Origin of the sequence: Streptomyces sp. TSRI0281 (genome assembly GCF_001905125.1) — a bacterium.
In the GTDB taxonomy this organism is placed as follows: Bacteria; Actinomycetota; Actinomycetes; order Streptomycetales; family Streptomycetaceae; genus Streptomyces.
Window position 1 is genome coordinate 115344 of the sequence record NZ_LWLE01000036.1, and the last position, 57671, is coordinate 173014.

Here is a 57671-nt window from a genome sequence, read left to right on the forward strand (position 1 = left end):
TCCGGGCGAGCGATCTGGGCGGTCAGGAGCTGCACCCGCTGATCCTGCACTCGCGTGCGGAGGGCGAGCCGTTCGCGTACGAGGAGTCGCCGCTCGCCGACACCCTCAAGTCCGGGCGCAAGCACCGGGTGCGCGGCCAGGTGCTCTGGTCCAAGAGCGGTGCGCAGGTGCCGGTGGACCTGACGACCGCGCCGGTACGCGACGGGGACCAGCTCGTCGGCGCCGTGATGACGTTCACCGACCGCAGGCCCCAGCAGGAGCTCGCCGATCAGCACGAGGCGTCCGTCAATGAACTGACCACGAGCCACACCGCCGAGGTCGCCGCGCTGACCGAACGGCACACCGCCGAGGTCGCCGCGCTCACCGAGCGGCACGCCACCGAACTGGCCGACAGGACCGAGCGCTACGCGTCCGAGCTGGAGGAGCAGGCCGAGCACATCGCCGCGCTCAACGGTCGGCACCTCCAGCTCACGGCCGTCCTCGGCGAATCGCTGCGCGGACCGCTGGAGGAGCTGCGCGGCGAGCTGTCCACGCTCGCCGCCGACCCGGCGGGCCAGCTCTGGCCCGAGGCCAATCAGATCCTGCATCACCTGGCCGCCGGTTACGCCCGGATGACGACGCTCGTCGACAACGTGCTGGGCTACCAGCGTCTCGACGCGGGTACGGAGGGTCTCGCCAAGGCGCCCGTCCTGCTCGACGCGGTCGTGGCGGCGGGGGTCGACGGGGCGGTCGAGCTGATCGGGCCGGGACGCGCGCAGTTCGCGGTGCACGCCCCGCCGATCGAGGCCGAGGTGGACGCGAGGCGGCTGGCGACGGCCCTCGCCCATCTCGTCGCGGACGTGGCCGGCGTCGACTCGACCGGCAAGGCCCGGCTGGTTCCGGGCGGCGGCTATGTCGACTCGACCGTGGTCGTGGCCGCCGCACAGCGCGGTGACGTCGTACGTATCGAGGTGCGCGGTCCGTTCTCCGGGGGCGACCCGGTGCACGAGCCGATCGTGCGCGGGATCGTCCGGGCGCACGGCGGCGTGCTCCAGACGCACGAGGTGCCGGGCATGAGCGGCAGCGCGTACGTCCTCGAAGTGCCGCTCGGCACGGGCTCGGGGACCGTGGCGCCTCCGATGGTGGCGCCGGAGGCGTTCGGGGCGGAGGTGGCCGGTACGGAGGCCGCTGTTCCGGAGGCGGCTGTTGCGGAGACGGCTCCGGAGGCCACGAGCGGCGGGCGGCGGCGGGCCCGCCGGTCCTCGACCGATGCCTTCCTGGAGAGCCCGGTGGGCACGGCTCGGGCCGAGGACACCGCGGCCGCCGAACCGACGGGGCGTCGCAGGGCGCGTCGCGGACCCGCGGCGCCGGACGAAGAGCAGCAGGCCCAGGAACTGATCCCGGCCCAGCAGGGCGAGGGCTCCGGGCGCAGGCGCGGCCGGCCCAGTCCGGCGGAGACCGGGTCGGTGGCCTCCCCCACGGGTCAGGCCGAGCAGGTCGCCGGACAGGTAGCCGGGCAGAACCCGCAGGTCGGGCAGCCCGGACAGCGGCAGGCACAGCAGCAGGGGCGGGCGCTGGCGTTGCCCGCGGGGGCCGCCGCGCCGCCGGCCGATCCGTCCGCACCCTCCGAAGGCTCGGTCGTCACGGCGGCGGAAGGTGCCCAGGGCGGCGGCGGACGCCCGCAGCGCGGTCAGACCGTACCGCCGCAGGGCGTGCCGTCCGAGGCGCAACTTCCGGTATCGCCCTCCGGGCGTCGCGCACGCCGCGACGGGGAGGACCGGCCCGCGCTTCCGGCTCTCGCGTCCGGCAGCGCCGACGCCGACGCGCCCGTCGACGCCGGTGCCGGCACGGGTGCCGCACAGCCCGGCGGGCGGCGGGCCCGACGCGCGCTGTCGGCGGCGCAGGAGCGTTCTGCGGCGGCCGAGGCGACGGGGCCGCGTACCGCGTTCGCCCTTCCGCCCGCCGACGCCGACCGGCCCGCGCCCGTGCCGCCCGTGCCGCCCGCGCCGCCCGCGCCGCCCGTCGACGGTGGGCAGGGCGCCCCGTACCAGGAGAGCCAGACAGGTCAGGAGAGCCGGACAGGTCAGACAGGTCAAGCGGGCCCGGCAGGCCATGGAGGTCCGTCGGGTCGGGAGGTCCGGGAGGTCCGGGAGCGGCACGACGCCGTACGTACCGCGCCGGGCGCCGACCACACCCCGCCGCAGGCACACCCCGCTGGACCCGACTGGGCGCGGGGCGGCACGTCGGAGCAGGGCCCGGCCGCACTGACGGTGCACGACGACGTCGACGGACCGGAGGGCCGGACCGCGGCACCACACGCCGCGCCTCCCGTCGGAACGCCGGAAGACGCGCCGGGCTACGGGCCCGACGACGCGCTGGACGACGGGCCGGACGACGTCTCCTGGGCCGGCCTCGACCGCACCACGCACACCACCGGCACCACGGGCAACGCCGCCGCACCTCACCCGGCCGACGGCGGGGCGGGCGGTCCCGCGGCGGACGCGCGCAGGCAGCCGTTGCCCGCCGAGGATCCGATGTCCGGGTCGTCGGACTCGACACAGGGACGGGCGTTCAGCGTACGGACGCTCGGGCAGGGTGTGCCCTTCGCGCAGCACCTCGCGCACCAGCAGAACCAGAGCGTCGGCGGTGCCGGAAGGCGCCGTAAGCTCGCCGCCCCGCCGGAGGGCGAGCGTCCGGCCCCCCAGACCGGCGCGGCACAGGCCGGCGCGGCACAGGCCAACACGGCACCGACCGGCACGGCACAGACCCCTGGTGGCCCGGCCGCCGGTGCCCAGCCGAACGGCAGCAGGCCCGGCACCGCTCAGCCGGGCTCCGCTCACCCCGGTGACACCCCGCCCGGTGGCACGGCAGCCGGTGGCACGGGACCGGGTTCCGGTCAGTTGCTGCCGCCGCACGCCGCCGAGGGGCGCGCGTACGCGATAGGCGCCCCCGACGAGGGCGCCGAGGGGCCGGAGCCGCTGGACGGCCCCGGTGGCGCCGTCGAGGTCGCCAACCGCCCGCAGCCGCGGCCGGTCGACGACGAGCTGCCCCCCGAGCCGCTGGACAACCCGCGCCGGCTGCTCGTCTGGCCCGCGCCCGACGTCTCCACCCAGCAGGCGCTCAGCGACCGCGGCTACCGTCCGGTGATCGTGAACTCCCGCGAGGAGGTCGACGCCCAGATCGCGGCGTTCCCCGCCGCGCTCTTCGTCGACCCGCTGACCGGGCCCATCACCCGTACCGCCTTGCAGTCGCTGCGCCGAGCGGCCGTGGCCGCCGAGGTTCCGGTGCTGGTCACAGCCGGTCTGGGGCAGGCGACCAGGGAAGCGGCGTACGGCGCCGACCCCGCCGTGCTCCTCAAGGCCCTCGCCCCGCGCGACAGCGAGCAGCACCCCCCGCGGGTCCTCCTGATCGAGGAGCACGAGGAGATCGCGCTGGCCCTCACCGAGACGCTGGAGCGGCGCGGGATGCAGGTCGGGCGGGCTGCCACCGACAGCGAGGCGGTCGACCTGGCCACCCGGATGCGGCCGAACCTGGTGGTGATGGACCTGATGCAGGTACGTCGCCGGCGCGCCGGGATCATCGACTGGCTGCGCGCGAACGGCCAGCTGAACCGCACCCCGCTGGTCGTCTACACCTCGGCCGGGATGGACCGGGCGGAACTGCCGAGGCTCAGCTCGGGTGAAACCGTCCTCTTCCTGGCGGAACGCTCCACCAGCGAAGAGGTGCAGTCCCGCATCGTCGACCTGCTGGCGAAGATAGGCACCAACTGAGGTCCTCGCCCGGAGCGGCGGCGAGGACCGGAGCGCGCGTCACGGCACGCACGAGGGCGGTACGGAGTTTCCCGTACCGCCCTCGTGCGTGTACGCCGCCGGTCGCGTGCCACCCGGCGCGCATCACCGGTCGCGCGTCACCGGGCGCGTCAGAGCTGGGCGCGTCAGAGCTGGGTGATGTCCAGCTCGCCGTCCGCGTACTGCTTGCGGATCACCTTTTTGTCGAACTTGCCGACGCTCGTCTTCGGCACCGCCGGGATGATCGTCCAGCGCTCCGGCAACTGCCACTTGGCGATGCCGGACTCCGCGAGGAACGCCTTCAGCGCCTCGTACTCGGCACTGGCACCTTCCTTGAGGACGACGGTCGCCAGCGGGCGCTCGCCCCACTTCTCGTCCGGGACGGCGACGACGGCGGCCTCGGCGACATCCGGATGCGCCATCAGCGCGTTCTCCAGTTCGACGCTGGAGATCCACTCGCCCCCGGACTTGATGACGTCCTTGGCCCGGTCGGTGAGAGTGAGGAAGCCGTCGGCGCTGATCACGCCGACATCGCCGGTCTTCAGCCAGCCGTCCTCGCTGAACTTGTCCTCGGGGCGCAGATGCGCACCGTCCGCACCGCCGTAGTACGCCCCGGCGATCCAGGCGCCGCGGACCTCCAGCTCACCGGCCGACTCGCCGTCCCACGGCAGGTGCTCGCCACCGGGACCGACCAGGCGCGCCTCGACCCCGGCCGGGAAGCGGCCCTGGGTGACGCGGTAGGGCCACTCCTCCTCGTCGCTGAGCCCGGCGGGCGGGTTGGCCATGGTGCCCAGCGGCGAGGTCTCCGTCATGCCCCAGGCGTGGCAGAGCCGGACGCCGAGCTTGTCGTACGCCTCCATCAGGGAGGGCGGACAGGCGGCGCCGCCGATGGTGACGTTGGCCATCGAGGTGAGGTCGCGCGGGCGGGCCGTGACCTCGGCGAGCAGGCCCTGCCAGATGGTGGGCACCGCGGCGGCGTGGGTCGGCCGCTCCCGCTCGATCATGTCGGCGAGCGGGGCGGGCTGGAGGAAACGATCCGGCATGAGCATGTTGACGCCGGTCATGAAGGTGGCGTGCGGCAGGCCCCAGGCGTTCACATGGAACTGGGGAACCACCACGAGAGTGGTGTCCTTGTCCGTCAGCCCCATCGACTCGGCCATGTTGACCTGCATGGAGTGCAGGTAGATGGAGCGGTGGGAGTAGACGACCCCCTTGGGGTCACCGGTGGTGCCGGAGGTGTAGCACATGGCGGCGGCCTGGCGTTCGTCCAGCTCCGGCCAGTCGTACGTGGTGGGGCGGCCCGCGATCAGTTCCTCGTACTCGTGCACGCGCGGCGCGACACCGGCGAGGCCCGAGCGGTCGCCGGGGCCCGAGACGATCACGTGCTCGATGGACGGCAGGTGGGGAAGCAGCGGCACGAGGAGCGGCAGCAGCGAACCGTTGACGATCACCGCCTTGTCGTCGGCGTGCTGGACGATCCAGACCAGCTGTTCGGCGGGCAGCCGGAGGTTGAGGGTGTGGAGCACGGCGCCCATGGAGGGAATGGCGAGATACGCCTCCACGTGCTCGGCGTTGTTCCACATGAGAGTGGAAATCCGCTGGTCGCCGTCGACTCCCAGCTCGTCGCGCAGGGCGTTGGCCAGCTGCGTGGCGCGGGCGCCGACCTCGGCGAAGGTGCGTCGTTGCGGCTCGGGTTCGCCGGTCCAGGTCGTGACCTGCGACTTCCCGTGGATGGTCATCCCATGGGTCAGGATGCGGGTGACAGTCAGCGGTACGTCCTGCATGGTGCTCAGCACGGCGTCCTCCCGGTGGGCGCTACGCGGCAGTAAGGTTCCGCTGATTCTGCTCACATACCACGCGGTATGTCACTACTTCCGGGCGTACGAATCAGTGCCGGGCGTACTAATCGGTGCCGGGCGTACGAATCGGTGCCGGTCGGCGGAATCGGGCGGTGGGGACCGGCGTCAGCGGACCGGTGTCAGCTCCGGGTCCTCACGGAGCTTGCCGAGCGCCCGGGACACGGCGCTCTTGACCGTACCGATGGACACTCCGAGCACCTCGGCCGTCTGGGCCTCGCTGAGGTCCTCGTAGTAGCGCAGGACGACCATCGCCCGCTGCCGGTCCGGGAGCTTCAGCACGGCGCGCCACATCGCGTCGTGCAGCGACTGCTGCTCGGCGGGGTCCGGCGCCGGGACGCCTTCCTGTTCGGGCAGCTCGTCGCAGGCGAACTCGTCGACCTTGCGCTTGCGCCACTGCGAGGTGCGGGTGTTCAACAGGGCCCGGCGGACATAGCCGTCGAGCGCCCGGTGGTCCTCGATCCGCTCCCACGCGACATACGTCTTGGTGAGCGCGGTCTGCAGCAGATCCTCCGCGTCGCAGGGGTTCGCGGTGAGCGAGCGGGCCGTTCGCAGCAGTACGGGGCCCCGCGCCCGTACGTACGACGAGAACGACGCGTAGGGCGGGTGTCCGGAGGCGGCAGCGGCTGCCCTGGAGGCGCCCGTGCAGACTGGCGTGGTCATGTCTCCACGCTAGGAGCGGGCACCGCCCGGGGGATCGCCCCCAGGTCCCGAAGCCGGGTCCGCCTCAGGTTGTAGGGGCGGGGCGGATTACACCTCCTGTAGGTGGAGGGGCCACCACCGCCCGTCAGGGTCCACCCCCGAGTCGTACGCGGGGGCGGGTCCGCCCGACCGCGGGTGTACTCGGCGTTACGCGTCCGGGGCGGGAAACCGAAGGCACTCAGTCGTCCCTGCCCAGGATCAGCCCCGAGGTGGGGACGCCGGTGCCCGCGGTGACCAGCGTCCTGGCCGCACCGGCGACCTGGTTGACCGAGGTGGAGCGGATCTGCCGGACCGCCTCCGCGATGCCGTTCATCCCGTGCAGATACGCCTCGCCCAGCTGGCCGCCGTGGGTGTTCAGCGGCAGTTCGTCGCCCGCCACGAAACCGGCGGCCTCGCCCGGCCCGCAGAAGCCGAACTCCTCCAGCTGCATCAGGACGAACGGGGTGAAGTGGTCGTAGAGGATGCCCACGTCGATGTCGGCGGGAGACAGCCCGGAGGTCCGCCAGAGCTGCCGGGCGACCACTCCCATCTCCGGCAGCCCGGTCAGCCCGTCCCGGTAGAAGCTGGTCATCTGCTCCTGGGCCCGCCCCGCGCCCTGGGCCGCGGCGACGATCACCGCAGGCGTCCCGGGCAGGTCCCGGGCGCGTTCGGTGCTGGTCACGACGATCGCCTGACCGCCGTCCGTCTCCTGGCAGCAGTCCAGCAGCCGCAACGGCTCCACGATCCAGCGCGAGGCGGCGTGGTCGGCGAGCGTGATCGGCTTCCCGTAGAAGTAGGCGGCCGGGTTCCGCGCGGCATGGCGCCGGTCGGTGACCGCGACATGGCCGAAGACGTCCGGCGTCAGCCCGTACGTATGCAGATAGCGCTGGGCCGCCATCGCCACCCAGGACGCGGGAGTGAGCAGCCCGAAGGGGAGGTTCCAGCCGAGCGCCGCACCCTCGGCGGTGGGCTCGCGCCGCTGCACGCCGGAGCCGAATCTGCGCCCGGAGCGCTCGTTGAAGGCGCGGTAGCAGACGACGACGTCGGCCACCCCGCTCGCCACGGCGAGGGCCGCCTGCTGGACGGTGGCGCAGGCCGCACCGCCGCCGTAGTGGATGCGGGAGAAGAACGACAGCTCACCGATGCCGGCCGCCTGGGCGACGGTGATCTCGGGGCTGGTGTCCATGGTGAAGGTGACGAGACCGTCGACGTCGGAGGGCGACAGCCCGGCATCGTCGAGCGCGGCCCGCACGGCCTCGACGGCCAGCGTGAGCTCGCTGCGCCCGGAGTCCTTGGAGAACTCGGTCGCCCCGATGCCGACGATCGCGGCCTTCCCGCCCAGCGAATCCGCCCTGCGCACGCTCATCCCGTCACCTCCGGCCGGGCATCGGGGACGGGATCTTCGGGGACGGGATCTTCGGAGAGGGGATCTTCGGAGAGGGGATATTCGGAAGCGTCGGAGGCGTCGGAAGCGTCGGTGACGGAGGTGACGGAGGTGACGGAGGTGACGGGAGCTTCGGAGGTCACGGGGCCGGTGGCGACGGGAGCTTCGGAGTCGGCGGGCAGAGCGACGGTGACCGTTCCGGCGACGTGGCGGCCCAGGCCGTTCGTACCGACGACCGCCACCTCGGCGACGGGCACGGGGCCGGGGGTGAGCGCGGTGACCTTCCCGGTCAACACCAGCGTGTCGCCCGGGTAGTTGGGCGCACCCAGGCGGATCGCGACCCCGCGCAGCACCGCGGAGGGACCGAAGTGATCGGTGATGTAACGGCCGACGAGGCCGTTGGTCGTCAGGATGTTCATGAAGATGTCCGGCGAGCCCTTCTCCCGGGCCAGCTCGGCGTCATGGTGCACGTCCTGGTAGTCCCGGGAGGCCACCGCCCCCGCGACGATCAGGGTCCGGGTCACCGGAATCTCCAGCGGCGCCAGCGCGTCGCCCACCCGCGCACCGCACCCGTCCTCCCGCTTCACGACGCCTCCCTCTCCTCGGCGGTGCTCGTCAGCAACAGCCCCAATTCCTGGAGTACTTCACTGCCGCACCCCAGATACGCGTCGAGCTGCCGGCCCCAGAGGAAGTGCCGGTGGACCGGGTGATCCAGGTCGGCGCCGGTCCCTCCGTGCAGATGCTGCCCGGCGTGCACGACGCGCTTCCCGGCCTCCGAGGCCCACCAGGCCGCCGTCAACGCCTGCGCCGAGTAAGCCAGTTGGTGATCCCTGCGCCAGGCCGCCTCGTACGTCGTCACCCGGATCGCCTCGATGTCCATGTGTGCGTCGGCGGCGCGCAGCAGGACCGCCTGGTTGGTGGAGAGCGGTCGGCCGAACTGCTCGCGCGTCGCGGTGTGCTCGACGGCCCGCGCCAGCGAACCGGCGCACACCCCGGCCTGCAGACCGGCGAACGCCGTACGCCCGGCGGCCAGCACCGACACGTATGCGCCCGCGCCCGCGCTCGTACTCGTACCCGTACCCGTAGCCGTTCCCGTACGCGCCCCTTCGTCGGACCCGCCCGCCCCGCCCAGCCGTTCGCCGGACGCGCCGTCGAGGACCAGCCGCCCCGCGGACCACGGGGCCGTGGTGTCCACCGGCAGCACCGTCACCCCCGAGTCTCCGGTCCGTACGATCCACAGGCACTGATCGGCATCCGCCACCAGCACATGGGTCGCGTCCCTCAGCCACGGCACATAGGGCACCACCCCACTGAGCCCCGCCCCCGCACTTCCCCCACTGATGCCACTGATGCCACTGACGCCACCGCTTCTGCCACCGCCACCACCCGACCGCACGTCGCTCCGCGCCGGGAAGGCCCCGGTCGCCACGGCCGTGCCGTCGTAGAGGTCGGGCAACAGGCGCTCCCGTTGCTCCACCGTGCCGTGCTCGGCGACCGCCAGCACGCCGTAGACGCAGGTGGCCGCGAACGGCACCTGCGCCGTGGTCCGGCCCTGTTCCTCCAGGAGCAGCACAAGGCCGAGCAGCCCGATGTCCTCGACGGCGGCGGGCAGCCCCGCCGCGCACAGCTCCTTCCACAGCTCCGTGTCCGTGCCGGTCCCGGCCGCCGCCAGCCGCTCGGGCGTCGACAGATCACCGAAGATCCGCGCGGCGAGTCCCTGCGCGGCGGACTGCTCCTCAGTGGGCGTGAAGTCCATGTCACCCCTCGCTCTCTCGGACGTTCTCCCGGACGCTCTCCCCCGGATCCCGCAGGTCCCCCGGGTTCCGCAGGTCCCGCAGGTCCCCGCGGAAGACCGGCAGTTCCAGACCGGGGTCCGTACGCAGGAACTCCAGCCGCACCGGCAGGCCCGTGCGGACCTTGTCGTACGGCACACCGATCACATTGCTGACCATGCGTACGCCCTCGGCCAGCTCGATCAGCCCCACGGCGTACGGCCCGCCCTCGCCGGAGGCGCTGAAGGCGGGGAACGGCGGGTGGTGCATCACGACATGGCTGAAGACGGTGCCCTCGCCGCTCGCCTCGACGGTGTCCCAGTCCTGGCCGCCGCACGCGTTGCAGCCGGGCAGCCAGGGGAATCGCAGCGTCCGGCAGTCTCCGCACCGCTGGATCAGCAGCTTGTGTTCGGCGACGCCCGCCCAGAATCCGGCGTTGTCCCGGTTGATCACGGGCCGGGGCCGCAGAGCCGCCGCCCCCGTCCCCGCGCCACTCCGCTCACCCGCACCGCCCTGCTTCCCCGTACCGCCGCCCTGCTCGCCCGCACCGCCCTGCCTGCCCGCACCGCCCTGTCGCTTCGTCGCGGGCGTGTACTTGAGGATCCGGAAGCGGTGCGTCCCGGCGGGCTCCCCGCCCGCGCGGACATCCATCCGGGTCGTGACGAAGTAGCCCGTCCCCAGCTTGGTGGTCTTGCGCGGCGACACCGACTCGATGACCGCGTCGAAGGTGATCCGGTCGCCGGCGCGGAGCGGCCGCAGATACTCCTGCTCGCAGTCGGTCGCGACCACCGAGGTGTACCCGGCGCCGTCGAGCAGGCCGAACAGTTCCTCGTACGCCGGTGAGCGGTCCGAGTGCCCCGAAAGACCGCCCATCGTCCATGCCTGAAGCATCGTCGGCGGGGCGATCGCGCCGGGCCCCCGGTACGCGGCCCCGGTGTCCCCCATCGCCTCGCACCAGTGCCGGATCATCGCCTCGTTGACCAGGTCCTTGCCGACGCCCGCCGTGGCCGCGGAGCACCCCTCGTACGCCTTCAGCCGCCCGTACAGCTCGTCCGCCGGGGCCGTCGTGCCCGTCGGCTCCGCCGGGCCGCCCGTCATCGCCTGCCCCTCTTCATGCCGAGCCGCATCGTCGCGACGATCTCCCGCTGCACCTCGCTCACCCCGCCCCCGAAGGTGTTGATCTGCGCCGCCCGGTTCATCCGCTCCAGCTCTCCGGCCCCGGCCCCGGCCCCGGCTCCGGCTCCGGCTCCGGCTCCGAGGGAACCGGGCGAGCCACCGCGGACGAGCGCCGCCTCGCCCAGGATTTCCTGGCAGATCCGGTACACCTCGACAGCGCTCTCGGTCCCCACGAACTTCACGCCGCTCGCCTCGCCGGGGGCCAGGGACCCCGCCCCCACGGAGCCCACCAGACGCCAGTTGAGCAGGCGCGTCGCCGCCAGCCGGGCGTACGCCTCGGCCAGCCGGGCCCGCACCCATGGCTCGTCGGCCCGCCGCCGGCCCGTCACCGGATCGGGGGTCCGGACGTGCGCGAGCGCCGCCTCGTAGAAGTCCTCGGCCTGCATCCCGATCGCGGCCAGTGCCACGCGCTCATGGTTCAGCTGGTCGGTGATCAGCCCCCAGCCCCCGTTCTCGGCACCGACGAGGTTCGTGGCGGGGACCCGGATGCCGTCGTAGTACGTGGCCGTCGTGGTCAGCCCGCCCACCGTCTCGATGGGCGTCCAGGAGAAGCCCGGGGCGCTCGTCGGCACCAGGACGATCGAGATGCCGCGGTGCTTGGGCGCCGCCGGATCCGTACGGCAGGCGAGCCAGATCCAGTCGGCCTGCTGGGCGTTGCTGGTGAAGATCTTCTGGCCGTCGATCACCCAGTCGTCGCCGTCCCGCACCGCTTTCGTCCGCAGGGCGGCCAGGTCCGTACCGGCTTCCGGCTCGCTGTAGCCGATCGCGAAGACCAGGTCACCGCTGAGGATCCGGGGCAGGAAGTACGCCTTCTGCTCCTCGGTCCCGTGCTTCATCAGGGTCGGCCCCACGGTGTTGAGCGTGACCATGGAGACGGGGGCGCCGGCCCGGTACGCCTCGTCGAAGAAGACGAACTGCTCGTCCGGCCCCCGGCCCTGTCCGCCGTACTCGACGGGCCAGCCGAGACCGAGCATGCCGTCGGCGCCGATGCGGCGCAGCAGACGGCGCTGCTCGGCACCTTCCCGGACCTTCGTCCCGGGCATCACATCGCGGAAGTACGTGCGGAGTTCGGCGCGGAGGCGCTGCTGGCGCTCCGTCGGGGCGAGGTGCACGGTGGCGGGCCTCCCGGGCGTACGGATCAAGGCTCTGACAGTTTTCTGACTGTCCGTCAGATTCACTCGCCCTGTCAAGACCGGAGCCACGACCCGTACGCGCTGCCGCCCATCCCGCCCCACCCCGTCCTACCCCACCCCGTCCCGCGCCGGCACCCCGGCGCGGGACGGCCCAGCACCCGACACCCCCGCACCGCGCGACACCGCACCCCGACACCCCCGCACCGCACCCCGACGCCCCGCACTCCCCGGCACCACACGCGACGGCCCGCGCGACAACACCGAAGTGCCGCTCCGCGGGCCGTCGTTCAGTCTTCCGGGACCCACCCCCCAGGGGGCCCCGGAAGACGGCTCACCAGAGGGGAGTGAAATGCACCGCGACGTTCGTATGGGACTGATTGATCGGCGCGATGGCGGGGCCGTCGACCTGGGCCGAATCGCTCTGGTTCGACGCACCGGCGCCGACGGCCTGCTGCTGCGACGTGGACGAGTTGCCGCCGTTGTTGCCGCCGTTGTCGCCGCCGACACCGCTGCCGCCGACCGTCGCCACCGCCGCGTTCGATCCGTCGTTCGCGAACGAGCCGTTGTCGGCCACGGCCACTCCACCGAAGAGCGCGCCCGCAAGGGACAGCGCGGCAACAGCGGCGAGGACGCGAACGGTACGGATGCTTGCCATGTCCATTCCTCCAGGAACCGAAAATACGGCACATATGCGGCTGATTCCGGGGCAGTTGGCTAACCGTCCCGACGTTGGTCACGACGTCGCGAGACCAAAGTTGCCCATCGGATCCGGGACGAATCCCGGCGCCTCGCCGATTCCCCCGCAAGCGTGAGGAACAACTGATAAACCTCTTACCCGCCCCCCCCAAAGGTCGGCCCCCTTCCCTTCTTCGAACGCTTGTACGAAAATAGATCCATGGCCACCATCGACCGGCAGACCGCCACCCTGGCCCTGGCCCATGCGCTCTCCGCCGCCGAGCACGGGCTCCCCGTCTTCCCCCTGTCCGCCACCAAGCTCCCCGCGCTGCGCTCCCCCCACCGCGGCGAGAGCCCGCCGGTCCACTGCCGGGGCGCCTGCGGCCTGCCCGGCCACGGCGTCCACGACGCCACCACCGACCCCGCCGCCGTGCGCGCCCTCTTCGCCGCCGCGCCCAGGGCCACCGGCTACGGCATCGCCTGCGGACGGGCCCCGCACCGGCTCGTCGGGGTCGATCTCGACATCGACACCACCGGTGGCAACGACTCCGTGGCCGCACTCCACCAGCTGGCCTTCCAGCACCTGTTCACGATCCCGCCGACCGTCACGGTGCTCACCCCGAGCGGCGGCCGCCACCTCTGGCTGACCGGGCCCGCCGATATCTCCGTACCGAACTCGGCCGGCCGCCTCGCCCCCGGCATCGACATCCGCGGCGCCGGCGGATATCTGGTCGGCCCCGGCTCCGTCACCACCCATGGCATGTACCGCTTCGCCCCCGGCACAGCCGGCCTCGTCCCCGCGCCCTGCCCCCGCGCCCTCCTGCGCCTGCTCACACCCCCCACGCACCCTCCCCGCCCCTCGGGCCACCCCGCGCGCGGGCGCCAGGGCCAGGGCCTGATCCAGTTCGTCCTCGCGGCGCACGAGGGCCAGCGCAACACCCGCCTGTTCTGGGCGGCCTGCCGCGCGTACGAACACGGCTTCGGCGACGAACTCGCGGACGCCCTCACCGACGCCGCCGTCCGCACCGGCCTCACCGAGCACGAGGCCCGCGCCGCCATCGCCTCCGCCGCCCGCCTCACCTCGGGCCGCCCCGGACGCGGCTGAGCGCACGGCGAGGAGCCCGGCCGAGCGGCATATCCGCATTGCCGGTCCCCGGCAGCGAGCGGCACCTCACAGGTGCCGCCCTCACCCGTGTTCCGCTCGGCCGTCACCGCCGGACAATGCCCGGGTGACTCCCGCGAAGACCGACCCGCCCATCCGGAGCAACCGCACGGCGATACTCGGCGCCTCGGTGTTCGGCCTCTTGTGCGTGCTGGTGGCGGCGTGGCTGCTGCTGGTGCCCATGCGCGGGGCACTCGACGAGGAACGTGCCTTCCGGTCGGCGGTCGGGTGCGCATCGGACGGCAGCGTTCCGGGCGCCCGGGGCGACGACTGCCTGCGGACCGTCGAGGCACGAATCGACCGGGCCGAGAAAGTGGAGCGGGGCCGGAAGACGGCCCAGTACTGGCTGTACGTCACCGAGGCGGACGGAACCTCCACCCGCACCCGCCTCGCGGGCAGCCCGAACGAATACCCGGTCACCCGGCCGGGAACGCGCGTCGACGTCACGTACTGGCGGGACCTGATCCGGTACGTCGACTTCGAGCCCACGCGCCGGTACACGAACGCGGACCCGCGCGACGACTACCGGCTGCCCTGCGCCTTCGGCCTGGGCCTCGGCCTCTACGGGCTGCTCCTCCCGTCGGGCATGTACGTGGCGGCCCGGCGCTCACGGGCCTCGGTCCAAGCGTTCTCCTGGCAGGTCAATCTCACCGTCGGAGGAGCGCTCTGCCTCACCGCGCTCGCGGCTGCCGCGCCGTGGCTGACCGACAGCGTCGGGTCGGCGTTCCGGCTCGTCGGCCTGTCCGTCCCCGTGGTCCTGGCCGCCTGCTGGACGGCCGCCCTGCTCCTGCGCCGCCGAAGGAACGACGGCGACGACACCATCGCGGTGACACCGTCCGTGCCCACCACGGAACACTGCTTCCCGGGCACGGTCCTGGGCGACATCCCGTACGCGGACGGTGGCGGCTACCTGGTGGCCGGCCCGGCTCTCCTGGCATCGACCCCCGACCCGACCGGCGCCGCCTTCCGCCGGGAGGTCCCGTCCACCCTGACCCCGGTCCGCGTCCGCCCGCCCTATCTGACAGACCCCGGCCGCCCCGACCACCACTGCTGGGTCCTGGAGTGCGAGGACGGCGGCGTACCGGTACTGATCATCACCCGCAAGAAGACGATGCCCCGGGTCCTGGGCGCCCTCCGGCCGACGCCGTCCACCGCCCCGCGGCAGCCCTGACGCCGCGCCCCGCCCGAAGCGGACCAACGGCTGTTCCTACCGCCACCCCTACCCCCGCCCCTCAGGGGTTCGGCCGATCCGTGGGCGCGCCGACACCACGGCCCGATGACACAACAGGCGCCCCAGGCACGGCGGGAGAGACGGAACCGGCCGGATTCGAACCGGCGTCCTCACGGTTTTGGAGACCGCGCGCGACGACCTCTGCGCTACGGCTCCGCCCCGCCGGCCATCCTGCCAGTCGAGGGGGCCGACCCCCGCACCAAGGCCCCAGGAACGAGTCGGCCGATCGTGCCGGACGAACCCCACCGCGCCACCGCGCACCGAAACGGCCCCCGACCGTTTCACCCGGTCAGGGGCCGTACTCATGGCGGTGGGTGTGGGATTTGAACCCACGGTCACATCGCTGCGACGACGGTTTTCAAGAGAGTGCTGCGGGGAGCGTCCCGGTTGTGGCTTGAGGGCAGCGACGCGAAGGGGTACGGGGCAGCAGGACTCATCGGCAGACGAGCATGCCGCCAAGGCAAGTGACACGGAAAGCGCCCTCTGCCTGAATGGTCTCGTTGACCCGCTCCCGCGCACGCTCGATCGTCTCCCGGAACGGAACGCCCATCTTGTCGGCCCAGGCTTCGTACGAGGCCAAGTGCGCGACGACCGGTTCGGCGTCGGTCACCTCGATCACCCCGGGAAGGGGGATCGTGCGGATCTCGCCGAAGACCGTACCGAGGATCGCTGGCGCGTCCTCCAGGGTGAAGCGGGCGGACAACTGCACTCGGGCGGGGCCCTCCTGGATACCCAGCACATCGCCCGCGGCCTGGCGCCAGAGGTGCTCCAGTTCCCGCTTGTCGGTCTGACTGTTCGTGGAGACGATCGCGATGCCGCCGGGTGCCAGTACGCGGCCCAACTCCCTTACGGCCTGAGCCTGGTCCTCGACGTGGTACAGCATGTGCAGCGCAAGAACCGCACCGAGGGCTCCATCCGCAATGGGCAACTGCTGGACGTCCGCGACGACCGCTCCGGGGATGGCGCCGAGGATTCCGCGAGAGACGTCCATGGGCAGCACGTTCAGGTCGGGACGGTCCTCTCGTAGCCGGGCGACGAACTTCCCGTTACCGCAACCCACGTCCGCGACCACGCCGCGTATGCCGGTCAGTTCGTTCGCGACGATGCCCGGAAGGTCGTGGCTCGGGGTCTGCCACTCATAGAGGGACTGGCGCGCGGCCAGGTGCTGACCCGTGCCGTACGCCTTGGTGGAAAGAAGGCTGCGGTCGGTGACCAAATGATCATGCGTGGGCTGGGCGGTCATCGGGGCTCCGTGGGGTTGCTGGCGAGAGCAGGCCGGACGGCCACCTCGTGGATGTGCGCGCGGAGATCGACTGCCGACTGTGCGCCACGGTACGGCTCGCCTCCGAGCAGCGCGGCCAGATTGCGAAGCCTGATAGTGATGCTCGCCGTGTATCCCTCGGCGCCGAACACCTCCGAGAGCTTCGCACCAGCTCCCTCGACGTCACCGCTGGCAAGGTAGGCCGTGGCCAGGTCCAAATGGGCGGCCTGTAGATCGCCGGGGGAGCGGTCGCCTTCCGGCCCGGCCTGGTACAGCTCCACGGCACGATTGGACGCGCTTATGGCGTGCCGGATCTGCTCGTTGCCCCCGACGGCCAACAGGGTGGTCCCGGCGTAGGCCCACTGCTTGGCCTCGGGGAACGAGAAGACCCCAGGCAACTCGTCGGGTCCCGCAGCACCCCGTGCCTCATGGGCCAGTGCAAGTATCCTCAGCGCGCTGTGGTTGTCCCCCTCGGCTGCGCGGGCCCGTGCCTCCAAGCTCAGCAGCCGAGCCTTGATCGTTCCCGTACCGGGGCCTCGACCCTCGCTCTGCCCAGCCTGCGCAAGGTCTCCTGCCCGCCGGTAGTCCCCTGCCCAGTAAGCGGCCAATGACTGGAACGACCGTGCCCATGCGCGTAACGGTGAGTGCTCCGAGATCTCCGCGCACTGCACCACAGTGCGGACATGCGTAGCTGCGGCGGAGCGGTCCCCCAGGTCAAGCGACACATGGGCCGCAAGACCGGATAGCCACCCCGCGACCACGTACAGGTGACGGGTCTGACTGGGGTGCTGTCGGCCCTCCAGCAACTGGAACACTCCACCCTGAGCTGTGCGAATCTCCGGGATCAGAAGAGGCAGGGGCCGGCTGACGAAGTCCCGGGCAAGTCGTTCGACATCAGCATCGAACTGCTCCAGTACGAGCGTGTTGACGTTGGTCTCCGCCGCGTGACGAGCGAGCCTGGCAGAGAGCTCCGTATCGGCGGCTGGGGATCGGGCATCTTCGTCCGCCCCTGGTAGTCCGGCAACCAACGGCTCGACGGCTGAGGTCGGCACCTCGGCCGGTTCGCGAGGCTTGACCGTCAGGCTGGGCGGCGTCTCCCAGGAGCGTCGGGCAAGTCCGAGCATGTGCCCAGGGATCCGTAGCCCGTCCGAGATCCGTTCGATCACGTCCATGTGCAGCAACTGCCTCCGCCCGGCGATCACCTCCCCCACCCGGCTCGGGGTCAGATCGAAGCGGCGCGCGATCATCGAGGGATGAATGCCTGCTCGTGCCTTGACCAGCTGACCTTCATCGTAGAAACGAGGACTGACAGCAGCTGCGAAAGCAGACAGCCCGTCACAACTGACCCCACAGAGCGAGGGGGAGCGGCTGTGGTCCATGCCTGGTCCACACATCATGATCCAAAGCGGCCCACGGGCGGATCAGGGTGAGACACCACCCCATGACGAAGGGGTGCCCCTTGTCGGGACACCCCTTCTGATCAGCACGTTCTCTGACCTGCTGCGGTGGGTGTGGGATTTGAACCCACGGTCACATCGCTGCGACGACGGTTTTCAAGACCGTTCCCTTAGGCCGCTCGGGCAACCCACCCCGCGTCATCGCCCCGTCGAGCCCCGAGACCCGACGGTTCGCCCGGCCCCACGGCCGGTTCGACGCGTGGGACAGCCTAGCCGGTCAGCTGTCGCCCTTGCGCTCGCCCAGGGTGACTTCGGCCGTCGCGGTCCTGCCGTCGCGCTTGTAGGTGAGCGTGATCTTGTCGCCCGGCTTACGGGTCCAGATCTCGCCGATCAGCGTCGGGCCGCTGTCGACCACGGTGTCGTTGAACTTCGTGATCACATCGCCCGCCTTGAGACCGGCCTTCGCCGCGGGGCCGTCCGGGGTGACCGCGGCGGTGCCGCCCGCGCCCTCGGCCGAGATCGCCGCGCCGCCGGTCTTCTCCTCCATCGTGACCGTCGCGCCGATCACCGGGTAGACCGGCTGACCGGTCCTGATCAGCTGCTCGGCGACGTTCTTCGCCTGGTTGATCGGGATGGCGAAGCCGAGGCCGATGGAGCCCGCCTGGGACTGTCCGGCGCTGCCGCCGCTGGTCGACTGGATCGCCGAGTTGATCCCGATGACCGCACCGCCCGCGTCGAGCAACGGGCCGCCGGAGTTGCCCGGGTTGATCGAGGCGTCGGTCTGCAGGGCGCTCATGTAGGAGTTCTTGTTGCTGGAGCCGTCGCCGGAGGCCACCGGGCGGTTCTTCGCGCTGATGATGCCCGTGGTCACCGTGTTGGACAGGCCGAACGGCGCACCGATCGCGATGGTCGAATCGCCCACCGCGACACTCTCCGAGTTGCCGAGGGCCAGCGGCGCGAGGCCCGACGGCGGCTTCTTCAGCTTCAGCACGGCGACGTCGTAGCCCTGCGCCCGGCCGACCACCTCGGCGTCGTACTTCTTGCCGTTGGAGAACGTCGCCGTCAGTTGGCCACTGTCCGCCGCGGAGGCGACCACGTGGTTGTTGGTGAGGATGTGGCCCTCCTTGTCGTAGACGAAGCCGGTGCCCGTACCGCCCTCACCGTCGCCGCCCTGGGCGTCGATGGTGACCACGCTGGGCAGTGCCTTCGCCGCGACTCCGGCCACGGTGCCGTCCGCGCGCCTGAGGTCCTTCGGGGTGTCGGAGGCCGCGACCGTCGTCGACCCGTTGGAGGAGCCGTCGCCGTTGCGGTCGGCCGCCCAGAAGCCGAGGGCACCGCCGATGCCGCCCGCGACGAGCGCCGCCACGGCCACGGCCGCGATCAGACCGTTCGCACGGGGCTTGCGCGGCGCGTCCGGCGCCGGAGGGACCGGGGCACCCCACACCGGACCACCGCCGCCGCCGCCGGCGTACGACGGGACGGCGGGCGGGGGAGGCGGCCAGGCACTCGCGGCGGGAGGCTGCGGGGCGGGGTACGGCTGGTGGCCGGGCGACGGGGGTGGCGTCGGCTGCGACTGGGGCTGCGACTGCTCCTGGTACGTGGTGGCGTCCGCGCCGGAATCCGGAACGGAGGTGGCCGCTGTCGGGGGCGTGGCTCCGTCAGGGGTGTTCTCAGGAGCGGCGGCCGGCACTGGAGGTGCGGACGGAACGGACGGTACGGCCGGAACCGCGGCGCCCTCGTTGCCCTCGTTCTCGGTGCTCACAGCTCTTTACTCCTCGGTTCCACTCGGCATTCGGCAAGAGATCCGCTGTGCACGTGTCTACGGTCAGCTTTTCCCACAGCACGTCAGGCCACTGTAAGCAGGACCTGTGCATCCGCACACCAATCTTTACATCAGACAAAACCGTCCTCCATGACAACGTGCGCGCACCCGCCGTGTCACGGTGACACCATGACTCGGTGACCCACGCACGGCAGCACACCCCGCACACGCCCATCCAGGTCATCGCCCACCGCGGGGCCTCCGACGATGCCCCCGAGCACACCCTGGCCGCGTACCGGAAAGCGATCGAGGACGGCGCCGACGCCCTGGAGTGCGATGTCCGGCTCACCGCGGACGGAGAGCTCGTCTGCGTGCACGACCGCCGGGTGAACCGCACGTCCAACGGCCGCGGCGCCGTCTCCGCCCTGGAGCTCGCCGACCTCGCCGCTCTCGACTTCGGTTCCTGGAAGGACCGCGAGGAGTCACCGGACTGGGATCCGGTGCCGGGCGAGCTCACCTCCGTACTCACCCTCGAACGCCTTCTGGAGCTGGTCACCGAGACCCGGGCGGCCGGACGGCCGCTGCAGCTGGCCATCGAGACCAAGCACCCCACCCGCTGGGCCGGGCAGGTCGAGGAGCGGCTCCTCCAACTGCTCAAGCGCTTCGGCCTGGACGCACCTGCGGCCGAGGGCCCCTCGCCGGTACGCATCATGAGCTTCTCCGCGCGCTCGCTGCACCGTGTGCAGGCCGCCTCGCCCACCCTGCCCACCGTCTATCTGATGCAGTTCGTCTCCCCGCGGCTGCGCGACGGACGGCTGCCCGCCGGGGCGCGGATCGCCGGACCCGGGATGCGGATCGTACGCAGCCACCCCGGCTACATCGAACGGCTCCACCGCGCGGGACACCGGGTTCACGTCTGGACCGTGAACGAACCGGCGGATGTCGAGCTCTGCGCGCGCCTCGGCGTGGAGGCAATCATTACAAATCGCCCGAAACAGGTCCTGTCTCAACTGGGCCGTCTTTAAGATCAGTTACAGGGCGTGCACCGGCGCACTCGTTGCGTGCCCGATCGTCACGAGTGCGTCACCGGTAATGCTGTGGCCGGTTTCCGGTCCGGTCACTCGGGGCATCCAATCCGTGGCGTGGGGCAAAGGAGGTCTCGGGGGTGGCGTTTGTGGTGGCACAAGAAGTGCCCACGTCGTCGAGCATGGCCGTTCCCCATGGCCCTGCCGGCGTGGGACAGGCAAGACATCGGATGCGCGAGCAGTTGCGCGGCAACGGGGTCTCCGATTCGGTCCTCGACGACGCGGTTCTGATCCTTTCCGAACTTCTCAGCAATGCGTATCGGCACGGCAGACCGCTGGGGCGGCAGGCGGACGTCGGTGACGGCGACATCCGTGCCGCGTGGCGTGTGGACAGAAAGGGCGGGCTGACCGTCGAGGTCACGGACGGGGGCGGACCGACCCGTCCGATTCCGGCCACCCCTTCGGTGACGGCACGGGGCGGCCGGGGGCTCAACATCATCAGCGCCCTTGCCCAGGAATGGGGCGTACGGGACGACTCCTCGGGCGAGGTCACCGTCTGGGCGCTGGTCGCCTCCAAGGTCTCCTCCAAGGTTTCCGCCAAGCAGCACCGGCTCAGCGGGCTCGGAGGACTGGCCGGATTCGACGGCCTGGACTTCGCGGACGCCTTCGACGACGCGAGCTGAACCCGGCCGGGCAATCCCCTCGGTCGTCGCTCCGTGGTGGTTGCCCCGCGGTTGTTGCCCCACGGTTGTTGCTCCGCGGTGGTTGCCCCTGCGGTTGTTGCCCCGCGGTCGTTGCCCCGCGGTCGTTGCCCCACGGTGGTTGCCCGCGGTCGTCGCGCCGCTCGTTCCGGCGCGGTCGCGGCAGACTTTCCGGCAGTGCTTCCCGCCCCCTCGCGGCAGTCGTCCAGGCGGGTGTGCCCCTGGGGGTCGGCGCGTGCGGCTAGGCTCGCGCCGAGACCGCACTGTCGCAATCGGGAGAATGCCCAGCATGGCCAAGAAGCGCCCTCAGACCAAGGCCGGGAAGCAGCAGCTCAAGGACGGTGAGATCCCGGTGGTCGGGGCCCGTGAGCCCTGCCCGTGCGGTTCGGGCCGCCGTTACAAGGCGTGTCACGGACGCGCCGCCGCCCACGCCGTGACCGAGCTCGTCCACCGCCCCTTCGAGGGCCTGGCCGGTGAGTGCGACTGGGTGTCCCTGCGCGAGCTGGTGCCCGCCGCCACCGCCGAACTGACGCTGAAGGGCGGGCTGCCCGAAGGTGTGCCGTCCGTGACGCTCGCGACCGTCCTGCCGATGGCCTGGCCCGCCCTGCGCCGCGACGACGGCACCGTTCTGCTCGCCCTGCAGAACGACACCTCCTCCGGGGACCTCAGCCGGGACCTCGCGGACACCCTGCAGCGGGCGCTGGAGACCGAGCCGGGTTCGCCGGTCGCCGCCCGCCGGGTGCCGGCCGACGGGCCGCGGCTCCAGGATCTGCTCGACCCGGACGCCGCGTTCGAACCGGTCGTCCACTCCGGATTCGAGTTCTGGGTACCCGACGCGGAGAACGCCACCCCCGAGGTGTCCGCCTCCCTGGAGCGCGCCAACGCCGCCGCGATCCCCACCACCCTGCTCTCCGGCGTCGATGCCGCGTACTGGTGCGAGACCCCGGAGAAGAACCACCTGCGCTGGGTCATGCCGCACCCCGAGGAGCAGCTTCTCGACGCCCTCGCCCGGCTGCACGCCGCGGGCACCTCCTCGCTCGGCGAAGGAACCAGGCTGGTCGGGTCGTTCCGGGCGCACGGGCTGATGGTCCCGGTCTGGGACCTGCCGAGCTCGATGGGCGCCGAGGCGTGCGAGAAGCCCGCGGTGGAGTTCGCCGAACGGCTGGCGGTGGCACTCGCGTCGGACGCCCCCCTCACCGCCGAGGAGCGCCGGGCGCGGGGCGGGCTCACCAACCGCCAAGTGACGCTCAGCTGACAGTGACGACACCTGTGGGCATCTGGTGACTCGCGTCACAACTCCCCGTACTCACAGGTAAATCCCTGTCCGAATAGGCGAGATCGAATTTGCGAACGGCAGATCTCTTGTTACCGTTCTAAAAGCCCGGTCGCTGGTGCATCCCCCGTCGCCAGCGATCGGGCGTCCTCATTTCCGGGTGCGTTCCGGATACGTCGCACGTACGGCACCCTCGTACGCGGCGCCCGTCGCAGAGCCGGGACCGGCCGTTCGGCCCCGTCCCCAGGTCGCGGGAACGCCGCCTCTCCCCCATCAATCCGATGCGTGGGACAGCAGATTCGACCCGAAGCGCAGCAGCGGCGGAGCCCCGCCCCCGGACCACACCCGTCGCGTCCCGCCCGTCACACCCGTCGCGTCGCGGCAATGCGTCCACGTCCCGCGCCCGCGCCCACGTCACATGTCCGGGCCGGGGGCATCCGCGTCGCGGTGACGCGCCCCTCGCGCCGGTGCTGTCCGTGGTGATGGAGCGTTCGAATTCGGACAATGGTCGGGGGCCGGAACTCCTATTCGGCACTGCCGAAGAAGAGGCATCGGAGGGTACGTCGGAAAGGTCACCGGAAGGGTCGTCAGAAAGCCTGCCGCCAGCAGATTTTGCCACTGGGGCAGGGGATTCCGTATCTTCCGATACCGGTTCCGGACCGCCCGGCTTCCCTGTGGAAGCGTCCGTGGAACCGCCCGGGGGAAGCAGTCCGGCGACGACCACCGGAGCCGTGGGCCCGATCATGCGGATTCCCGCCGGCTCCATCTGGCGACTGCCCGGGAATTCCTGACGGTGAGCCGAAGATATCGGCGGAATTCTCCACGCCGGGACGCCGGGCACCCATGCACCGCAGATCCCGGGCGGCGCACACCCGTACGAGTGGGCCGCCCGAATCCGCGTCAGTACGCGAGTCTGCTGCCGCCGTCGGGTGCGCCGGTGCTCGCCTCGACCAGCGCGTCCAGGACCGCCTCCACATCCGGCAGCCAGGGTGCCGCGGACCCGGGGCCCGGAACCCGTTCCCAGTGCGCCTGTCCCGTACCGGCCTCGGACGGCGGCAGGAGGAGATAGCCGCCCTCGCCGTGGAACCGCAGCGAACTGGGCACCCAGTCCTTGGCGTGCAGCAGCTCTCCGAGCCGTTCCAGGGTGTACGGGGCCACCAGCAGCGACCACCGCGTCGGCGTCGCCACCACGGGCCCCAGGCGCAGGCCCAGGCGGTCGAGGGCGGTCAGCGCGCTCGCGCCGGCCACGGCGGGCAGGCTCACCGCGCAGGGTGCGCGGCCTCCGGTGGCGAGCAGGACAGGAGCGGTGGGGCGGTTGGCCCACCACCAGCGCACCATGCGCTCGTCGGTGGTGGCCGCCAGGAGTCCGGGATCGAAGGGGTGTGCGCCGGGTACGGCGCACTCGGGGTCGGGGCAGGCGCAGCCGCGATCGCCGCGCGGACCGGCCGCCGCAGAGCCGACTCCGGGGAGCACGGGCCACTGCCATGCCGTGGCACAGGTCAGCGCCGCGTCGAGCTGGGCAGGGCCTCCCTTGCGCCGGAGCCGGAGCCTGCGTCGCCTTCCGAGGATCTCGCGCATGAGCGCTCGTTCCTTTCCGTTGAACGCCGAGGTCCACATCGCACCACGCGGGCGTTACCGCACGTGTGCGTCTCTTCGCTGTGCGTACATGCTCAACAGTTCTGCGGTACGGGCAAGCCGTCGGTACCGAGCGTGAGCCGAGCCGAGCAGAGTGGAGCCGATTTGAGTGGAACCGAGCAGGGTCGAACTGAGCGGAGTCGAACTGGCCTGGCGGAGTCGAACCGGCCGAGCCGGATCGAGGCCGGCCACATCATGGCGAGGGTGGCACGCGCCTCGCGCGAGCCGTCCCTGGTGCAAACCCCGCCACTCGGGGGCGGAGGTGTAACCGTCACGGATAAGGACGTCCGGGCCCGCTGCCAGGTTCCGGGGCTGATCACAACTGCCCCTGCTCATCATCGATTACGTACCCAGCATGCCCGGAATGACGCTCCCCCTGGGACTTCGTCCCGAGGGCACCCCCTGTCGAGCACGACCAGTCGACCGCAAATAGCTGCCATAGGGTGCATTTTTTGGCCAAGTTAAGAATCACTTGGACACCACGATTCCCGTGGGGACAATGCTGGACATCAGCTTACTTGTGCGTGTACATGTGGATGCCTTGATAGCGGCGCAGAATGACTTGGGGGTTTGCGATGCTATTCGACGAATCGCACCAGTCGGAAAGCTGGCTGCCATGAGCTCCCTACACCTGCCGAAAGTGGCTGGAATCGATCCCACAGTTCCGGTTTCAACGCACACTGCCGCACCTCTGACGGAAGTGCCGGCCGCCCCCGGAGCCTTCATCCAAGACCGTCTGGCGAGCTGGGTCTCGGATCTCACCACGCTCCACGAGCTCACCGAGCGCCTGGCCGGAACCCACACCCTCGACGACGCCCTGCACGAGCTGCTGCGGGCCGGAGCCGCCCTGGTCGGCGCCCGTCGTGGACTTCTCGTACTGGAGCCCGCGGACGGTGGCGGACCGTCCACCACCATCGGCCTCGGGCTCGTCCACGCCGAACTCGGCAGCATCGAGACCGTGCCGCGCAGCGTCACCTCCTACGGCCGGATCCTCGACGGGCTCCCGGACGCCGAAGGTCCGCTCACCCACCGCGATCTGCTCGGCGACAAGGGCCTCGACCCCCGCCACCGCGAGGTGGCCGCCCGGCTCGGCTACGCCGCCAGCTACGCGCTGCCGCTCGCCGCCGGGACGGCCGGCCGTCTCGGCGCGGCCGTCTGGCTGTACGACGAACCCGCCGAACCCCTGGAGCGTCAGCGGCACCTCGTCGGCCTGTACAGCCGTTACGCCTCCGAGCACCTGGCCCGGCTGCTCGAACTGGAGCGGGCCAGGACCGAGGCCGCGATCCTCGCCGAGGAGCTGCTGCCCACCCGGCTGCCCCACGTCCCCGGCGTCCGGCTGGCCGCACGCCGCCTGGCCGCGGCCGGGGGCGGCGGCGACTGGTACGACGCCCTGCCGCTGCCGGACAACGCGCTCGGCCTCGCCGTCGGCTCCGCAGGCGGGTCGGGACCGGGCGCCCTGGCCGCCATGGGCCGGCTCCGGGCCGGTCTGCGGGCGTACGCCGTGATGGAGGGCGAGGACCCCGTCGCCGTACTCTCCGATCTCGAACTGCTGATCCGGCTGACCGAACCGGCCAGAACCGCGACCGCGCTCTTCGCGTACTGCGAACCCGCGGCCCGCAGGATCGTGCTGTCCGGGGCCGGACACTCACCGCCCCTGGTCACCGGCGAGCGGCGCACCGAGTTCGTGGAGACGACCCTGTCCGCTCCGCTGGGCATGCTCGCCTGCTGGGAGGCGCCGAGCGTGGAGTTCACCCCCGAACCCGGCGAGACGGTGCTGTTCTACACGGACGGGCTGTTGCGCCGCACCGGCGACTCGATGGACCGGGCCTTCGCCCGGCTGCACTCCGCTGCCGCCGGGGTGCCCAGGGCCGCCCGCCACGACCCCGCCGCCGTCGCCGACCACGTCCTGGGGACGATGCTGCCCGACGGTCCCGACCGGAGCGACAGCACCGAGGACGTGGTCGTGCTGGCCACGTACTTCGAGTGACGGCGACGGCCGCCGACAGCCCGGAGTCCCCGCCGCTCACCCCATCGCCGCCCCTCCGCGGGCGTCGGAGGTGTAACAGGTCCTTCTGCCCTGGGCCCCCTTCCGTACACCCGTACGATGGAGGCGGTCCAGTGTCGTATCAAGGAGAGACAAATCGTGTCTGAGGAGCTCACCCCGGAGAACCCGGAGCCGGAGACCGAAGAAGCAGAGCCGATCAAGCAGCGGAAGAACGGCCTGTACCCGGGCGTCTCCGACGAGCTTGCCGAGAGCATGAAGTCGGGCTGGGCCGACACCGAGCTGCACGGCCTCGAACCGATCGCCCAGGCGGAGCACACCGCCGCCCGCCGCGCCGCACTCTCCGCGCGCTTCCCCGGCGAGCGCCTGGTCATTCCCGCGGGCAACATCAGGACCCGCTCCAACGACACCGAGTACGCCTTCCGTGCCTCCACCGAGTACGCGTACCTCACCGGCGACCAGACGCACGACGGCGTGCTCGTCCTGGAACCGACGGGCGCGACGGGTCACGACGCGACGGTCTACCTCCTGCCGCGCTCCCATCGCGAGAACGGCGAGTTCTGGCTCGACGGCCAGGGCGAGCTGTGGGTGGGCCGCCGCCACTCCCTGACCGAGGCCGAGCAGCTGCTGGGCATCCCGGCGAAGGACGTCCGCGAGGTGGCGGCCGCACTGACCGGGGCCACCGGCCCGGTCCGCAACGTCCGGGGCCACGACGCGGGCATCGAGGCCGCCCTGACCGACAAGGTCACCGCGGAGCGCGACGAGGAGCTGCGCGTCTACCTCTCCGAGGCCCGTCTGGTGAAGGACGCCTTCGAGGTCTCCGAACTCCAGAAGGCCTGCGACGCCACGGCGCGCGGCTTCGAGGACGTCGTCAGGATCCTCGACAAGGCCGAGGCGACCAGCGAGCGCTACATCGAGGGCACCTTCTTCCTGCGCGCCCGCATCGAGGGCAACGACATCGGCTACGGCTCGATCTGCGCGGCGGGCCCGAACGCCACCACGCTGCACTGGGTCCGCAACGACGGCGCCGTCCGCGCGGGCGAGCTGCTGCTCCTGGACGCCGGGGTGGAGACCAATGACCTCTACACCGCCGATGTGACGCGGACGCTGCCGATCAACGGCACCTTCACGCCGCTCCAGCGCAAGATCTACGACGCCGTGTACGAGGCGCAGGAAGCGGGCATCGCGGCCGTCAAGCCCGGTGCCGACTTCCGCGACTTCCACGACGCCTCGCAGCGCGTGCTCGCCGAGAAGCTCGTCGAGTGGGGTCTGCTCGGCGATCTGTCCGTGGACAAGGTCCTGGAGCTGGGCCTCCAGCGCCGCTGGACCCTGCACGGCACCGGCCACATGCTCGGTATGGACGTCCACGACTGCGCCGCCGCGCGCACCGATTCGTACGTCAACGGCACCCTGGAGCCGGGCGTCTGCCTGACCGTGGAGCCCGGACTGTACTTCCAGGCCGACGACCTGACGGTGCCCGAGGAATACCGCGGCATCGGCGTCCGGATCGAGGACGACATCCTCGTCACGGAGGACGGCAACCGGAACCTGTCCGACAAGCTGCCGCGCCGGGCCGACGAGATCGAGGCGTGGATGGCTCAGCTGAAGAGCTGACCCACCCGCCGGACCGGTAGACGGAGGGCGCGCCGCTCAGGACACCATGAGCAGCGCGCCCTCCCGCCATTTGAGGACCTTGTCGAAGCTCACGACCGCGCCCCGGCCCGGACGGTTGCCGAAGTGGACATGGTCGGCGAGCTGTTCGATGAGCCCCAGGCCCCGGCCGCTCTCGGCGGTGGGCAGGGGTTGTGCGGCAGGGCGAAGCACGCGCCGGGCGGGAAAGCCCGGCCCCGAGTCGGCGACTTCGATACGGCATTTCTCGCCGTCCAGATACGCCGTGACCCGGTACTGCCCGGAGTCCGTACGGGGCTGCTCGTACCCGGAGTCCTCCCGGCCGCCGCCGTGTTCCACGGCGTTCGCACAGGCTTCGCTGAGCGCGACCGACAGGTCGTAGGAGATGTCCGGATCAACCCCGGCCGTTTCCATGGTGCCGAGCAGAAAACGACGGGCGAGCGGGACGCTCGCAGCTTCGCGCCGCAAATGGAGTGACCACCACATGCTCATGCTCCAGCCTCCTGGCTGCGGCTCGACATACCGATACGTATTGCCGCACAGGGCGCTTCGTAAGCACACAACGGCTGTGAGAGCCCTCATTCGGCGGATGCGAATATTCCGCACAGCGGTGTATGTACGGCCGCGCGATGGTGCGTGCGACGGGGGCGCGGTGCGGCGGGGAACGGCCGCGGCGGCGTCGGCCGACCGGCCGCGTGGCCCCCGCGAACAGGTGCAACAAGCACTCTTGGGGACGGAAGTAGATCTTCCGGACCTGCCGTACGGACGCCGGGGGCACAGTGCGATGATGTCCCGGCCATGTCCACGCCTGACGCACGTGCCGGAGCCGGTCTGCGGCTCATGAGGGCCGCGGTGTTCGCCGCGGTCTGTGTCGTGCTGTCCGCGGCGGGGCACGCGTTCGCCGCCGGTTCCGCGGTGCCCCTCTGGACGCTGCTCGCCGGTTTCGCCGCGATCTTCGTGATCGCCGCGTCGCTCGCCGGGCGCGAACGGTCACTGCCCTCGATCGCCGGCGCCCTGGCAGGCGGCCAGCTCGCCCTGCACGCGCTCTTCGGGGCCGGGAGCCATGGCACGGGCGCCGCGAACGCGACCGGCGACCACTCCCTCATCCGGTTCGCCGCCGGGCTCGTGTGCGGCATGGGCCCCTCCCAGCTGAACGCCGCCGAGGCCCACCGCATCGTCACCACCGCGGGGATCGACCCGGAGGCCGTCTCGCAGGGGCACGACCACCTCGCGTCGGCCGGAGCGGTCACCTCCGGGGCGGTCACCGCCGGGGCGGCACCCGGCGCCACGGGTACGGCCGGGGCGTACGGGTCGGTGCTGGACCTGCTGCCGAACCTGCCCATGTTCCTGGGGCACCTGCTGGCCGCGCTCGCCACCGGCTGGCTGCTGCGGCGCGGCGAGATCGCCCTCTTCCGGCTGGCCACGCTCTCGGCGCACGGCGCCCAGGAACTGACTGCCGCGGCCCGGCTGCGTGCCCTGCGGGCCGCACTGGCTCTCGTACGCGCCCTGCGTGCGGGCCTGCCCGGACAGCTCACGTCCGGGCCGCTCACACTCCGCACGGCCGAAGATGTTCCGGCGCCCGCCACCGGGGACCCTCTTCAGCACATGGTGACCAGGCGCGGGCCTCCCGCCACGTACGCACTCGCAGCCTGACACGACACCTCCGCTTCGCCGTTCCACCGCTTCTTCGCGGACGGGTGTCGTGCTGCCGTCGCGCACCCGCGCGCCGGACCACCGTTTCCTCGTAGCCCTGTGGAGTGATCCCTGCCATGAACGTTTCACGCATCGCCATCGCGGGCGGCGTCGCCGCGTCCACCGTCCTGCTGCTCGCCGGTCCCGCCGCCGCACACGTCGGCGTGCAGCCGCAGGGCGAAGCCGCCAAGGGCGGTTACGCCACCATCAACTTCAAGGTTCCCAACGAGCGCGACGACGCCTCGACGGTCAAGGTCGAAGTGAACTTCCCGACCGACCACCCGCTGTCGTCCGTGACCCCGCAGGCAGTGCCCGGCTGGAAGATCGACATCACCAAGAGCAAGCTGGCCAAGCCCCTCGACGTACACGGTAAGAAGATCAACGAGGCCGTCTCCAAGGTGACCTGGACCGCGGACGGCAGCGAGATCAAGCCCGGCTACTTCCAGCAGTTCCCGCTCTCGGTCGGCCAGCTTCCCGAGGACGCCGACCAGCTCGTCTTCAAGGCCCTCCAGACGTACGACAACAAGGAAGTCGTCCGCTGGATCGAGGAGCCCAAGGAAGGCGCGCCCGAGCCCGAGAGCCCGGCCCCGGTCCTCAAGCTGACCGCGGCGGCGTCCGACGGCCACGGCGGCGCGGCCGGCAAGGACGCCGGCACGGACAAGGCGAGCGACACGGCCGCGTCGTCCAAGGACGACAAGACGACCGCCGCGTCCTCCAGCGACAACACCGCCCGCACCCTGGGCATCATCGGCATCGTCATCGGCATCGCGGGCGTCGCCTTCGGCGTCCTCGCGGGCCGCCGCCGTAACGCCTGACCCACCCGTTCCACCACCCGCACCACACTCAGGAAACCCCCATGCGCAGCAAGAAGATGGTGCTGACCGCGGCGTTCGCCGCCGCGGCCGCACTGACCCTGTCGGCCTGCGGCAGTGGTGACGACTCGGCGAAGAAGCCCGTCTCCGACGTCAGCACCCAGCCCACGACCCAGGCCGCGACCGTGCTCGACCAGCCGTTCACCAAGCCCGACCTCGTACTCACCGACACCCACGGCAAGAAGTACGACCTCCGCGAGGCGACCAAGGGCAAGCCGACACTCATCTACTTCGGCTACACCAAGTGCCCCGACGTCTGCCCGCTGACCATGAGCAACATCTCGCTCGCCAAGCGGGCGCTGCCCAAGGCCGACCAGGACAAGCTCCAGGTCGTCTTCGTCACCACCGACCCCGAGCGGGACACCCCGTCCTCCCTCGGCAAGTGGCTCGCGGCGCAGGACCCGTCCTTCACCGGACTCACCGGCGACTTCCCGACCATCCAGGCGGGAGCACGGCAGATCGGCATCGGCATCGACGCGCCGAAGAAGGAGAAGGACGGCACCGTCGTCTCGATGCACGGCGCCCAGGTCATCGCCTTCTCCCCGAAGACCGACCGGGGTTACGTGCTCTACGGCGAGGACACCACGTCCGAGGAGTACGCCAAGGACCTCCCCAAGATCCTCAAGGGGGAGACTCCGTGAACCGCCGCACGGTCCTCGCCGGCGTCCTGGCCCTCACCACCGGGCTGACGTTGGCGGGGTGCTCCTCGGACAGCAAGCCGGAGCTGAAGGTCGTCGGCGCGTTCATGCCGCAGCCCGTCAGCGACATGGCGGCCGCGTTCCTCGTCGTGGAGAACAGCGGCGGCACGGCCGACCGGCTCACCTCGGTGACCAGCCCGCTCTCGGACGACGTCACGATCCACGAGACGAAGAACCAGACGATGCGCAAGGTCACGTCCTTCGAAGTCCCCGCGGGCGGCGAGCTCGATCTTGAACGCGGTGGCAACCACATCATGTTCATGAAGCTCAAGCAGAAGCCCAAACAGGGCGAGAAGGTCTCCATGGAGCTGCACTTCGAGAAGGCCGACCCCATAAAGGTCGACCTTCCCGTGAAGGAGACCACCCACAACCCGAAGAAGCAGTGAGGGACTGACACCCATGACCGCCACCGCCCCGCGCTTCGGGCCGTCCCCGATACGACGGCCGCTCGCCGCGGCCTCGCTCCTCGCCACGCTGATCAGCCTGCTGTTCGGCCTGGTGCTGGCAGGCGCGAGCCCCGCGTCCGCGCACGCCGCTCTCACCGGGAGCGACCCGCGGGACGGGGCGGTGGTGGCATCGGCCCCCAAGGAAGTCACCCTCACCTTCTCCGAGTCGATCGCCATGGGCGACGACTCGATACGGGTCCTCGATCCCAGCGGCAAGCGGGCCGATACCGGCGCGCCGCGCGATCTGAACAGCGGCGGCACCGTGCGCTACGGCGTCAAGCTGCACGCCGGTCTGCCCGACGGCACCTACACGGTGGCCTGGCAGGCCGTCTCCGCCGACAGCCACCCCGTCTCCGGCGCCTTCACGTTCTCCATCGGCGCCCCGTCCGAGACCACGGTCGCCCTGCCCTCCGGCGGAGCGGGCGGCGGTCTCGTCGGCACCCTCTACGGCATCGCGCGCTACGCCGCGTACGCCGGGTTCGTCCTGCTCGTCGGCGGCTCCGTGTTCGTCCTCGGCTGCTGGCAGCGCGGCGCGGCCGCCCGCCCGCTGCAACGTCTCGTCGTACGCGGCTGGATCACCCTCACCGCGGCCACCCTCGCGATGCTGCTGCTGCGGAGCCCGTACACCGGCAGCGGCAAGCTCGGTGACGCCTTCGACCTCGACGGCCTGCAGACCGTCCTCGACACCAAGCCCGGAGCCGCGCTCGTCTCCCGGCTGCTGCTGCTCGGCGCCGGCGCGCTGTTCATCGCCGTCCTGTTCGGGGCGTACGCGAAGCGCGAGGACGAGAAGGTGAAGAAGGACCTCACCTTCGGGCTCGCGACGGGCGGAGCGGTCATCGCCGCGGGCATCGCCGGTACCTGGGCGCTCTCCGAGCACGCGTCGACCGGCATCCAGGCGGGCCTCGCCATGCCGATGGACGTCCTGCACCTGCTGGCCGTCGCCACCTGGCTCGGCGGGCTCGCCGCGCTCCTGGTCGCCCTGTACCGGACGCCGGACATCGGGAGCGCGGCGGTACGGCGCTTCTCGCGGGTCGCGTTCGGCAGCGTCCTGGTCCTCACGGCGACCGGCATCTACCAGTCCTGGCGCCAGGTCGGGTCCTGGTCGGCACTGACCGGCACCCGGTACGGACAGCTGCTGCTCATCAAGGTGGGACTGCTCGCGGTACTCATCGGGCTGGCCTGGATCTCCCGGCGGTGGACCGGCCGGCTGACGGACGGCGCGCAGACCGAGACGGAGATCTCCGAGCAGGGGGAGACCTCCGAGCAGGCGGAGACCTCTGGGGAGGCGACTTCTGCGCAGGGGGCGGCTTCTGTGCAGGAGGTCGCGGGTCCGGAGGAGACCGGGGCGGCGGTCGCGGGTGCGCGGGAGTCCGGGGCGGCGGTCGCTCCCGAGCGCGCCGCCCAACTCGCCCGGCAGCAGGCCGTCCTGACCGCCACGAAGAAGAAGCGGGTCCGCGACGCCGACCCCGAGCGTTCCGGGCTGCGCCGCTCGGTCCTGGCCGAGGCGGCCGTCGCCGTGGTGCTGCTCGCGGTGGCGACGGTCCTGACGTCCACCGAGCCGGCACGCACCGAGGAGGAGGCCGCTCGCGGCACCACGGCGGCGAGCGCACCGGTGTCCGAGGGCCCCGCCGAACTGAGCATGCCCTTCGACACGGGCGCCCAGAACGGCAAGGGGACCGTCCGGATCGAACTCGGTCCCGGACGCACCGGCGCCAACGAGCTGCATATCTGGATCGACGGCAGCGACGGGAAGCCGATGGACGTCCCCGAGGTGAAGCTCGCCCTCACCCTGGAGTCCAAGGACATCGGCCCGCTGCCGGTCGCCCCCGACCGGCTCACCGAGGGGCACTGGACGGCGAGCGGCGTCCAGATCCCGATCGCGGGTGACTGGAAGGTCGCCGTGACGGTGCGTACGTCGGACATCGACCAGGCCACCATCGACAAGAACGTAGAGATCGGCTGAGCACGGTGAGTAAGAGCACGAAGCGTACGAAGGGCACCGCGACGGGAGCGGGCGCGGATTCCCGCACCCGCACCGGTGTCGGTGCCGGTGTCGGTGTCGGTGCCGGTGTCGGTGGCCCCGAGCGCGACCGCGGTGGAGCCGGTGGCCCGGAGCGCGACCGCGGTGATGCCGGTATCGGCGGCGTCTCGCGGCGGCAGCTGCTCGGCGGCGCGGGAGCGGCCGGGGCCGCCGGGGCCGCCGGTCTGGTGCTCGGCGCCGCGGGTGGCGCCACCGGGTACGCCGCGACCCGGCCCGACGAGACGACCGCGCTGACGGCCATCGGGTCCACCGAGGCGATGTTTCACGGGAAACATCAACCGGGGATCACCACTCCGCTTCAGGCCCGCGGCCATCTGGTCGCCTTCGACCTCGTACCGGGCGCGGGACGCAGGGAAGCCGCCGCCCTGATGCGCCGCTGGTCGGCCGTGGCGGGGGAACTGATGGCGGGGCGCCCGGCCACGGACGGCGGTGCGGACGGGCCCGGCCATGACACCGGGATCGCGCTGGACGCCGGGCCCTCCTCCCTGACGATCACCTTCGGCTTCGGCCGGACCTTCTTCGACCGCACCGGCCTGACCGGCCGCCGGCCCGCCGGGCTCGACCCGTTGCCGCCGTTCTCCTCCGACCGTCTCGACGCCAGGCGGTCCAACGGCGACCTGTGGGTGCAGATCGGCGCCGACGACGCGCTGGTCGCCTTCCACGCGCTGCGTGCCATCCAGAAGGAGGCGGCGGGAGCGGCCGGGGTGCGCTGGCAGATGAACGGCTTCAACCGCACCCCCGGTGCCACGGAGCGTCCGATGACCGCACGCAATCTGATGGGCCAGATCGACGGAACCGGCAATCCGAAGCAGGCCGACGACGACTTCGACGAGCGGATCTTCGTACCGTCCGCGTCGGATGCTTCGCAGGACTGGCTGGCCGGCGGCTCCTATGCCGTCGTACGACGCATCAGGATGCTGCTGGACGACTGGGAGAAGCTCTCGGTGGACCGGCAGGAGCGGGTCATAGGGCGGCGCAAGGCGGACGGGGCACCGCTCAGCGGCGGCACCGAGACCACCGGGATGGACCTTGACAAGGCCGGTCCCGACGGCCGGCTCGTGATCCCCGACAACGCCCACGCCCGGATCTCCTCCCCGGAGAAGAACGGCGGCGCGGCCATGCTGCGACGCCCCTTCTCGTACCACGACGGCATCTCGGCGGACGGCACCCCGGACGCCGGGCTGCTCTTCATCTGCTGGCAGGCGGATCCGTACAAGGGCTTCGTCCCGGTGCAGCGCAAGCTCGACCGGGGCGACGCGCTCTCACCGTTCCTCCGGCACGAGGCGAGCGGCCTCTTCGCGGTGCCGGGCGGCGCCGCGAAGGGTGAGTACGTGGGACAGCGGCTCCTGGAGTCCTGACGTACGGGCCGGGGCTGTGCACCCGCGACCGGGCCGGGGCCGGCGCGGGCCGTGTGCCGGAGGGGCGCGTTCCGGGCCAGGCGGGGCGGGCCGGGCGCGGAGGCACGGGCCGGGCTCGGAGACACGGGCCGGGCTCGGAGGCACGGGCCGGGGCGGGGCGGCTGCCGGGCGGGCGGGGCACCGGTCCGGTCGCATCCTGAGACAGCACGGCGCCCGTCGTACAGCGCATTAGGGTGACCGTATGTCAGCCACGCGCTACGCCTATCTCGGCCCAGAAGGCACCTTCACCGAGGTCGCCCTCCGTACGCTCCCGGAGGCCGCCACCCGGGAACTCGTCCCGATGGTCTCGGTACCCGCGGCCCTGGACGCGGTACGTAACGGGGAAGCGGCGGCAGCGCTCGTACCGATCGAGAATTCCGTCGAGGGCGGTATCACCGCGACGCTCGACGAGCTGACCACCGGCGAACCGCTGATGATCTACCGCGAGGTACTGCTCTCCATCACGTTCGCGCTGCTGGTGCGCCCCGGGACCAAACTGACGGACATCAAGACGGTCACCGCGCACCCGGCCGCTCAGCCGCAGGTACGCAACTGGATGGCGGCCCACCTCCCGCAGGCGGCGTGGGAATCGGCCGCCTCCAACGCGGACGGGGCACGGCTGGTCCAGGAGGGGCGGTACGACGCCGCCTTCGCGGGCGAGTTCGCCGCGGCGACCTACGGCCTGGAACCCCTCGTGACGGAGATCCACGACGCGGAGAACGCCCAGACGCGCTTCGTCCTGGTGGGCCGCCCGGCCCGGCCCTCCGCACCGACTGGTGCGGACAAGACGTCCGTCGTGATCTGGCTGGGCCACGACCACCCGGGTGCGCTGCTCGAACTGCTCCAGGAGTTCGCCGTACGCGGGGTCAACCTGATGCTCATCCAGTCGCGTCCGACCGGGGAGGGCATCGGGAACTACTGCTTCGCCGTGGACGCCGAGGGTCACATCGCGGACCGGCGGGTCGGGGAGGCGCTGATGGGGCTGAAGCGGGTCTGTCCGAGCGTGCGGTTCCTCGGCTCGTATCCGCGGGCCGGGGTGACGCCGGAGGAGGTGCGCCCGCTGCGGGCGGGGACCTCGGACCGGGAGTTCACGGACGCCTCCGACTGGCTGGCACGCAGCCAGGACGGCCGGATCTGAGATTCGGCGGGGAGGGCCGGGCCATCGGTCCGGTCCGACACCGACGGGAGCCGGGGCACCGGGCTGCCGTGCCGACCCGCGCGGTTGCGCGACGGTCCGACTTCCTGATTTTCCTGCGCCCACAGAGTTATCCACAGGGTGGCCCCTCAGCCTGGGGACAAGTCGACACTGCAATGCGACATCATCGACAAATCGCCCCAGTGGCCTCAGGCCCCTCCCGGGGAACAGGGGCCGCCCGCGCGCCCCGGCGTCCCCTCAATTCCCTTGATCAACTCTTCAGGGCGAGCAATTCCCACCCGAATGAGCGTGTGGGGTGGGTTTGGGAGGGAATCCATGAGCGTTCATCCAGCCCCCGGAACGCCCCCTTCCGGCATCCACAGAACTTCTTCACAGCCTGTGGATAACTAATTCAACTCACACACCCCTGTGGACAACATCGGGAACGGCACCCCTCAACTCCCTTCCCACGGAAGGCGGGTGCGTCAAGACCGGACGCCCCTTCTGCCCTGTTCAGGGGAACAGAACACCCTTTATTGACCCCCGCGCCCGCCGAACACCCGATGAACATCCGGCGATTCCTGCCAGGATTATCAATTCCGGCAATTCGGGCAAAGTGACACGCGCGGCAATATCGGTTCGAGTGCCAGAACCCCGCACCGGTAGCCTGGAGGGGTGATTGACCTTCGCCTGCTCCGTGAGGACCCCGACCGTGTTCGCGCCTCCCAGCGCGCCCGTGGAGAGGACGTCGCGCTCGTCGACGCCCTGCTCTCCGCCGACGAGCTGCGCAGGTCGTCCGGCGTCCGCTTCGACGAACTCCGCTCCGAGCAGAAGTCGCTCGGCAAGCTGATCCCCAAGGCATCCCCCGAGGAGCGCGCCGAGCTGCTGAAGAAGGCCGATCAGCTCAAGGCCGACGTGAAGGCGGCCGACGCCGCCCAGGACGAGGCCGACGCCGACGCCAAGCGGTTGCTGCTCCAGCTCGGCAACATCGTCCACGAGGACGTGCCGGTCGGCGGCGAGGAGGACTTCGTCGTCCTGGAGACGCACGGCACCATTCGCGACTTCGGAGCCGAGGGCTTCGAGCCCAAGGACCACCTGGAGCTGGGCGAGAAGCTCGGCGCCATCGACATGGAGCGCGGCGCCAAGGTCTCCGGTTCGCGTTTCTACTACCTCACGGGTGTCGGCGCGCTGCTGGAGCTCGCCCTCGTCAACGCGGCGATCGCCCAGGCGACCGAGGCGGGCTTCATCCCGATGCTGACCCCGGCGCTGGTCCGTCCGCGCGCCATGGAGGGCACCGGCTTCCTCGGCCAGGCCGCCGAGAACGTGTACCACCTGGAGAAGGACGACTACTACCTGGTCGGCACCTCCGAGGTACCGCTCGCCGCGTACCACATGGACGAGATCATCGACGCCGACAAGCTGCCCCTGCGGTACGCGGGCTTCTCCCCGTGCTTCCGCCGCGAGGCCGGTACGTACGGCAAGGACACCCGCGGCATCTTCCGCGTCCACCAGTTCGACAAGGTCGAGATGTTCTCGTACGTCGACCCGGCGGAGGCCGAGGCCGAGCACCGCAGGCTCCTGGACTGGGAGAAGCAGTGGCTCACCGGTCTCGGACTGCCCTTCCAGGTGATCGATGTCGCCACCGGTGACCTCGGGTCCTCGGCCTCCCGCAAGTTCGACTGCGAGGCCTGGATCCCGACCCAGGGCAAGTACCGCGAACTGACCTCCGCGTCGAACTGCGACGGCTTCCAGGCGCGCCGCCTCTCCGTCCGGATGCGGGAGGGGAAGAAGGTCCGGCCGCTGTCCACGCTCAACGGCACGCTCTGCGCCGTACCGCGCACGATCGTGGCGATCCTGGAGAACCACCAGCTGGCGGACGGTTCGGTACGGGTGCCCGAGGTGCTCCGGCCGTATCTGGGCGGGCGCGAGGTTCTGGAGCCGGTCTCCAAGTGACCTTCCCCTACAAGCTCGTCGCGACCGATCTGGACGGCACGCTGCTGCGTGACGACCACACGGTCTCCGAGCGCACCCGTGAGGCGCTGGCCGCTGCCACCGCGGCCGGCGCCGCACACATCGTCGTCACCGGCCGCGCGGTCCCGTGGACGCGGCACATCCTGGACGACCTGGGCTACGAGGGCCTCGCGGTCTGCGGCCAGGGCGCGCAGGTCTACCACGCGGGCGAGCACAAGCTCCTGACCTCCCTGACCCTGGACCGGCAGCTCGCCGGGCTCGCGCTGTCCAAGATCGAGGCGGACGTCGGCCCGGTGGCACTGGCCGCGAGCCGGGACGGGCTCGACGGCGAGGTGCTGGTCGGCCCCGGTTACCGGGTCCAGGAAGGCCCGCTCCCGGCCGTGTTCGTGGACGACGCGGCCGAGATGTGGTCCGCCCCGCTCAACAAGATCTACATCCAGCATCCGGAGCTCGACGACGACACCCTGGCGAAGAGAGCCCGGGAAGCCGTCGGCAGTCTGGTGAACGTGATCATGGCGGGTCCCGGGGTCGTGGAGATCCTGCCGCTGGGGCTGAGCAAGGCGACCGGTCTCTCGCTGGCCGCCCGGCGGCTGGGCGTGAAGGCCTCGGACACACTCGCCTTCGGCGACATGCCGAACGACATCCCGATGTTCGGCTGGGCGCGGCACGGTGTGGCGATGGCCAACGCGCACGACGATCTGAAGGCCGTGGCCCACGAGATCACGGCATCGAACGAGGACGACGGCATCGCGCTGGTGCTGGAGGAGCTGTTGAGGACTTCCCGCCCGTAACCGGGGCTGTTCGTAGCCGGGCTGTTCGCGGCGGAGGTGTTCGTGGCGGATGTTCGTGGCGCGGTGCCGTACGTGACGGTGGTCTTTCATGGCCGCCGTACGTGACGGCGGTCTTTCGTGGCGGAGGATGCGCGGATCGAACGCGCGCGGGGTTCACTGCCCCGACGACGGCTTAGCAAGCCGCTGCCTTACCACTCGGCCAATCCTCCGGGAGGGTGGCCGCGCGATGCGCTGGAAGGCCACCCCGGGGGTCCCGCGGCGAGCGGGGGCCCGGTAACCGACGTCGTTACCGGGGCGTCTGCCGTGGACCGCCCTGCGGGGAACTCGACGGACTCGGACTGTCGGTCATCGCCGCGCTCCTCTCCCGGTCCTGTGGCGTCTGTACGTCCTACGACTGTGCCCCGGCGGCGGATTCCGGTCCACTGGTTTTCCTCTCTGGACTGCCCGCGGCCCGGAGAGCCGCGGGCAGCCGTGAAGGAACGTCGAGCAGACCGGCCGTCACACAGCGTACGGCGTTGCGCCCGGCATCTGCGGGCCGGCCGGTCGTGCGGACCGACGGTCAGCGGCGCCTGTTACGGCGGCGCAGATCCTTCAGCTGGTGGGCGAAATCGTCCATGCGCGCGTCGATACGGGAGATGTCCTGCGAGACGTCCGACAGCCGCACGCTGATGGCACCGACCACCTGATGCGTCACGTCCAGCTTCCGGTCGAGGCTGTCGAACCGCTCCGACATCCGGCACAGCACCGGACCCAGCTCCTGGAGCGCGCTGCCGACTCCGGCGAGGCAGCTCTCGATGCGCGTGACGCGCCGGTCGAGCGAGTCGTACCTCGACCGCAGGTCCTCCTCCGCGTCGAGAAGGTACGTACGGACGCAGCGGGCGATGTCGCTGTCGCGAAGAAGCATGGCGACGTTGAGGACGGTCCGACGGGTGTAGAGCCGCAGTTGAGTGGCAGCCTGTGGATAACTTTCTCCCTGCGACCCTTGCTCCCCCTCCCATAGCGACACCATGTCGCTATGGAAGGACCGCAGCTCAGAGCCGCGCAGCAGACGCATCCCATTCTCGGCGAGCTCTTGCTGATGCCGGTCTGTGAGCCTCCTGACCGAGGCTGTGGATACTTCGAAGTACCGGGCCACATCCTCTGTGCGAACGTGAATTCCGTCCGGGAGCATGACAAGGCTCTTGACCTTGTCGAGGATGTCGACGCGCCCCATCCGCTCGACGCGCAGCGCGCGCGATTCGAGCAGGGCGAGTTCCGTGGGCATGGGGTGCCTTTCGTACGCGGGAACGACGATGGACGGCCCAGTCCCCGGGCTTCAGGGGTGGAGGACGCTCACGGTTGCCACTCACTCGATGACCGGCCCGGTGGACGAGGTCTCACCGGTGCCGGCACTCCCCGATTTCACGAAAGCTACGACGCCACAGAATCCAGTTGCCCCCACGCACCCTGCACAACGAACCGATAACCGCACAGTTACGCGGACAACGGTCCGCTCATAGGACAACCCCCGCCCATCGGACGGGGGTTGTGCGGCCCCTGAAGCAGGCCGGGAAGATCTAAAAGAAGACGCTCACTCCTCGCCGGCCAGCTTCAGGGTGCGCAGCTTCTGACCCGCGTACCAGGTCGCGGCCACCGTGACACCGACCAGCAGCACCGTCGCGAGCGGCATGCCCACGTCGGAGGTGATCGCGCCGTCCCGGCCGACCTTCTCGGCGATCGCGAGGGACCACTGCTGCACGCTGAGGGTCCGCGCCCCGGGCACCAGGCTGCCGAACAGGGCCTCCCACACCAGGGCGTACACCAGGCCGAGGACCACCGCGTGGCGGCTGATCGTGCCCAGCAGCAGGAACAGCGCGCTGTACGCGATCGAGGCGACCAGCGCCGCGATCGTGTAGGCCACGGCGATCTGCTGTCCGTTGCCGTTCAGGATCAGACCGGCGACGAGGGTCGGCAGGGCGGAGAACACCATCGTCACGGCGATGGCCACGATCAGCTTCGTGAAGATGATCGTCGGCCGTTTCACCGGCTTGGCCAGCAGATAGACGATCGATCCGTCGTCGATCTCGGGACCGATGGCTCCGGTACCCGCGATCACGCCGATCAGCGGCACCATCGTGGCGATGGCGAAGCCGCCCAGCACGTTCGAGGCGACCTGGTCATCGGCCCCGGCGAAGGCCCGGACGGCCACGGCAATGGCCACCAGCAGCAGGGGCAGGACGAACAGGATGGCGGCCCGGCGCCGGCCGAGCAGGGCCCGGTAGGTGAGCCGGGCGACTGTGGGGTCGTACATGACGCTTCACAGCTCCTTTCAGGCCACTACTCAGGCCGCTACGAGATAGGAAAAGACCGATTCGAGGGACTCGTCGGACGGCGAAACGGTCAGCAGCCGGATGCCCTGTTCCCGTGCCACCCTGGGCAGCAGTTCGGTGAAGCGCCCGAAGTCGACGGCCTGGATCCGCAGCGCCTTTTCGCTCAGGTCGACCTCGATCCCCGCCGTGGACGGGTCGGCGATGAGTGCGGCCGCGAGGGCCCGGTCGTCGCTGGACCGTACGAGATAACGGTGCGGCCGGTCCGTCATCAGGCGGCGGATCTTCCGGAAGTCACCGGACGCGGCGTGGCGCCCCGCCACGATCACCTCGATGTGTGTGGCGAGCTGCTCGACCTCTTCGAGGATGTGGGAGGAGAACAGGACCGTGCGCCCCTCCGCCCCCATCTGTCGCAACAGCTCCATCAGCTGCATCCGCTGACGCGGGTCCATACCGTTGAACGGCTCGTCCAGCAGCAGCACGGACGGCTCGTGAACCAGCGCTGACGCCATCTTCACGCGCTGGCGCATGCCCTTGCTGTACGTCGAGATCTTGCGGTCCTGCGCGTACTCCATCTGAACCGTCGCCAGCGCCCGCTGCGCCTCCGCGGCCCCCAGGCCCTGGAGTTCGGCGTTGGCGACGACGAACTCCTGGCCGGTCAGGAAGTCGTACATGCCCTCGCGTTCCGGGACGATGCCGATCTGCTGGTAGACCGCCTCGTTGCGCCAGATCGGCGCCCCGTCCAGCGTGACCGTGCCCGTCGACGGGGCGAGGAACCCGGCCATCATGTTGATCAGCGTGGACTTCCCGGCGCCGTTGGGCCCGAGCAGCCCGGTGACGCCCGGCCCCACCGTCATGCTCACGTCGTTGACGGCGACCACATTGCCGAACCAGCGCGAGGTGTGGTCGATCTCGATGGTGGTCACAGCCCGACCCTCCAGTAACGGCGCATCAGGACGGCGTACGAGCCGGCGACGAGCGCGAGAACAACGATCAGATAGACCACCCCGGTGCCCGTCCCCGGACCTTCCCCGGAGGGGAAGGACGAGGTGGCGCCGAGGAACGCGGTCTGGACGCCGTCGATCAGCGTGATCGGCGAGAAGAGCCCCAGCCACTGCACGGCTCCGGTGGACCCCGTCTCCCAGGCGATGGCCTGGACCGTGGACACCGCACCGTAGGAGATGGTCAGCACGGCGATCACCGCGGCGACACCGAACCCGCGGCGCGGGGTCAGCGCGGCCATCACCAGGCCGAGACCGGCGAACAGGACGGACAACAGCGCCACCGACACCAGCCCCTGGCCGAACCACTTGGTCTGATCGGCGAAGTCGAACTTCGCGAGCAGGGAGCCCACATACAGGATGAGCAGCGGCGTCCCGGTGAGCACGAACAGCGCCGATGCCATGGCCGCGAACTTGGCGACGACGTAGTCGACCCGTTCGATCGGCCGTGAGAAGTACAGGGGCACGCTCTTGAAACGGAGGTCCCTGGAGACCGCCTGTGGTGCCTGCGCGGCGATGAAGAGGCCGATGACCGCCTGCAGATAGATCGCGTACGCCGTGTACTTGACCACCAGCTTCGACGCGTCCGGAGTGGCCATGGAGACCGCCACGAGGATCGCCGCGACGAGGGCCATCACACCGAACAGCAGCATCGGCAGCACCTTGGACTTGGCGGAACGGCCCAGTCCGAAGGAGCCCCGAAGGGTCTGCGAGTAGAGCGAGCGCCGCGCGTAGGCACGGCCCAGACGCGCGCCGTCGTACGAGCGGTACCCGATGTTGTGGATCCGGGAGGTGTCGCTCCCGGTCACGGCCCCGGTCTCAGTGCTCATCGCGACCGTTCCCCTTCTGCTGTCCGGCCCCGGCGGCCACGGAGGCGGTCTGCGCCGCGGTCCGTGCTGCGGGAGCCTGTTCGGTACGGAACACCTCGGCGATGTGGTGGCGCCGCTGCTCCATCCGTACGAGGCCGAGTCCGAGCCCGGCGACGCTGTCGCGGACGATGTCGTACGTCTCCTCGCCGGTCGCCTCGACCAGCAGGATGTGGCCCGCGCCGGGCAGTCCTTCGGCGTCGAGACCGTCGTGGCCGATGAGCGCGACCCCGGCCGCGGCGAGCGCCTGTCGCAGGGCGTCCGTGCCGTCGGGGTGGGTGTCGCTGTCGGTCACCTCGACCGCGAGGGTGGTGGTGGTCTGGGTGAAGTCGCTGGTGGAACTGGACCTCAGCAGGGCGCCGCCGTCGATGACGACGACATGGTCGCAGGTGCGTTCCAGCTCGCCCAGGAGGTGCGAGGTGACCAGCACGGAGATACCGAAGTCGGTGTGGATCCGGCGGATCAGGCCGAGCATCTCGTCACGGCCGACCGGGTCCAGGCCGTTGGTCGGTTCGTCGAGGAGGACCAGCTTCGGGTCGTGGACCAGTGCCTGGGCCAGCTTCACGCGCTGCTTCATACCGGTCGAGTAGCCGCCGATGGGGCGGTAGCGCTCTTCGTACAGGCCCACATGGCGCAGCGTGTCGGCGGTACGCTCGCGCGCCGCGGTCGGCGGCAGCCCGGACATCCGGGCCATGTGCACGACGAACTCGGTCGCCGAGACGTCCGGCGGCAGGCAGTCGTGTTCGGGCATGTAGCCCACCCGTTCCCGGATGGCGGCGCCGCTGGTCGCGACGTCGAGCCCGAGCACTGCGGCCCGGCCCTCGGTGGCGGGGGAGAGACCCAGCAGGATCTTGATCAGTGTGGACTTGCCGGCTCCGTTGGAACCCACCAGGCCGGTCACACCGGGTCCGATGTCCAAGGAGAGCCGGTCAAGCGCGGTCACCCGGGGGAACCGCTTGCTCAGGCTTTCGGTCGCGATCACAGTCACGTCTACGAAGGTAGTGGTGCGCACCACAGAGGTCGTCAGCCCTGGCGGCTGGTTCCGCCTCAGACTCCAGACGTAGGGACCCGTAGGGGGACCCCATGGGAGAGGAGTCACGAACCTGCGCCGGGGCCGGAAACGAACCTGCGCCGAGGCCGGGAAACGGACGTGTGCCAGGCCCGGGAACCACGCGGCCGAGGGGTTGTCCACAGGTCGGCGCCCGCCTCTTGACGTAGCCGCCGGACATTGTCACATTCATCAGTGTCACGTTACGGGCACGTACCGCACACGGCAGGGAACGGACGGTGGCACGGCATGGCCTCGGCGGTGAAGGACGGAACAGCCCTGGAGCTACAGGGGTTCAGAGAGGTGCAGCGCCTCGCCTACGACTGCGCGGAGGCGGTCTCGGGCCAGCTCAGGCCGGGCGTGACGGAGCGCGAGGCGGCGCGGATGCAGCGCGAGTGGCTGCGCGAGCGGGGGGTGCGTGACTGGTTCCATCTCCCCTTCGCCTGGTTCGGGGACCGCACGGCGTTCGCCGGCTTCAAGGTGCCGCTGCAGTTCTTCCCCACCAACCGGAAGCTGGAGCCGGGAATGCCGTTCATTCTCGACATGGCCCCGGTGTACAAGGGATTCACGGCGGACATCGGGTATTCCGGCTGTCTCGGTCTGAGCCCCCTGCACGACAAGCTGCTGGCCGATCTGGAAGCCCATCGCGACCTGATCCTGCGCGAGGTGCGCGAACGCCGCTCGCTGCGCGCGATCTACGAGGACGTGGAACGCCTCATGATCAGACAGGGCTACGCGAACCGGCATCGCGCCTACCCCTTCGGCGTCATCGCCCACAAGGTGGACCGCGTCGATGAACGCCGCTGGTCCCCCCATGTCTTCGGGTTCGGAACCCAGTCGCTCAAGGGCCTGTTGAGCGACGCGCTGCACGGACACCGGGACGGCTGGTCGCCGCTGTGGAGTCCGTACAGCTTCTCCGACCATCCACCGCAGCCCGGACTGTGGGCGGTGGAACCCCACCTCGGATTCCGGGGTACGGGCGCCAAGTTCGAGGAGATCCTGGTCGTCACCGACTCCCGGGACCCCGAGGAGAGCGCCTTCTGGCTGGACGACGATCTGCCGCACGTGCGGCGCTGGGCCGAGGAGAAGGTGGCGGCGTGAATCTGTCAGGAGCGCGGGAGCGCTGGGTCCGCACCGGCGGAATCGAGCTGTGCGTGGCCGAGTTGGGCGACGAGAAGCAGCCGACCGTGGTGCTGGTGCACGGCTACCCGGACAGCAAGGAGGTCTGGTCGGACGTCGCCGTGCGGCTGGCCGAGCAATGGCACGTCGTGCTCTACGACGTGCGGGGACACGGCAGGTCGACGGCGCCGAAGCCGCTGCGCGGCGGCTTCACCCTGGAGAAGCTCACGGACGACTTCCTGGCGGTCGCGGACGCGGTCAGCCCGGACCGGCCGGTGCATGTGGTGGGCCACGACTGGGGTTCGGTCCAGTCCTGGGAGTTCGCCACGGTCACGCGCACGGAGGGCCGGATCGCCTCCTTCACCTCGATGTCCGGCCCTTCCCTGGACCACTTCGGGCACTGGATAAAGCAGCGGATGACCCGCCCGACCCCCCGGCGCGTCGGCCAGCTCCTCGGCCAGGGAGCCAAGTCCTGGTACGTGTACATGCTGCATACGCCGGTCCTGCCGGAGCTCGCCTGGCGCGGGCCGCTGGGCAAGCGGTGGCCCCGGATCCTGGAGCGGATGGAGAAGGTGCCCGCGGGCGACTATCCGACGGCCTCCCTGCCGGACGACGCGGCACACGGCGCCTGGCTCTACCGCGACAATGTCCGCGCCCGGCTGCGCAGGCCGCGCGCCGACGCCTACGCCCATGTACCGGTGCAGCTCATCACTCCGACCGGCGACATCTTTCTCTCGGAGAAGCTCTACGACCAACTGGAAGACTGGGTGCCCCAGTTGGTACGCCGCTCCCTGCCGGCCAAGCACTGGGTACCGCGTACCAGGCCGGACCAGCTGGCGGCCTGGGTCAGTGAGTTCGTCGCGGCGAACGAGACGGCCCGCCGGGAGGGCATACCGGTGCAGGACACGGTGGCGAAGGGGGCGTACGCCGACCGGTTCGGCGGACAGCTCGTCCTGATCACGGGCGCTGCGGGCGGCATCGGCCGGGCCACCGCCTTCGCATTCGCCGAGGCGGGTGCCAGGGTGGTGGCCGTGGACCGTGACGCCGAAGGGGCTGCCCGGACGGCGGAGATGGCCCGGCTCATCGGCGCCCCGGCCGCCTGGGGCGAGGCCGTCGACGTGAGCGACGAGCAGGCGATGGAGAAGCTCGCGGAGAAGGTCGCCACGGAGTACGGAATCGTCGACGTCCTGGTGAACAATGCCGGGATCGGGCTGTCGGGCTCCTTCCTGGAGACCACCAGCGAGGACTGGAAGAACGTCCTGGACGTCAATCTGTGGGGGGTCATCCACGGCTGCCGCGTCTTCGGCAAGCAGATGGCCGACCGCGGACAGGGTGGCCACATCGTCAACACGGCCTCCGCGGCGGCCTACCAGCCCTCCAGGGCACTTCCCGCCTACAGCACGTCCAAGGCGGCCGTGCTGATGCTGAGCGAATGCCTGCGGGCCGAGCTGGCGGAACGATCGATCGGGGTCAGCGCGATATGCCCCGGCATCGTCAACACCAACATCACCGCGACCACGCACTTCGCGGGGGCCGACGCGGCGGAGGAGAAGCGCCTCCGGCAGCGGACCAGCCGGCTCTACGGGCTCCGCAACTACCCGCCGGAGAAGGTCGCCGACGCCATCCTCAAGGCCGTGGTGCGCAACCAGGCGGTGGTACCGGTGACGCCGGAGGCCCGGGGCGCCCGGCTGCTGTCCAGGATCAGTCCCGGGGTGCTGCGCGGGATCGCCCGGATGAAGCCGCCGCTGTGAGCGGTCCGAGCACGTCTTCGGCGACGGAGGACCGGGCACAGCCGGCTGCCCGGACGGCTGCGGGCAGCCGGACGGAACCGGGCGCGCGCGCCGCCGCGGGCAGCCGGGCCGGTGCCGAGTACCGGATCGAGGATCTGGCGCATGCGAGCGGGGCCACCGTCCGCACGATCCGCGCCTACCAGGACCGCGGGCTGCTGCCGACGCCGGAGCGGCGCGGGCGGGCCAATGTGTACCGCGAGACACATCTGGCCCGGCTGCGGCAGATCGCCGATCTCCTGGACCGCGGCTACACCCTGGCCAGCATCAAGGAGCTGCTGGAGGCATGGGACGCGGGGCGCGGTCTCGGCGGAGTGCTCGGGCTGGTCGCCGAGGTGCACGGGCCGTGGACGGACGAGGAGGCCGACCGGATCACCCGGGCCGAACTCGATGTCAGGTTCGGCGGCGCCCAGGACGACGAGGCGGTCGCGGAGGCGGTGGAGCTCGGGGTACTGGAACGCGTCCCGGGCCGGGACGACGAATTTCTCGTACCGAGCCCCCAGGAGCTGGCCGTGGCGGTCGAGTTGCATGGAGCCGGTGTTCCGCTGCCCGCAATCTCCGGTCATCTGAGGGAACTTCGCGGCCAGGTCGAGCACATAGCGTCGCGATTCCTGGAGTTCACCACCGAGCACGTCTTCGCCCGCTACCTCGGCCACCGCCCCCCGACGGACTCCGACGCGGCGGAGGCGGCCTCCATGGTGCGACGGCTCCGGCCACTCGCCCAGCAGACGGTGGACGCCGAACTGGCGCGGGCGATGCGGACCTTCGCCACCCGCCACCTGCACCACCACCTCGGGACCGAGGAGTCGTTCATCGACGGACGGCCCCGTCCGGTGCTCCTGCCCGCCGCCACAATGGAGGCCGTTCAGAATCTTGTTGGCCGGGACAACGTGGCGGCCTTCGTGACGGCTGCGGCCGAACGTGAAGTACAGGCCAGGACATTGGATACACTTGCCGCATCTCACATAAAAGCTAAGGAAGTTGACCAAATAGACTAAATCGCAGCCCACTTGTCCACAGAATCATCAAATTGCCTGTGGATAACCCGAGTTGGCTGTGGATCAAACCTGGGGAGGGAAATTTCTGCCGCGAACTTCCCATGAAATCCGGATGCACCGGGATGTGCCTCACGGGCACTCTGACGAGATGGACGAAGCCCGCACCGTGAAGGTGTCCAAGTACCTCTCGAAGCATCTCCGGCACCGGCCCGAGCGCATCGGGATCACCCTCGACGCCAACGGCTGGGTGGCCGTCGACGAACTGCTGCGGGCGACGGCGCGCAACGGCTTCGCCGTCACCCGTGCCGAACTCGACCACGTCGTCGCCGTCAACGACAAGCAGCGCTTCACGGTGGACGGAGAGCGGATCCGCGCCAATCAGGGCCACACCGTCGCCGTGGACCTCGACCTGTCGCCTGCCGAGCCGCCCGCGCACCTCTACCACGGCACCGTCGCCCGGGTGCTGGACACGATCCGCAGCGAAGGCCTGCTGCCCATGGACCGCCACCATGTGCACCTGTCGTCCGACCGTGAGACGGCGACGCGTGTCGGCGCCCGCCGCGGGCGGCCCGTCGTCCTCTCCGTGGACGCGGGTGCGATGCACCGTGCGGGTCACACGTTCCGGGTCAGCGCCAACGGAGTCTGGCTCGCGGACGCCGTGCCGCCGCAGTTCCTGCGCCTGCCGGGCTGACACGGTGCGCGCCGCCCGACAGCCCGGAGCCGGCCGTCGTGCCTACCGCGCCAGGTTCGACAGCCCGGTACGCAGATCGTCGAGGTTCATCACCGGCCGCAGGCTCACCTTGGCACCCGCCTGGAAGAACCGCTCGGTGAGCGGAGGCATCTGCGCGGCATCCTGCATGTCGAAGACGAGCAGGCAGGTACGTTCGCCCTCGGTGGGCGTGAAGTAGGCCGCCTCGGGCTTCAGGTACTCGACGATGTCATCGATGAGCTTGGGCATGGTGCCGTCGGTTGCGGCGCGGTTCGCGGTCTCGGTGTCCAGCCGTGCGGTGAGCAGCATCCTCATGATGTTTCATCCTTCCGGCGAACCACGCCCGGCGCCGTGCACATGCGCGGGGAGGTACCGGCCGGGCTCGTCTCCAGCGTCCCGCCGGGGGTGACCGGCGGCAACACCTGTCGGGGATGCCCGCCACGTATATCGACGGCCCGCGGCCGTATCGTCGGGGCCATGCGTCTGAGCACTGTCATTCTGCCCATCTACCGCTGGACCGAAGGCCGGAAGGTCTGGCAACGCGCCGAGGAGCTAGGCTTCCACGCCGCCTACACCTACGACCACCTGTCCTGGCGGACCTTCCGTGACGGTCCGTGGTTCGGTGCGATTCCGACCCTGACCGCGGCGGCCGCCGCCACCGAGCGGCTGCGCCTGGGCACCCTCGTCACCTCACCCAACTTCCGCCATCCGGTGACACTCGCCAAGGACCTGATCACCCTGGACGACGTCTCCGACGGACGGATCACGCTGGGAATCGGGGCCGGTGGCGATGGGTTCGACGCCACGACCCTGCGCCGGAGCGACGAGGAACCGTGGACTCCGCGCCAACGTGCCGACCACTTCGGCGAGTTCGTGCCACTCCTCGACAAGCTGCTGCGCGAGCCTTCGGTGACGTACGAGGGCGAGCTGTACTCGGCGAACGAGGCCCGGAACATTCCGGGCTGCGTACAGCGCCCCCGGCTGCCGTTCGCGGTCGCCGCCACCGGCCCGCGCGGGCTGCGGCTCGCCGCGCGGTACGGCCAGGCGTGGGTGACCACCGGCGACCCCAAGGTGTTGCAGACCGGGACCCCCGAGGAGTCCGTGGCAGCCATCCGCGGCCAGTTCACGAAGCTCGGCGCGGCCTGCGAGAGCGTCGGCCGGGACGTGGCGGAACTGGACAAGGTCCTGCTCACCGGTTTCACCCCGGACCGCCCGCTGGAGTCTCTCGACGCGTTCGTCGACTTCGCCGGAACCCACTTCGCGCTGGGCTTCACCGAGATCGTGCTCCACTGGCCGGTCCAGGGATCGGACTTCGCGGCGGACGAGAAGGTCTTCGAGCAGATCGCCACCGAGGGGCTGGCCCAGCTCGGCTGATCAGCACAGCGGCTCACTTCCGGCATATGCCGGAGGGATGTTCCGCAGCTCAGGGGCGCGCATCCTCAGATGTGCGCCCCTGCGCACGCCCGTGCACCTTCGTACGCGAGAATGAAGCGGTGACCTCAGCTACCGACTCGCCTCTGCCTGCCCTGACCCGGCTGATCGCCACCGACCTGGACGGCACGCTGCTGCGCGACGACAAGACCGTGTCCGACCGCACGATCGCCGCCCTCGCCGCCGCCGAGGAAGCCGGGATCGACGTCTTCTTCGTCACCGGCCGGCCCGCCCGCTGGATGGATGTGGTGAGCGACCACGTCCACAGCCACGGCCTGGCGATCTGCGCGAACGGTGCGGTGGTGGCCGACCTGCGTGCCGACGGCGAGCTGCTCACGGTCCACCCCCTGGAGCGCGACGCCGCCCTCCACGTCATCCGCACCCTGCGTGAGTGCGCCCCCGGCACCTCCTTCGCCATCGAGCTGACCACCGGCATCAACTACGAACCGGCCTACCCGCCGTTCCACCTGGACCCGGGTGCCACGGTGGCCGTGGCCGAGAAGCTGCTCCACGAGGACGCGCCGGGCGCCGGTGCCCCCGTGCTGAAGATCCTCGCCCACCACACCGAGCTCGCCCCGGACGACTTCCTCGCGCTGGCCCGTACGGCCGCCGGGGACCGCGCCTCCTTCACCCGCTCCAGCCCTTCCGCGCTCCTGGAGGTCAGTGGGCTCGGGGTCTCCAAGGCCAGCACGCTCGCGGACTGCTGTGCGCGGCGCGGCATCTCCCCCGCCGAGGTCGTGGCCTTCGGTGACATGCCCAACGATGTGGAGATGCTCAGCTGGGCCGGTGCCTCGTTCGCGATGGGCAACGCCCACCCCGCGGCCGTGGCCGCCGCGTCGGGCACCACGCTCACCAACAACGAGGACGGCGTCGCGGTCGTCATCGAGCGGATCCTCGCCGCCCGCTGACCGTCACCCGTCGGGTCCGGAGCAGGCGGCGGGACGCCCGCTCACGTCGTCCGTCCGGTCTGGGGGGGGCGGAGGAACGCCCGCTTGACCGCCACCCGACACCCGCTGTCCGTCGGCCCGGACCCGTCAGATCCGCACACCGTGCTCGCGCAGCCAGCGTGCCGGATCGACTCCGGAACCCAGCTGAGGGGTGAGCCGCACCTCGAAGTGGAGGTGTGGACCGGTGGAGTTTCCCGTGGTGCCCGACTGCCCCACCCACTGCCCCGCGTGCACCTGCTCCCCCTGGTCCACGGTGACGCCCGCCAGATGCGCGTACTGGGTGAAGTAGCCGCCCGCGTGCCGCACCAGTACCTCGATGCCGAACGCGCCACCGCAGGAGACGGAGGCCACCCGGCCCGCTCCGACGGAACGCACCGGCGTGCCGATGTCCACGGCGAAGTCCTGCCCGGTGTGCCGGCGCGTCCAGTGCTCGCCGACACTGTCGAACCCCGCCGACAGCTCATACGTCTCCACCGGCGTCACCCAGCTCCGCTCGCCGGCCGGGCGGCCCGGCCGCTCGACACGTACGGCCCCCGCGCACTTCCCGGCCGTCACGCTGCGGTCCGCCTCGCCCTGGAGCTGCCACTGGGCCGACTCCAGCCTGGCCGCGATGCCCCGCTTGACGGCGGCCAGCCGGATCGTGCGTACATCCAGTTCGTGCCAGGCCCGCCGGGCCCGCCGCTCACCCGCGGCCAGGTCGCGTTCGGCGCTCCGGGCCCGTTCCAGCAGCCGGGCCACCGCCCGCTCTGCCTGCCGGGCCAGCCGATGCCCGCGCAACAGCTCGTCCGGGTCATCGGCGAGCAGGAGCCGGGCGGCGTACGAGAGGCCGGCGCCGCCGCTGCGGTACTGGGCGCGGGCGACCCGGCCCAGGTCCGAGCGGACGGCCGCGAGGGTCCGCCGCTGCGCCGTGAGCCGTCTCTCGTAACGGCCCGCCGTCGCGCGTTGCACGGCGGCGGAGCGCCTGCCCCGCTCGTACGCCTCGGTGGCCCTGGCGGCCTCCTCGTACAGCCGGGCGACCACGGCACCCGCGCCGGGCCGCGGATCGGAAGGGCCGGACGGACCGGGAGCACGTGAAACACCGGGCGGCCCCGAAAGACCCGAAGAACCGGGAGGACTGGCAGTTCGCGGATGCCGCACCCCTTCGGCGGCCACCGCGTCGGCTCCCGGCACGGCGGGCAGCGTCAGCAGGACGAGCAGAGCACAGACCAGCAGGACGACGAGTCGGTCACGGCAGCGACAGCGACACAGTGCGGCGGAACGCATCTTCGGATCGTCGCCCCCGGCCGCCACGATTCCCGGGACCCCGAGGCGTCGTACGGCCAGTCGGCCTACTCCGCCCGGCCGTCAGAGCGGGGCCTCCCACACCACCGTCGTACCGCCGCCGTCCTCCCCGATTCCCGGGCCGAACCAGCTCGCCCCGCCCAGGGACTCGGCACGGCGGGCCAGGTTGCGCAGTCCGCTGCGGCGCCCGTCCTGCGGGATGCCCACCCCGTCGTCGGCGACCGAGAGGCGTACCGCGTCGCGCCCGTCCGGCAGGGTGGCCGTCGCGTCGACGACCACGTCGATGAGGGAGGCGTTCGCGTGCCGGAAGGCGTTGGACAGCGCCTCGCGCAGGGCGGCGATGAGGTTCTTCCCGGTGAGTTCACCGACGAGTGAATCGACGGGGCCGAGAAAGCGGTGCGACGGCTTGAAGCCCAGCGGGACCGCCGCCATGTTGATCTCGCGCAGCACACGGGTGCGCAACCCCGACGGGGCCTCGGCCGGTTCCTGCTGGAGCGCGAAGATGGCGGTACGGATCTCCTGGATGGTCACGTCCAGTTCGTCGACCGCCCGGCCGACGCCGGTCTGCACCTCGGGGACCTCCGACCGGCGCTGCGCGCTCTCCAGCATCATCCCGGTGGCGAACAGCCGTTGGATGACCAGGTCGTGGAGGTCGCGGGCGATCCGGTCGCGGTCCTCGTAGACGGCGAGCCGTTCCCGGTCCCGCTGCGCCTCGGCCATCATCAGCGCGAGCGCCGCCTGGGAGGCGAACTGGGTGGCCAGCGTCCGTTCCGTCTCCGTGAAGGGACGCCCGCCCCGGGCCCGTGGGGTGGCCAGCGCGCCGAGGACCCGGCCCCCGCTGTGCAGCGGCAGCATCATGCTGGGGCCGAACCGGTCGGCCAGCCTCGTGATCATGCGGGAGTCGGTGGCCGAGTCGTCCATGAACACCGCGTCGCCGTCGAGCAGGGCCGCCACCACCGTGCTCTCGGGCGGAATGATCACACCGAGCGCCGCGGAGGGGTCGTCGGCGGAGACGGCGACGATCTCCAGACCGCCCTCCTCGGCGGGCAGCAGCACGATTCCGGCGGCGGAGTCGGCGAGATGGCGGGCCTGTTCGGCGACGACGGCCAGGGCGTCGTCGGCGTCGCCGCCGGAGAGCAGCGCGGTGGTCACGGCCACCGAGCCGTCGATCCACCGTTCGCGCTGCCGCGCCGCTTCGTAGAGGCGGGCGTTACCGATCGCGATCCCCGCCTCCGTGGCGAGCACCCGCACCATGTGCAGGTCGTAGTCGCTGAACTCCGCCCCGTCGTGCTTCTCGGTCAGATAGAGGTTGCCGAAGATCTCTCCCTGTACGCGGATGGGCACGCCGAGGAAGGTCCGCATCCGGGGATGGCCGGGCGGGAATCCGGCGGCCCGTGGGTCAGCCGTCAGATCGGCCAGCCGGACGGGGACGGGATCGTGGATCAGCGCGCCCAGAAGGCCACGGTGCCCGTCGGGGCGACGCCCGATCTCCCGGGCCACCTCGTCCGGAACCCCGAAGGTGACGAAGTCGGAGAGCCCTTCGCCCGCTTCGTCCACGACGCCGATGGCGGCGTAGCGGGCGTGGGCGAGTTCGGCCGCGGTCTCGCAGATGCGGTCGAGCGTGGAGTGCAGTTCCAGGCCCGTGCCGACGGAACGCATCGCCTCCAGCAGTTGCGGCACACGGGCGGTGAGCTCGGTGGAGAGGCCCTGCAGGCTGCGGGTGGCCTGCGTCGCGGCTTCGAGTGAGTCCTTCGGGTCCTGCTCTGACATGCACCGAGCCTAATAAGTACCGATTGGCAACGAAAGTCGGACTCCCTCTCAGGCCCCTGCCCGAACAGACGCCTCCGCCACGGACACCTTCTCCGCGGATGATTCCTCCGTGGACGGCTCCGCTGCGGACGGCTCCGCTGCGGACGGCTCCACCACCGGCCCGGATGTCCGTGCGGACTTGCCTGCGGGCTCCCCGACGCTCTCGCGCACCGTCTCCCGCTCGCGCTCCAGCATCCGGCGCAGCGGCCCCTCCTGCGCCACGAGTGCGGCGTACGGGCCGCGCTGCACCACCTGGCCCGCGTCCATCACCAGCACCTCGTCGACGGCGTCCAGCCCTTCGATGCGGTGGGTGATCAGTACGGTCGTACGTCCACGGGTCGCCGCCAGCAGGTCCGCGGTCAGGGCGTCCGCCGTTGCCAGGTCGAGGTGTTCCGCGGGCTCGTCGAGGACCAGGACGGGGAAATCGGCGAGCAGTGCACGGGCCAGCGCGAGCCGCTGGCGCTGACCGCCCGAGAGCCGCGCTCCGTGTTCGCCCACCAGGGTGTCCAGTCCGTCCGGCAGCCCTTCGGCCCAGTCCAGCAGCCGCGCCCCGGCCAGGGCCTCGCGCAGTTCGACGTCGGTCGCCCCGGTACGGGCCAGACGCAGGTTCTCGCGGATGGAGCTGTCGAAGACATGGGCGTCCTGGGCGCACAGCCCGACGAACGCGCGAACCGTGTCCCCGTCCAGCGCGCGGGCGTCGACTCCGCCGATCCGGTACGTGCCCTCCCGGGCGTCCAGGAAGCGGAGCAGGACCTGGGCCAGCGTCGTCTTGCCCGCGCCGGAGGGCCCGACGACGGCGACGCGCCGTCCGGGCACCAGCGTCAGGTCGACGGACTCCAGGGCGTCCCGCCCCGACCCCGCGTACCGGGCCGTCAGTCCTCGTACCTCCAGGGGGAAGGGCGAGGCGGGCGTCTCGGCCGGGCTTTCGGGTTCCCGCACCGGTACGGGGGCGTCCAGCACCTCGTAGACCCGCTCCGCGCTCCGCCTGACGCGTTGGCGGTACTGCACGGCGAGGGGCAGTCCGGTCACGGCCTCGAAGGCGGCCAGCGGGGTGAGCACCACGACCGCGAGCTCCACGCCCTCCAGCCGCCCGCCGTACACCGCGGGTACGGCGACGAGGGCGGCGGCCACCACGGTGAGCCCGCAGATCAGGGCGGAGAGTCCACCGCCGAGCGCGGTCGCGGTCGCCGCCCGGGAGGCGATCCGGGTGAGGAGGCCGTCGGCCTCACGCACCCGGGCGTGACGGGCGGGCAGTGCCCCGGCGACGGTCAGTTCCGCCGTTCCGCCCAGCAGATCGGTGACACGGGTGGCCAGCGCGGCACGGGCGGGCGCGAGTTGACGCTCCGCGTGCCGGGCGCAGGCGCCGCTGATCAGCGGTACGCCCACCCCGGCGAGCAGCAGTCCGACGGCGAGCACCACGCCCGCCTCCGGGAGCAGCCAGGCGGTGAATCCGGCGGCGGCCGTTCCGACGAGGACCGCGGTCCCCGCCGGCAGCAGCCAGCGCAGCCAGTAGTCCTGCAGCGCGTCCACATCGGCGACGAGCCGGGACAGCAGGTCGCCGCGGCGCGTCGTGCGCAGACCCGCGGGCGCGATGCGCTCAAGCCCGCGGTACATGGCCACGCGCAGCTCGGCGAGCATCCTGAGCACCGCGTCGTGGGAGACCAGGCGCTCGGCATAGCGGAAGACGGCCCGGCCGATGCCGAAGGCGCGGGTCGCGGTGACGGCGACCATCAGATAGAGCACCGGTGGCTGTTCGGAGGCGCGGGAGATCAGCCATCCGGAGACGGCCATGAGCCCGACGGCCGAGCCCACGGCGAGGCTGCCCAGCAACAGGGCGAGCGCCAGCTGACCGCGCCGCGCACCGGCGGCCTCCCGGACGCGGGCGAGCACCCGGCCCCCGGACCGGGGCGCGGTCTCGCGCAGCAGCGCGGGCTCGGGAAGGCCCACCGGGCCACCGGTGGCGAACGGTTCCGTACCGGCCGGGCGCTGCGACGGCAGTACCGAGGCGTCCCGCTCTCCGTCGGCGGCCGTGGCGGCCGTGGCGGCCCGCTCGGTGTGCTCCCTCGGCTCCCCGGGCTCCCTCGGCTCCAGCGTCACCACGCGGTCGGCGACCGCCAGCAGCGCCGGACGGTGCACGACCAGCAGCACGGTCCGCCCGGCCGCCAGCCGCCCGACCGCCTCGACGATGCCCGCCTCCGTCTCGCCGTCCAGGCTCGCGGTCGGTTCGTCGAGCAGCAGCAGCGGCCGGTCGGCGAGGAACGCCCGTGCGAGGGCGAGCCGCTGGCGCTGACCGGCCGAGAGCCCGGCACCGTCCTCGCCCAGCGGTGTCCGGACCCCGTCGGGCAGCTCCGCGACGAAGTCGTACGCCCCGGCGTCCCGCAGCGCCGACGCCACGGCCTCGTCGTCCGCGTCCGGCCTGGCCAGACGCACGTTCTCGGCGATCGTGCCCGCGAAGAGGTGCGGACGCTGCGGCACCCAGGCGATCCGTTCACGCCAGCGCTCGGGGGAGAGGTCGGCGAGGTCGGTGCCACCGACCCGTACCCGCCCCTCGTCGGGCAGCGCGAAGCCCAGCACCACATTGAGGAGCGTGGACTTGCCGACGCCGCTCGGACCGACCAGGGCGACGGTCTCCCCCGGCTCCACGACCAGGGACGCGGCGTCGAGCGACGGTTCGCCGCGGCCACCGTGCCGGACCGTCACCTCCTCCAGCTCCAGCCGCAGCGACGCGGGGACGGCCCCGGTGCCGGCGGCGGGCGGCTCGGCCTCCAGGACCGAGAAGATCTCCTCGGCGGCCGAGAGTCCCTCCGCCGCCGCGTGGTACTGCGCCCCCACCTGCCGGATCGGCAGATATGCCTCGGGCGCGAGGATCAGGACCACCAGCCCGGTGTAGAGGTCGAGTTCGCCGTGCACCAGCCGCATCCCGATGGTGACGGCGACGAGCGCCACCGACAGCGTCGCCAGCAGCTCCAGGGCGAAGGAGGACAGGAACGCGATCCGCAGCGTCCGCATGGTGGCCCGGCGGTATTGAGAGGTGATCGTGCGGATCGATTCGGCCTGGGCCTTGGCCCGTCCGAAGACCTTCAGGGTCGGCAGCCCGGCGACCACGTCCAGGAAGTGCCCGGAGAGCCGGGACAGCAGCTGCCACTGACGGTCCATGCGGGACTGGGTGGCCCAGCCGATAAGGATCATGAAGAGCGGAATGAGCGGCAGCGTGACCACGATGATCGCGGCCGACACCCAGTCCTCGGTGACGATCCTGGCCAGGACCGCCACCGGCACCACCACCGCGAGCCCGAGCTGCGGCAGATAGCGCGCGAAGTAGTCGTCGAGGGCGTCGACCCCCCGGGTGGCCAGCGCCACCAGGGAGCCGGTGCGTTCCCCGCTCAGCCAGTCCGGCCCGAGCCGCGTGGCCCGTTCCAGGAGCCGGCCGCGCAGTTCGGACTTGACCGCCGCGCTCGCCCGGTACGCGGCCAGCTCGGTGAGCCAGGCGACGAGCGCCCGGCCCAGCGCGACCGCGGCGAGCAGCAGCAGCGGTGTGCGGAGTTCGGAGACCGTCATACGGTCCTCGAACCCGCCCACCACCACCTCGGCGATGAGCATGGCCTGGGCGATCACCAGCGTCGCACCGACCAGTCCCAGTGCCACCACGGCCGCCAGGAAGAAGCGGGTGGCCCTGGCGTACCGGAGCAGGCGCGGGTCGATCGGTTTCACGTGAAACATCTCCCAGAGGGCTCAGCGCGCGACGACTACCCGTACACGCGCGTACGTCAACGTCAGTGCGCGTCGGCGATGTGCTGCGTACCG

Annotated in this window: 45 protein-coding genes, 3 tRNA genes and 1 pseudogene (2 of these 49 cut by a window edge); 23 read left to right on the plus strand and 26 right to left on the minus strand. The window is 71.2% G+C overall.

Annotated features, from left to right (window positions below; translation table 11 throughout):
* Positions 1 to 3749, plus strand: partial view of a hybrid sensor histidine kinase/response regulator gene (locus A6A29_RS37375; RefSeq protein WP_073727568.1) — the 3' portion only. The gene continues 550 nt to the left of window position 1, outside the view; 3749 of the gene's 4299 nt are visible here — the last part of the coding sequence; its start codon lies off the left edge, out of view; it ends in the stop codon at positions 3747 to 3749.
* 164 nt (positions 3750 to 3913) lie between these two features.
* On the opposite strand, the gene A6A29_RS37380 is transcribed toward A6A29_RS37375, so the two are convergent.
* The 8 genes and pseudogenes from A6A29_RS37380 to A6A29_RS37415 form a co-directional block, all read right to left on the minus strand.
* Positions 3914 to 5563: a long-chain fatty acid--CoA ligase gene (locus A6A29_RS37380; RefSeq protein ID WP_073727569.1), complete on the minus strand. Its 1650-nt coding sequence runs from the start codon at positions 5561 to 5563 to the stop codon at positions 3914 to 3916.
* Positions 5564 to 5731: 168 nt separating this feature from the next.
* Positions 5732 to 6286 carry a SigE family RNA polymerase sigma factor gene (locus tag A6A29_RS37385; RefSeq protein WP_073727570.1) on the minus strand — a complete coding sequence of 185 codons (555 nt, stop codon included), beginning with the start codon at positions 6284 to 6286 and terminating at the stop codon, positions 5732 to 5734.
* Between the two features lie 217 nt (positions 6287 to 6503).
* A complete protein-coding gene (locus tag A6A29_RS37390; protein ID WP_073727571.1) occupies positions 6504 to 7670 on the minus strand; it encodes a lipid-transfer protein in 1167 nt (388 codons plus the stop codon).
* Positions 7671 to 7849: 179 nt separating this feature from the next.
* Positions 7850 to 8275, minus strand: a pseudogene (locus A6A29_RS37395) (MaoC/PaaZ C-terminal domain-containing protein); the annotation flags it as partial.
* Complete coding sequence (locus A6A29_RS37400; protein WP_073727572.1) at positions 8272 to 9444, minus strand: acyl-CoA dehydrogenase family protein; 1173 nt, start codon at positions 9442 to 9444, stop codon at positions 8272 to 8274. The pseudogene A6A29_RS37395 and the gene A6A29_RS37400, both read right to left, overlap by 4 nt.
* Before the next feature lies 1 nt (position 9445).
* Positions 9446 to 10558, minus strand: a complete 1113-nt coding sequence (locus A6A29_RS37405; RefSeq protein ID WP_079183184.1) for a bifunctional MaoC family dehydratase N-terminal/OB-fold nucleic acid binding domain-containing protein — start codon at positions 10556 to 10558, stop codon at positions 9446 to 9448.
* Positions 10555 to 11748, minus strand: a complete 1194-nt coding sequence (locus tag A6A29_RS37410) for an acyl-CoA dehydrogenase family protein (protein ID WP_073727573.1) — start codon at positions 11746 to 11748, stop codon at positions 10555 to 10557. The genes A6A29_RS37405 and A6A29_RS37410 overlap by 4 nt, the downstream gene beginning before the upstream one ends.
* Positions 11749 to 12100: 352 nt before the next feature.
* Positions 12101 to 12424 carry a hypothetical protein gene (locus tag A6A29_RS37415; protein ID WP_073727574.1) on the minus strand — a complete coding sequence of 108 codons (324 nt, stop codon included), beginning with the start codon at positions 12422 to 12424 and terminating at the stop codon, positions 12101 to 12103.
* Positions 12425 to 12664: 240 nt separating this feature from the next.
* On the opposite strand from A6A29_RS37415, the gene A6A29_RS37420 reads away from it, so the two are divergent.
* Both A6A29_RS37420 and A6A29_RS37425 read left to right on the plus strand, forming a co-directional pair.
* Positions 12665 to 13549 carry a bifunctional DNA primase/polymerase gene (locus tag A6A29_RS37420; protein ID WP_073727575.1) on the plus strand — a complete coding sequence of 295 codons (885 nt, stop codon included), beginning with the start codon at positions 12665 to 12667 and terminating at the stop codon, positions 13547 to 13549.
* 124 nt (positions 13550 to 13673) lie between these two features.
* On the plus strand, positions 13674 to 14777 hold the full coding sequence (locus A6A29_RS37425; protein ID WP_073727576.1) for a hypothetical protein: 1104 nt from the start codon (positions 13674 to 13676) through the stop codon (positions 14775 to 14777).
* Between the two features lie 141 nt (positions 14778 to 14918).
* Here A6A29_RS37425 and A6A29_RS37430 read toward each other — a convergent pair.
* From A6A29_RS37430 to A6A29_RS37450, 5 genes are all read right to left on the minus strand, one after another.
* Positions 14919 to 14993 (minus strand) — tRNA-Trp (locus A6A29_RS37430).
* 277 nt (positions 14994 to 15270) lie between these two features.
* Positions 15271 to 16080 carry a class I SAM-dependent methyltransferase gene (locus A6A29_RS37435; RefSeq protein ID WP_073727578.1) on the minus strand — a complete coding sequence of 270 codons (810 nt, stop codon included), beginning with the start codon at positions 16078 to 16080 and terminating at the stop codon, positions 15271 to 15273.
* On the minus strand, positions 16077 to 17345 hold the full coding sequence (locus tag A6A29_RS47265) for an XRE family transcriptional regulator (protein ID WP_241838805.1): 1269 nt from the start codon (positions 17343 to 17345) through the stop codon (positions 16077 to 16079). Before A6A29_RS47265 ends, A6A29_RS37435 begins: the two co-directional genes overlap by 4 nt.
* Before the next feature lie 256 nt (positions 17346 to 17601).
* A tRNA-Ser gene (locus A6A29_RS37445) sits at positions 17602 to 17688 on the minus strand.
* Between the two features lie 84 nt (positions 17689 to 17772).
* The gene (locus A6A29_RS37450; RefSeq protein WP_073727580.1) at positions 17773 to 19257 is read right to left on the minus strand and encodes a S1C family serine protease; all 1485 of its coding nucleotides are present in this window, start codon (positions 19255 to 19257) and stop codon (positions 17773 to 17775) included.
* A gap of 197 nt (positions 19258 to 19454) precedes the next feature.
* Between A6A29_RS37450 and A6A29_RS37455 the strand changes: the two genes are divergently transcribed.
* The 3 genes from A6A29_RS37455 (at position 19455) to A6A29_RS37465 (ending at position 22238) form a co-directional block, all read left to right on the plus strand.
* Positions 19455 to 20282: a glycerophosphodiester phosphodiesterase gene (locus A6A29_RS37455; RefSeq protein WP_073727582.1), complete on the plus strand. Its 828-nt coding sequence runs from the start codon at positions 19455 to 19457 to the stop codon at positions 20280 to 20282.
* Between the two features lie 140 nt (positions 20283 to 20422).
* Positions 20423 to 20965: an ATP-binding protein gene (locus A6A29_RS37460; protein WP_073727584.1), complete on the plus strand. Its 543-nt coding sequence runs from the start codon at positions 20423 to 20425 to the stop codon at positions 20963 to 20965.
* 307 nt (positions 20966 to 21272) lie between these two features.
* A complete protein-coding gene (locus A6A29_RS37465; protein ID WP_073727586.1) occupies positions 21273 to 22238 on the plus strand; it encodes a DUF5926 family protein in 966 nt (321 codons plus the stop codon).
* A gap of 918 nt (positions 22239 to 23156) precedes the next feature.
* Here A6A29_RS37465 and A6A29_RS37470 read toward each other — a convergent pair.
* Positions 23157 to 23834 (minus strand): bifunctional DNA primase/polymerase, encoded by a 678-nt coding sequence (locus A6A29_RS37470; protein WP_073728101.1) that lies wholly within the window; start codon positions 23832 to 23834, stop codon positions 23157 to 23159.
* A 556-nt stretch (positions 23835 to 24390) separates the two neighbouring features.
* On the opposite strand from A6A29_RS37470, the gene A6A29_RS37475 reads away from it, so the two are divergent.
* Both A6A29_RS37475 and A6A29_RS37480 read left to right on the plus strand, forming a co-directional pair.
* Positions 24391 to 25878 carry a PP2C family protein-serine/threonine phosphatase gene (locus A6A29_RS37475; RefSeq protein ID WP_198953544.1) on the plus strand — a complete coding sequence of 496 codons (1488 nt, stop codon included), beginning with the start codon at positions 24391 to 24393 and terminating at the stop codon, positions 25876 to 25878.
* A 156-nt stretch (positions 25879 to 26034) separates the two neighbouring features.
* Positions 26035 to 27507, plus strand: a complete 1473-nt coding sequence (locus A6A29_RS37480; RefSeq protein WP_073727590.1) for an aminopeptidase P family protein — start codon at positions 26035 to 26037, stop codon at positions 27505 to 27507.
* Between the two features lie 36 nt (positions 27508 to 27543).
* Here A6A29_RS37480 and A6A29_RS37485 read toward each other — a convergent pair whose 3' ends face one another.
* Entirely contained in the window at positions 27544 to 28014 is a 471-nt protein-coding gene (locus A6A29_RS37485; RefSeq protein ID WP_073727592.1) for an ATP-binding protein, read from the minus strand.
* A 306-nt stretch (positions 28015 to 28320) separates the two neighbouring features.
* Between A6A29_RS37485 and A6A29_RS37490 the strand changes: the two genes are divergently transcribed.
* The 9 genes from A6A29_RS37490 (at position 28321) to A6A29_RS37530 (ending at position 38565) form a co-directional block, all read left to right on the plus strand.
* Entirely contained in the window at positions 28321 to 29175 is an 855-nt protein-coding gene (locus A6A29_RS37490; protein ID WP_073727594.1) for a hypothetical protein, read from the plus strand.
* A 116-nt stretch (positions 29176 to 29291) separates the two neighbouring features.
* Positions 29292 to 30029, plus strand: a complete 738-nt coding sequence (locus A6A29_RS37495) for a YcnI family copper-binding membrane protein (RefSeq protein ID WP_073727596.1) — start codon at positions 29292 to 29294, stop codon at positions 30027 to 30029.
* A 41-nt stretch (positions 30030 to 30070) separates the two neighbouring features.
* On the plus strand, positions 30071 to 30727 hold the full coding sequence (locus A6A29_RS37500; protein WP_073727598.1) for an SCO family protein: 657 nt from the start codon (positions 30071 to 30073) through the stop codon (positions 30725 to 30727).
* A complete protein-coding gene (locus tag A6A29_RS37505) occupies positions 30724 to 31170 on the plus strand; it encodes a copper chaperone PCu(A)C (RefSeq protein ID WP_073727600.1) in 447 nt (148 codons plus the stop codon). Before A6A29_RS37500 ends, A6A29_RS37505 begins: the two co-directional genes overlap by 4 nt.
* Before the next feature lie 13 nt (positions 31171 to 31183).
* Positions 31184 to 33193, plus strand: coding sequence for a copper resistance CopC/CopD family protein (locus tag A6A29_RS37510; protein WP_073727602.1), 2010 nt, complete (start codon positions 31184 to 31186; stop codon positions 33191 to 33193).
* Positions 33194 to 33366: 173 nt separating this feature from the next.
* Complete coding sequence (efeB, locus tag A6A29_RS37515) at positions 33367 to 34629, plus strand: iron uptake transporter deferrochelatase/peroxidase subunit (protein ID WP_073728103.1); 1263 nt, start codon at positions 33367 to 33369, stop codon at positions 34627 to 34629.
* Positions 34630 to 34870: 241 nt separating this feature from the next.
* Positions 34871 to 35806, plus strand: a complete 936-nt coding sequence (gene pheA / locus A6A29_RS37520; RefSeq protein ID WP_073727604.1) for a prephenate dehydratase — start codon at positions 34871 to 34873, stop codon at positions 35804 to 35806.
* A 672-nt stretch (positions 35807 to 36478) separates the two neighbouring features.
* A complete protein-coding gene (gene serS / locus A6A29_RS37525) occupies positions 36479 to 37756 on the plus strand; it encodes a serine--tRNA ligase (protein ID WP_073727606.1) in 1278 nt (425 codons plus the stop codon).
* Positions 37753 to 38565 (plus strand): HAD family hydrolase, encoded by an 813-nt coding sequence (locus A6A29_RS37530; protein WP_073727608.1) that lies wholly within the window; start codon positions 37753 to 37755, stop codon positions 38563 to 38565. The genes serS and A6A29_RS37530 overlap by 4 nt, the downstream gene beginning before the upstream one ends.
* A gap of 118 nt (positions 38566 to 38683) precedes the next feature.
* Here A6A29_RS37530 and A6A29_RS37535 read toward each other — a convergent pair.
* The 6 genes from A6A29_RS37535 to A6A29_RS37560 form a co-directional block, all read right to left on the minus strand.
* Positions 38684 to 38774: transfer RNA gene (locus A6A29_RS37535), tRNA-Ser, on the minus strand.
* A gap of 350 nt (positions 38775 to 39124) precedes the next feature.
* Positions 39125 to 39829 (minus strand): hypothetical protein, encoded by a 705-nt coding sequence (locus tag A6A29_RS37540; RefSeq protein ID WP_073727610.1) that lies wholly within the window; start codon positions 39827 to 39829, stop codon positions 39125 to 39127.
* Positions 39830 to 40135: 306 nt separating this feature from the next.
* Positions 40136 to 40855 carry an ABC transporter permease gene (locus A6A29_RS37545; protein WP_073727612.1) on the minus strand — a complete coding sequence of 240 codons (720 nt, stop codon included), beginning with the start codon at positions 40853 to 40855 and terminating at the stop codon, positions 40136 to 40138.
* Positions 40856 to 40885: 30 nt separating this feature from the next.
* Complete coding sequence (locus tag A6A29_RS37550) at positions 40886 to 41797, minus strand: ABC transporter ATP-binding protein (RefSeq protein WP_073727614.1); 912 nt, start codon at positions 41795 to 41797, stop codon at positions 40886 to 40888.
* On the minus strand, positions 41794 to 42702 hold the full coding sequence (locus tag A6A29_RS37555; RefSeq protein WP_073727616.1) for an ABC transporter permease: 909 nt from the start codon (positions 42700 to 42702) through the stop codon (positions 41794 to 41796). The genes A6A29_RS37550 and A6A29_RS37555 overlap by 4 nt, the downstream gene beginning before the upstream one ends.
* Positions 42692 to 43720 (minus strand): ABC transporter ATP-binding protein, encoded by a 1029-nt coding sequence (locus A6A29_RS37560; protein WP_241838806.1) that lies wholly within the window; start codon positions 43718 to 43720, stop codon positions 42692 to 42694. The genes A6A29_RS37555 and A6A29_RS37560 overlap by 11 nt, the downstream gene beginning before the upstream one ends.
* A 315-nt stretch (positions 43721 to 44035) precedes the next feature.
* Here A6A29_RS37560 and A6A29_RS37565 point away from each other — a divergent pair, with 315 nt between their 5' ends.
* The 4 genes from A6A29_RS37565 (at position 44036) to A6A29_RS37580 (ending at position 48381) form a co-directional block, all read left to right on the plus strand.
* Positions 44036 to 44887, plus strand: coding sequence for a M24 family metallopeptidase (locus A6A29_RS37565; RefSeq protein ID WP_073727621.1), 852 nt, complete (start codon positions 44036 to 44038; stop codon positions 44885 to 44887).
* Positions 44884 to 46656: an SDR family oxidoreductase gene (locus A6A29_RS37570; RefSeq protein WP_073727623.1), complete on the plus strand. Its 1773-nt coding sequence runs from the start codon at positions 44884 to 44886 to the stop codon at positions 46654 to 46656. The genes A6A29_RS37565 and A6A29_RS37570 overlap by 4 nt, the downstream gene beginning before the upstream one ends.
* Before the next feature lie 125 nt (positions 46657 to 46781).
* A complete protein-coding gene (locus A6A29_RS37575; RefSeq protein WP_073728105.1) occupies positions 46782 to 47690 on the plus strand; it encodes a MerR family transcriptional regulator in 909 nt (302 codons plus the stop codon).
* Between the two features lie 148 nt (positions 47691 to 47838).
* Positions 47839 to 48381, plus strand: a complete 543-nt coding sequence (locus A6A29_RS37580) for an RNA 2'-phosphotransferase (RefSeq protein ID WP_073728107.1) — start codon at positions 47839 to 47841, stop codon at positions 48379 to 48381.
* A gap of 42 nt (positions 48382 to 48423) precedes the next feature.
* On the opposite strand, the gene A6A29_RS37585 is transcribed toward A6A29_RS37580, so the two are convergent.
* The gene (locus A6A29_RS37585; protein WP_073727625.1) at positions 48424 to 48714 is read right to left on the minus strand and encodes a hypothetical protein; all 291 of its coding nucleotides are present in this window, start codon (positions 48712 to 48714) and stop codon (positions 48424 to 48426) included.
* A 162-nt stretch (positions 48715 to 48876) separates the two neighbouring features.
* On the opposite strand from A6A29_RS37585, the gene A6A29_RS37590 reads away from it, so the two are divergent.
* Together A6A29_RS37590 and A6A29_RS37595 are read left to right on the plus strand one after the other, a co-directional pair.
* Positions 48877 to 49773 (plus strand): LLM class flavin-dependent oxidoreductase, encoded by an 897-nt coding sequence (locus tag A6A29_RS37590; RefSeq protein ID WP_073727627.1) that lies wholly within the window; start codon positions 48877 to 48879, stop codon positions 49771 to 49773.
* 119 nt (positions 49774 to 49892) lie between these two features.
* Positions 49893 to 50738, plus strand: coding sequence for a Cof-type HAD-IIB family hydrolase (locus tag A6A29_RS37595; RefSeq protein ID WP_073727629.1), 846 nt, complete (start codon positions 49893 to 49895; stop codon positions 50736 to 50738).
* 126 nt (positions 50739 to 50864) lie between these two features.
* On the opposite strand, the gene A6A29_RS37600 is transcribed toward A6A29_RS37595, so the two are convergent.
* The 4 genes from A6A29_RS37600 to cydB all read right to left on the minus strand — a co-directional run.
* Positions 50865 to 52040 carry a M23 family metallopeptidase gene (locus A6A29_RS37600; RefSeq protein ID WP_079183208.1) on the minus strand — a complete coding sequence of 392 codons (1176 nt, stop codon included), beginning with the start codon at positions 52038 to 52040 and terminating at the stop codon, positions 50865 to 50867.
* An 81-nt stretch (positions 52041 to 52121) separates the two neighbouring features.
* Positions 52122 to 53828 (minus strand): sensor histidine kinase, encoded by a 1707-nt coding sequence (locus tag A6A29_RS37605; protein ID WP_073727632.1) that lies wholly within the window; start codon positions 53826 to 53828, stop codon positions 52122 to 52124.
* A gap of 48 nt (positions 53829 to 53876) precedes the next feature.
* The gene (gene cydD, locus A6A29_RS37610) at positions 53877 to 57578 is read right to left on the minus strand and encodes a thiol reductant ABC exporter subunit CydD (protein WP_079183209.1); all 3702 of its coding nucleotides are present in this window, start codon (positions 57576 to 57578) and stop codon (positions 53877 to 53879) included.
* A 62-nt stretch (positions 57579 to 57640) separates the two neighbouring features.
* Positions 57641 to 57671: the 3' end of a cytochrome d ubiquinol oxidase subunit II gene (gene cydB, locus A6A29_RS37615; RefSeq protein WP_073727634.1), read on the minus strand. Its footprint extends 971 nt past the window's final position; the window shows 31 of its 1002 coding nt (coding positions 972-1002); its start codon lies beyond the right edge, outside the window — the gene reads right to left on this strand; it ends in the stop codon at positions 57641 to 57643.

Bases quoted from the DNA above. Each gene is read 5' to 3' on its own strand.
- A6A29_RS37600 (WP_079183208.1), bottom strand. From the start codon at position 52,040: ATGCGTTCCGCCGCACTGTGTCGCTGTCGCTGCCGTGACCGACTCGTC.
- A6A29_RS37415 (WP_073727574.1), bottom strand. From the start codon at position 12,424: ATGGCAAGCATCCGTACCGTTCGCGTCCTCGCCGCTGTTGCCGCGCTG.
- A6A29_RS37555 (WP_073727616.1), bottom strand. From the start codon at position 42,702: ATGAGCACTGAGACCGGGGCCGTGACCGGGAGCGACACCTCCCGGATC.
- A6A29_RS37580 (WP_073728107.1), top strand. From the start codon at position 47,839: ATGGACGAAGCCCGCACCGTGAAGGTGTCCAAGTACCTCTCGAAGCAT.
- A6A29_RS37385 (WP_073727570.1), bottom strand. From the start codon at position 6,286: ATGACCACGCCAGTCTGCACGGGCGCCTCCAGGGCAGCCGCTGCCGCC.
- A6A29_RS37400 (WP_073727572.1), bottom strand. From the start codon at position 9,444: ATGGACTTCACGCCCACTGAGGAGCAGTCCGCCGCGCAGGGACTCGCC.
- A6A29_RS37490 (WP_073727594.1), top strand. From the start codon at position 28,321: ATGTCCACGCCTGACGCACGTGCCGGAGCCGGTCTGCGGCTCATGAGG.
- A6A29_RS37475 (WP_198953544.1), top strand. From the start codon at position 24,391: ATGCTGGACATCAGCTTACTTGTGCGTGTACATGTGGATGCCTTGATA.
- A6A29_RS37495 (WP_073727596.1), top strand. From the start codon at position 29,292: ATGAACGTTTCACGCATCGCCATCGCGGGCGGCGTCGCCGCGTCCACC.
- pheA (WP_073727604.1), top strand. From the start codon at position 34,871: ATGTCAGCCACGCGCTACGCCTATCTCGGCCCAGAAGGCACCTTCACC.
- A6A29_RS37465 (WP_073727586.1), top strand. From the start codon at position 21,273: ATGGCCAAGAAGCGCCCTCAGACCAAGGCCGGGAAGCAGCAGCTCAAG.
- A6A29_RS37405 (WP_079183184.1), bottom strand. From the start codon at position 10,558: ATGACGGGCGGCCCGGCGGAGCCGACGGGCACGACGGCCCCGGCGGAC.
- A6A29_RS37500 (WP_073727598.1), top strand. From the start codon at position 30,071: ATGCGCAGCAAGAAGATGGTGCTGACCGCGGCGTTCGCCGCCGCGGCC.
- A6A29_RS37585 (WP_073727625.1), bottom strand. From the start codon at position 48,714: ATGAGGATGCTGCTCACCGCACGGCTGGACACCGAGACCGCGAACCGC.
- A6A29_RS47265 (WP_241838805.1), bottom strand. From the start codon at position 17,345: ATGATCGCGCGCCGCTTCGATCTGACCCCGAGCCGGGTGGGGGAGGTG.
- A6A29_RS37420 (WP_073727575.1), top strand. From the start codon at position 12,665: ATGGCCACCATCGACCGGCAGACCGCCACCCTGGCCCTGGCCCATGCG.
- A6A29_RS37605 (WP_073727632.1), bottom strand. From the start codon at position 53,828: ATGTCAGAGCAGGACCCGAAGGACTCACTCGAAGCCGCGACGCAGGCC.
- A6A29_RS37435 (WP_073727578.1), bottom strand. From the start codon at position 16,080: ATGACCGCCCAGCCCACGCATGATCATTTGGTCACCGACCGCAGCCTT.
- A6A29_RS37485 (WP_073727592.1), bottom strand. From the start codon at position 28,014: ATGAGCATGTGGTGGTCACTCCATTTGCGGCGCGAAGCTGCGAGCGTC.
- A6A29_RS37590 (WP_073727627.1), top strand. From the start codon at position 48,877: ATGCGTCTGAGCACTGTCATTCTGCCCATCTACCGCTGGACCGAAGGC.
- A6A29_RS37545 (WP_073727612.1), bottom strand. From the start codon at position 40,855: ATGTACGACCCCACAGTCGCCCGGCTCACCTACCGGGCCCTGCTCGGC.
- A6A29_RS37565 (WP_073727621.1), top strand. From the start codon at position 44,036: ATGGCCTCGGCGGTGAAGGACGGAACAGCCCTGGAGCTACAGGGGTTC.
- A6A29_RS37390 (WP_073727571.1), bottom strand. From the start codon at position 7,670: ATGAGCGTGCGCAGGGCGGATTCGCTGGGCGGGAAGGCCGCGATCGTC.
- A6A29_RS37510 (WP_073727602.1), top strand. From the start codon at position 31,184: ATGACCGCCACCGCCCCGCGCTTCGGGCCGTCCCCGATACGACGGCCG.
- A6A29_RS37470 (WP_073728101.1), bottom strand. From the start codon at position 23,834: ATGCGCGAGATCCTCGGAAGGCGACGCAGGCTCCGGCTCCGGCGCAAG.
- A6A29_RS37540 (WP_073727610.1), bottom strand. From the start codon at position 39,829: ATGCCCACGGAACTCGCCCTGCTCGAATCGCGCGCGCTGCGCGTCGAG.